The organism is Streptomyces sp. NPDC058650, assembly GCF_042717315.1.
Classification (GTDB): domain Bacteria; phylum Actinomycetota; class Actinomycetes; order Streptomycetales; family Streptomycetaceae; genus Streptomyces.
In genome coordinates this window covers 1-56,520 of the sequence record NZ_JBHXRL010000027.1, presented here as the reverse complement: position 1 = coordinate 56,520, position 56,520 = coordinate 1, and the positions used below count along the sequence as shown (strand labels likewise).

49 protein-coding genes (1 of these 49 only partly in view) are annotated in these 56,520 nt (G+C 72.4%); 20 read left to right on the top strand and 29 right to left on the bottom strand.

Going from position 1 to position 56,520, the window contains the following annotated elements; genetic code table 11:
• A protein-coding gene (locus tag ACFWWU_RS33375) for a phosphatase PAP2 family protein (RefSeq protein WP_384151567.1) crosses the window boundary here: on the bottom strand, positions 1-694 show its 5' portion. It extends 230 nt beyond the left edge of the window; the window shows 694 of its 924 coding nt (coding positions 1-694); the start codon lies at positions 692-694; the stop codon falls past the left edge of the window.
• 75 nt (positions 695-769) lie between these two features.
• Entirely contained in the window at positions 770-1,801 is a 1,032-nt protein-coding gene (locus tag ACFWWU_RS33370; protein WP_384151564.1) for a LacI family DNA-binding transcriptional regulator, read from the bottom strand.
• Positions 1,802-2,171: 370 nt separating this feature from the next.
• Here ACFWWU_RS33370 and ACFWWU_RS33365 point away from each other — a divergent pair, with 370 nt between their 5' ends.
• The 7 genes from ACFWWU_RS33365 to pulA all read left to right on the top strand — a co-directional run bounded on the left by ACFWWU_RS33365 (position 2,172) and on the right by pulA (position 15,582).
• The gene (locus ACFWWU_RS33365) at positions 2,172-3,449 is read left to right on the top strand and encodes an extracellular solute-binding protein (RefSeq protein ID WP_384151561.1); all 1,278 of its coding nucleotides are present in this window, start codon (positions 2,172-2,174) and stop codon (positions 3,447-3,449) included.
• Positions 3,450-3,513: 64 nt separating this feature from the next.
• Positions 3,514-4,527: a carbohydrate ABC transporter permease gene (locus tag ACFWWU_RS33360; RefSeq protein ID WP_384151558.1), complete on the top strand. Its 1,014-nt coding sequence runs from the start codon at positions 3,514-3,516 to the stop codon at positions 4,525-4,527.
• Positions 4,524-5,420, top strand: coding sequence for a sugar ABC transporter permease (locus tag ACFWWU_RS33355; RefSeq protein ID WP_384151555.1), 897 nt, complete (start codon positions 4,524-4,526; stop codon positions 5,418-5,420). The genes ACFWWU_RS33360 and ACFWWU_RS33355 overlap by 4 nt, the downstream gene beginning before the upstream one ends.
• 50 nt (positions 5,421-5,470) lie before the next feature.
• Complete coding sequence (locus tag ACFWWU_RS33350; protein ID WP_384151552.1) at positions 5,471-7,150, top strand: glycoside hydrolase family 13 protein; 1,680 nt, start codon at positions 5,471-5,473, stop codon at positions 7,148-7,150.
• Positions 7,138-8,217: a LacI family DNA-binding transcriptional regulator gene (locus ACFWWU_RS33345; RefSeq protein ID WP_317594431.1), complete on the top strand. Its 1,080-nt coding sequence runs from the start codon at positions 7,138-7,140 to the stop codon at positions 8,215-8,217. Before ACFWWU_RS33350 ends, ACFWWU_RS33345 begins: the two co-directional genes overlap by 13 nt.
• A 134-nt stretch (positions 8,218-8,351) precedes the next feature.
• The gene (locus tag ACFWWU_RS33340) at positions 8,352-10,082 is read left to right on the top strand and encodes a carbohydrate-binding module family 20 domain-containing protein (protein WP_384151549.1); all 1,731 of its coding nucleotides are present in this window, start codon (positions 8,352-8,354) and stop codon (positions 10,080-10,082) included.
• 205 nt (positions 10,083-10,287) lie between these two features.
• Positions 10,288-15,582 carry a pullulanase-type alpha-1,6-glucosidase gene (pulA, locus tag ACFWWU_RS33335; RefSeq protein ID WP_384151709.1) on the top strand — a complete coding sequence of 1,765 codons (5,295 nt, stop codon included), beginning with the start codon at positions 10,288-10,290 and terminating at the stop codon, positions 15,580-15,582.
• Here pulA and ACFWWU_RS33330 read toward each other — a convergent pair.
• A complete protein-coding gene (locus ACFWWU_RS33330; RefSeq protein WP_384151546.1) occupies positions 15,569-16,087 on the bottom strand; it encodes a GNAT family N-acetyltransferase in 519 nt (172 codons plus the stop codon). The genes pulA and ACFWWU_RS33330 overlap by 14 nt on opposite strands.
• Before the next feature lie 65 nt (positions 16,088-16,152).
• Between ACFWWU_RS33330 and ACFWWU_RS33325 the strand changes: the two genes are divergently transcribed.
• Positions 16,153-16,485: a 5-carboxymethyl-2-hydroxymuconate Delta-isomerase gene (locus ACFWWU_RS33325; protein WP_384151543.1), complete on the top strand. Its 333-nt coding sequence runs from the start codon at positions 16,153-16,155 to the stop codon at positions 16,483-16,485.
• Here ACFWWU_RS33325 and ACFWWU_RS33320 read toward each other — a convergent pair.
• Complete coding sequence (locus ACFWWU_RS33320) at positions 16,470-17,228, bottom strand: TetR/AcrR family transcriptional regulator (RefSeq protein ID WP_384151540.1); 759 nt, start codon at positions 17,226-17,228, stop codon at positions 16,470-16,472. The genes ACFWWU_RS33325 and ACFWWU_RS33320 overlap by 16 nt on opposite strands.
• 37 nt (positions 17,229-17,265) lie before the next feature.
• Here ACFWWU_RS33320 and ACFWWU_RS33315 point away from each other — a divergent pair, with 37 nt between their 5' ends.
• Positions 17,266-17,661 carry a hypothetical protein gene (locus ACFWWU_RS33315; RefSeq protein WP_384151537.1) on the top strand — a complete coding sequence of 132 codons (396 nt, stop codon included), beginning with the start codon at positions 17,266-17,268 and terminating at the stop codon, positions 17,659-17,661.
• Positions 17,662-17,675: 14 nt separating this feature from the next.
• Here the strand turns inward: ACFWWU_RS33315 and ACFWWU_RS33310 are convergent, their stop codons facing one another.
• The 5 genes from ACFWWU_RS33310 to ACFWWU_RS33290 form a co-directional block, all read right to left on the bottom strand.
• Positions 17,676-18,740 carry a PDR/VanB family oxidoreductase gene (locus ACFWWU_RS33310; RefSeq protein ID WP_384151534.1) on the bottom strand — a complete coding sequence of 355 codons (1,065 nt, stop codon included), beginning with the start codon at positions 18,738-18,740 and terminating at the stop codon, positions 17,676-17,678.
• On the bottom strand, positions 18,740-19,624 hold the full coding sequence (locus ACFWWU_RS33305) for a metal-dependent hydrolase (RefSeq protein WP_317594423.1): 885 nt from the start codon (positions 19,622-19,624) through the stop codon (positions 18,740-18,742). The genes ACFWWU_RS33310 and ACFWWU_RS33305 overlap by 1 nt, the downstream gene beginning before the upstream one ends.
• Positions 19,625-19,764: 140 nt before the next feature.
• Positions 19,765-22,014: a hypothetical protein gene (locus ACFWWU_RS33300; RefSeq protein WP_384151531.1), complete on the bottom strand. Its 2,250-nt coding sequence runs from the start codon at positions 22,012-22,014 to the stop codon at positions 19,765-19,767.
• A 62-nt stretch (positions 22,015-22,076) separates the two neighbouring features.
• A complete protein-coding gene (locus ACFWWU_RS33295; protein ID WP_384151528.1) occupies positions 22,077-22,877 on the bottom strand; it encodes a tyrosine-protein phosphatase in 801 nt (266 codons plus the stop codon).
• A 162-nt stretch (positions 22,878-23,039) separates the two neighbouring features.
• A complete protein-coding gene (locus tag ACFWWU_RS33290) occupies positions 23,040-24,053 on the bottom strand; it encodes an NAD-dependent epimerase/dehydratase family protein (RefSeq protein ID WP_384151525.1) in 1,014 nt (337 codons plus the stop codon).
• 251 nt (positions 24,054-24,304) lie between these two features.
• Between ACFWWU_RS33290 and ACFWWU_RS33285 the strand changes: the two genes are divergently transcribed.
• On the top strand, positions 24,305-24,940 hold the full coding sequence (locus tag ACFWWU_RS33285) for a hypothetical protein (protein ID WP_384151522.1): 636 nt from the start codon (positions 24,305-24,307) through the stop codon (positions 24,938-24,940).
• 50 nt (positions 24,941-24,990) lie between these two features.
• A complete protein-coding gene (locus ACFWWU_RS33280; protein WP_384151519.1) occupies positions 24,991-26,436 on the top strand; it encodes a PepSY-associated TM helix domain-containing protein in 1,446 nt (481 codons plus the stop codon).
• Positions 26,437-26,448: 12 nt separating this feature from the next.
• Here the strand turns inward: ACFWWU_RS33280 and ACFWWU_RS33275 are convergent, their stop codons facing one another.
• The 5 genes from ACFWWU_RS33275 to ACFWWU_RS33255 all read right to left on the bottom strand — a co-directional run bounded on the left by ACFWWU_RS33275 (position 26,449) and on the right by ACFWWU_RS33255 (position 31,271).
• A complete protein-coding gene (locus ACFWWU_RS33275; RefSeq protein WP_384151516.1) occupies positions 26,449-27,036 on the bottom strand; it encodes a winged helix-turn-helix domain-containing protein in 588 nt (195 codons plus the stop codon).
• A gap of 105 nt (positions 27,037-27,141) precedes the next feature.
• Entirely contained in the window at positions 27,142-27,264 is a 123-nt protein-coding gene (locus ACFWWU_RS33270) for a hypothetical protein (RefSeq protein ID WP_384151513.1), read from the bottom strand.
• 154 nt (positions 27,265-27,418) lie between these two features.
• Positions 27,419-28,450 (bottom strand): glutamine synthetase, encoded by a 1,032-nt coding sequence (glnII, locus tag ACFWWU_RS33265; protein ID WP_384151510.1) that lies wholly within the window; start codon positions 28,448-28,450, stop codon positions 27,419-27,421.
• A gap of 137 nt (positions 28,451-28,587) precedes the next feature.
• The gene (locus ACFWWU_RS33260) at positions 28,588-29,811 is read right to left on the bottom strand and encodes a hypothetical protein (RefSeq protein WP_384151507.1); all 1,224 of its coding nucleotides are present in this window, start codon (positions 29,809-29,811) and stop codon (positions 28,588-28,590) included.
• Positions 29,808-31,271, bottom strand: a complete 1,464-nt coding sequence (locus ACFWWU_RS33255) for a hypothetical protein (RefSeq protein WP_384151504.1) — start codon at positions 31,269-31,271, stop codon at positions 29,808-29,810. Before ACFWWU_RS33255 ends, ACFWWU_RS33260 begins: the two co-directional genes overlap by 4 nt.
• A gap of 160 nt (positions 31,272-31,431) precedes the next feature.
• On the opposite strand from ACFWWU_RS33255, the gene ACFWWU_RS33250 reads away from it, so the two are divergent.
• The gene (locus ACFWWU_RS33250; protein WP_384151501.1) at positions 31,432-32,352 is read left to right on the top strand and encodes a Gfo/Idh/MocA family protein; all 921 of its coding nucleotides are present in this window, start codon (positions 31,432-31,434) and stop codon (positions 32,350-32,352) included.
• Here ACFWWU_RS33250 and ACFWWU_RS33245 read toward each other — a convergent pair.
• Both ACFWWU_RS33245 and ACFWWU_RS33240 read right to left on the bottom strand, forming a co-directional pair.
• Positions 32,328-33,779: a PLP-dependent aminotransferase family protein gene (locus ACFWWU_RS33245; RefSeq protein WP_384151498.1), complete on the bottom strand. Its 1,452-nt coding sequence runs from the start codon at positions 33,777-33,779 to the stop codon at positions 32,328-32,330. The two genes, ACFWWU_RS33250 and ACFWWU_RS33245, sit on opposite strands and share 25 nt — an antisense overlap.
• A complete protein-coding gene (locus tag ACFWWU_RS33240; RefSeq protein ID WP_384151706.1) occupies positions 33,776-34,219 on the bottom strand; it encodes a MarR family transcriptional regulator in 444 nt (147 codons plus the stop codon). Before ACFWWU_RS33240 ends, ACFWWU_RS33245 begins: the two co-directional genes overlap by 4 nt.
• A gap of 75 nt (positions 34,220-34,294) precedes the next feature.
• On the opposite strand from ACFWWU_RS33240, the gene ACFWWU_RS33235 reads away from it, so the two are divergent.
• On the top strand, positions 34,295-35,155 hold the full coding sequence (locus tag ACFWWU_RS33235; RefSeq protein ID WP_384151495.1) for an alpha/beta fold hydrolase: 861 nt from the start codon (positions 34,295-34,297) through the stop codon (positions 35,153-35,155).
• 21 nt (positions 35,156-35,176) lie between these two features.
• Here ACFWWU_RS33235 and ACFWWU_RS33230 read toward each other — a convergent pair whose 3' ends face one another.
• Positions 35,177-35,536 (bottom strand): arsenate reductase family protein, encoded by a 360-nt coding sequence (locus tag ACFWWU_RS33230; RefSeq protein WP_384151492.1) that lies wholly within the window; start codon positions 35,534-35,536, stop codon positions 35,177-35,179.
• 148 nt (positions 35,537-35,684) lie between these two features.
• Between ACFWWU_RS33230 and ACFWWU_RS33225 the strand changes: the two genes are divergently transcribed.
• Positions 35,685-35,960 carry a hypothetical protein gene (locus ACFWWU_RS33225; RefSeq protein ID WP_024758496.1) on the top strand — a complete coding sequence of 92 codons (276 nt, stop codon included), beginning with the start codon at positions 35,685-35,687 and terminating at the stop codon, positions 35,958-35,960.
• An 86-nt stretch (positions 35,961-36,046) separates the two neighbouring features.
• Here ACFWWU_RS33225 and glnA read toward each other — a convergent pair whose 3' ends face one another.
• Positions 36,047-37,471, bottom strand: a complete 1,425-nt coding sequence (gene glnA / locus ACFWWU_RS33220; RefSeq protein WP_384151489.1) for a type I glutamate--ammonia ligase — start codon at positions 37,469-37,471, stop codon at positions 36,047-36,049.
• Positions 37,472-37,692: 221 nt separating this feature from the next.
• Here glnA and ACFWWU_RS33215 point away from each other — a divergent pair, with 221 nt between their 5' ends.
• Positions 37,693-38,160, top strand: a complete 468-nt coding sequence (locus ACFWWU_RS33215) for an RDD family protein (protein WP_384151486.1) — start codon at positions 37,693-37,695, stop codon at positions 38,158-38,160.
• A gap of 71 nt (positions 38,161-38,231) precedes the next feature.
• On the opposite strand, the gene ACFWWU_RS33210 is transcribed toward ACFWWU_RS33215, so the two are convergent.
• The 4 genes from ACFWWU_RS33210 to lipB form a co-directional block, all read right to left on the bottom strand.
• Positions 38,232-38,936: a DUF4191 domain-containing protein gene (locus ACFWWU_RS33210; RefSeq protein ID WP_384151483.1), complete on the bottom strand. Its 705-nt coding sequence runs from the start codon at positions 38,934-38,936 to the stop codon at positions 38,232-38,234.
• Between the two features lie 10 nt (positions 38,937-38,946).
• On the bottom strand, positions 38,947-39,162 hold the full coding sequence (locus ACFWWU_RS33205) for a hypothetical protein (protein WP_267043227.1): 216 nt from the start codon (positions 39,160-39,162) through the stop codon (positions 38,947-38,949).
• Between the two features lie 320 nt (positions 39,163-39,482).
• A complete protein-coding gene (gene lipA / locus ACFWWU_RS33200; protein ID WP_384151480.1) occupies positions 39,483-40,436 on the bottom strand; it encodes a lipoyl synthase in 954 nt (317 codons plus the stop codon).
• Positions 40,437-40,555: 119 nt separating this feature from the next.
• A complete protein-coding gene (gene lipB / locus ACFWWU_RS33195; protein ID WP_384151477.1) occupies positions 40,556-41,377 on the bottom strand; it encodes a lipoyl(octanoyl) transferase LipB in 822 nt (273 codons plus the stop codon).
• A gap of 358 nt (positions 41,378-41,735) precedes the next feature.
• On the opposite strand from lipB, the gene ACFWWU_RS33190 reads away from it, so the two are divergent.
• Complete coding sequence (locus tag ACFWWU_RS33190; RefSeq protein ID WP_384151474.1) at positions 41,736-43,340, top strand: regulator; 1,605 nt, start codon at positions 41,736-41,738, stop codon at positions 43,338-43,340.
• 47 nt (positions 43,341-43,387) lie between these two features.
• Here the strand turns inward: ACFWWU_RS33190 and ACFWWU_RS33185 are convergent, their stop codons facing one another.
• Positions 43,388-44,758, bottom strand: coding sequence for an NAD(P)/FAD-dependent oxidoreductase (locus ACFWWU_RS33185; RefSeq protein ID WP_384151471.1), 1,371 nt, complete (start codon positions 44,756-44,758; stop codon positions 43,388-43,390).
• A 241-nt stretch (positions 44,759-44,999) separates the two neighbouring features.
• On the bottom strand, positions 45,000-45,911 hold the full coding sequence (locus ACFWWU_RS33180) for a TIGR01777 family oxidoreductase (RefSeq protein ID WP_384151468.1): 912 nt from the start codon (positions 45,909-45,911) through the stop codon (positions 45,000-45,002).
• A gap of 46 nt (positions 45,912-45,957) precedes the next feature.
• Here ACFWWU_RS33180 and ACFWWU_RS33175 point away from each other — a divergent pair, with 46 nt between their 5' ends.
• Positions 45,958-46,458: a GNAT family N-acetyltransferase gene (locus ACFWWU_RS33175; RefSeq protein ID WP_384151465.1), complete on the top strand. Its 501-nt coding sequence runs from the start codon at positions 45,958-45,960 to the stop codon at positions 46,456-46,458.
• A 240-nt stretch (positions 46,459-46,698) separates the two neighbouring features.
• On the opposite strand, the gene ACFWWU_RS33170 is transcribed toward ACFWWU_RS33175, so the two are convergent.
• Positions 46,699-47,340 (bottom strand): TetR/AcrR family transcriptional regulator, encoded by a 642-nt coding sequence (locus ACFWWU_RS33170; protein ID WP_384151462.1) that lies wholly within the window; start codon positions 47,338-47,340, stop codon positions 46,699-46,701.
• Positions 47,341-47,458: 118 nt separating this feature from the next.
• Between ACFWWU_RS33170 and ACFWWU_RS33165 the strand changes: the two genes are divergently transcribed.
• Positions 47,459-48,253 carry an SDR family NAD(P)-dependent oxidoreductase gene (locus ACFWWU_RS33165; protein ID WP_384151459.1) on the top strand — a complete coding sequence of 265 codons (795 nt, stop codon included), beginning with the start codon at positions 47,459-47,461 and terminating at the stop codon, positions 48,251-48,253.
• Positions 48,254-48,431: 178 nt separating this feature from the next.
• Here the strand turns inward: ACFWWU_RS33165 and ACFWWU_RS33160 are convergent, their stop codons facing one another.
• The gene (locus ACFWWU_RS33160) at positions 48,432-48,953 is read right to left on the bottom strand and encodes a DUF4240 domain-containing protein (RefSeq protein WP_384151703.1); all 522 of its coding nucleotides are present in this window, start codon (positions 48,951-48,953) and stop codon (positions 48,432-48,434) included.
• Positions 48,954-49,063: 110 nt separating this feature from the next.
• On the opposite strand from ACFWWU_RS33160, the gene ACFWWU_RS33155 reads away from it, so the two are divergent.
• A complete protein-coding gene (locus tag ACFWWU_RS33155) occupies positions 49,064-49,993 on the top strand; it encodes an SDR family oxidoreductase (RefSeq protein WP_384151456.1) in 930 nt (309 codons plus the stop codon).
• Positions 49,994-50,089: 96 nt separating this feature from the next.
• Here the strand turns inward: ACFWWU_RS33155 and ACFWWU_RS33150 are convergent, their stop codons facing one another.
• Complete coding sequence (locus ACFWWU_RS33150) at positions 50,090-51,061, bottom strand: helix-turn-helix transcriptional regulator (RefSeq protein ID WP_384151453.1); 972 nt, start codon at positions 51,059-51,061, stop codon at positions 50,090-50,092.
• Positions 51,062-51,131: 70 nt separating this feature from the next.
• On the opposite strand from ACFWWU_RS33150, the gene ACFWWU_RS33145 reads away from it, so the two are divergent.
• On the top strand, positions 51,132-52,574 hold the full coding sequence (locus tag ACFWWU_RS33145) for a protein kinase (RefSeq protein ID WP_384151451.1): 1,443 nt from the start codon (positions 51,132-51,134) through the stop codon (positions 52,572-52,574).
• A gap of 111 nt (positions 52,575-52,685) precedes the next feature.
• Here ACFWWU_RS33145 and aceE read toward each other — a convergent pair whose 3' ends face one another.
• Together aceE and ACFWWU_RS33135 are read right to left on the bottom strand one after the other, a co-directional pair.
• Positions 52,686-55,430, bottom strand: a complete 2,745-nt coding sequence (aceE, locus tag ACFWWU_RS33140) for a pyruvate dehydrogenase (acetyl-transferring), homodimeric type (RefSeq protein ID WP_384151448.1) — start codon at positions 55,428-55,430, stop codon at positions 52,686-52,688.
• A gap of 309 nt (positions 55,431-55,739) precedes the next feature.
• Positions 55,740-56,363, bottom strand: a complete 624-nt coding sequence (locus ACFWWU_RS33135; protein ID WP_024758969.1) for a GntR family transcriptional regulator — start codon at positions 56,361-56,363, stop codon at positions 55,740-55,742.
• Between the last annotated feature and the right edge of the window lie 157 nt (positions 56,364-56,520).

Sequence of the window (56,520 nt, the reverse complement as noted above, 5' to 3'; positions counted from 1 at the left end):
CGACGATCACGACGAGTGTGACCGTCGGGTAGAGCAGGCCCAGGATCTTCGCCCAGGGCGCCTTGGCCAGGAGGAAGATCGTCAGCCCGCACCAGAGCGACCAGCCGATGTGCATCGACGGCATCGCCGCGTACTGGTTCGACACGTGCTTGAGGTTGCCCGAGGCCATCGAGCCCCACGTCTCGTGCACGAGCACCGTGTCGATGAAGTTCTGGCTGGTCATGAGCCGCGGCGGCGCGAGCGGGTACAGGTAGTAACCGACCAGGGCCACACCGGTGGTGGCGAACAGGATGGTACGGAACGCCGCGTAACGGCCCGGCTGCCATCGGTACAGCCACACGAGCACACCGATGGTCACGATGAAGTGCAGCGTGGCGTAGTAGTAGTTCATCGAGACGATCAGCCAGGTCACCGAGTTCACGGCGTGGTTGACGGCGTGCTCGAAGGCGAGGCCGAAGGACTCCTCGGCCTGCCAGATCCAGTCCGCGTTCTCGAGCGCCTGGGCCTTCTGCTCCGGTACCGCGTTGCGGATGAGCGAGTACGTCCAGTAGCTGATCGCGATGAGCGCGATCTCGAACCAGATCGTGGGACGGCGCGGCACGCGCGCACGCAGGCGCGACCACCTGCCGTCGGCCACGATGGGTGACGACGGGGTCGTCCGGTCGTCCAAACTCTTCACGGTCGTTTCACCCATAGGCAGAGAGTTTGCCAGATCCAGTCCCCTCGACCGATCATCCCCCGGTCGGGTTCCGGCCGCACCCGCTCCCCCTCAAGAAGGAGATACGGGAGACGGAGCCGACGCCGTCGACCCGCGCACGACCAGCTCGGGCATGAAGACGAACTCGGAGTGCGGTGCCGGGGTCCCCCCGACCTCTTCGAGCAGCGCGCGGACCGCGGCCTGCCCCATCGCCTGCACGGGCTGGCGGATGGTGGTCAGCGGCGGATCCGTGAACGCTATGAGCGGGGAGTCGTCGAAACCGACGACGGAGACGTCCCGCGGCACGTCGAGCCCCTGCTGCCGGGCCGCCCGGATCGCGCCGAGCGCCATCATGTCGCTCGCGCACACGACGGCGGTACAGCCCCGGGAGATCAGCGCGCCCGCTGCCGCCTGGCCGCCCTCCAGGGTGTAGAGGGAGTGCTGGATCAGCTCCTCGGACTCCTCGGGGCCGAGACCGAGCCGCTCCTCCATGCCCTTCCGGAAGCCCTCGATCTTGCGCAGCACCGGGACGAAGCGCTTGGGGCCGACGGCGAGCCCGATCCGGGTGTGGCCGAGCGCGGCCAGGTGCGTCACCGCGAGCCGCATCGCCGCCCGGTCGTCGGGCGACACGAAGGGCGCCTGGACCTTGGGGGAGAAGCCGTTGAGGAGGACGTACGGGACGCCCTTGCCGCGCAGCTGGTCGTAGCGCGTCATGTCGGCGGTGGTGTCGGCGTGCAGCCCGGAGACGAAGATGATGCCGGAGACGCCCCGCTCCACCAGCATGTCGGTGAGCTCGTCCTCGGTGGATCCGCCGGGGGTCTGGGTGGCCAGGACCGGTGTGTACCCCTGCCGGGTCAGGGCCTGCCCGATGACCTGCGCGAGCGCGGGGAAGATCGGGTTGTCCAGCTCGGGGGTGATGAGACCGACGAGCCCGGCGCTGCGCTGACGCAGTCGTACGGGCCGCTCGTAGCCGAGCACGTCGAGTGCGGCTAGCACGGATTCACGGGTGGCGGTGGCCACACCGGGCTTGCCGTTGAGCACGCGGCTGACTGTGGCTTCACTGACCCCCGCCTGGGCTGCGATATCGGCAAGCCGCGCGGTCATGAGGATGGACTGTACCGGTCACAGCGCGTATTGCCCACCGAACGCCCGGAGGGGTGGATTCGGGGCGGATTCCGTGAGGTTTCGCAAGGTCTTGCAGGGCTTGCGAGGCGGCGCGCGTGAGGGCGGTGAGCTCTCGTGGGGTCGTTCTGTCCGGAAGTGGCCTGCTCCGGCCCCTGTCAACGGGCCCTTCGGCAACCTTCGGGACACGCGGATGTAACGATCCCCGGGTCTTGCAGAAATTTCACGCAAGCTCTTTCGGCTCGTTTTCATCCCTGTTACGTTCCTGCCAACCCGGAGCGCCGCGAGGGAGCGGTCGCAATGAGGAAGGTTCCAGCCCCTCGTCTTCCCCGGGATCACTGAAGGAGTTCACATGCGGCGTGGCATAGCGGCCACCGCGCTGGTCGCGGCCCTGGGAGTTTCCCTGGCGGCGTGCGGTAGTGACAGCGGTTCGAACGGCGGCGGCTCGAAGGGCTCCGGCGAGCTCTCCGGCACCGTGACCTGGTGGGACACGTCCACGGTCGGCTCCGAGGACAAGGTCTTCAAGAAGGTCGCCGAGGACTTCAAGAAGAAGCACCCCAAGGTCACCGTCAAGTATGTGAACGTGCCCTTCGGTGAGGCGCAGAACAAGTTCAAGAACGCGGCCCAGTCCGGCTCCGGCGCACCCGACGTCATCCGCTCCGAGGTCGCCTGGACCCCCGAGTTCGCGGACCTCGGCTACCTGGCCCCGCTGGACGGCACCGCGGCCCTCAAGGGCGCGGACGACTTCCTGGAGCAGGCCGCCGCCTCCACCAAGTACAACGGCAAGACCTACGGTGTCCCGCAGGTCATCGACTCCATGGGCATCTTCTACAACAAGAAGATCTTCAAGGAGGCCGGCGTCGAGGTCCCCAAGACCATCGACGAGCTCAAGACCGTCTCCGCCAAGATCAAGGAGAAGACCGGCAAGACCGGCCTGTACCTCCGCGGCGACGACGCGTACTGGTTCCTCTCCTTCCTGTACGGCGAGGGCGGCAACCTCGTCGACGCCGAGAAGAAGACGATCACCGTCGACAGCCCGGCGGGCGTGAAGGGCTTCAAGGTCGTCAAGGACCTGGTCGACTCCGGCGCGGCCAAGACCGACGCGACCGACGGCTGGAACAACATGCAGACGGCCTTCAAGGACGGCAAGGTCGCCATGATGATCAACGGCCCGTGGGCCGTCGCCGACACCTACGCCGGCAAGGAGTTCAAGGACAAGGCCAACCTGGGCATCGCCCCGGTCCCGGCCGGCTCCGCCGGTCAGGGCGCCCCGCAGGGCGGTCACAACCTCGCCGTCTACGCGGGCTCCAAGAACCTCGACGCCTCCTACGCCTTCGCCGAGTACATGACCTCGGCCGAGACGCAGGCGACGGTCGCGAAGGAGCTCAGCCTCCTCCCGACCCGCCAGTCCGTCTACATCAAGCCGGACGTCGCGACCAACGAGATGATCACGTTCTTCAAGCCGGTCGTCGACAAGGCCGTCGAGCGCCCCTGGATCCCGGAGACCGGCAGCCTCTTCGCGCCGCTCGTCACCGAGTACACCAAGGTCCTCACCGGCCAGACCTCCCCGGACGCCGGCGCCAAGGCGACGGGTGACGCCTACCGCAAGCTCCTGAAGGACTGGAAGTAGCAGGACAGCAGCAGGCGAAGTAGCAGGCGATGAAGCAGGAAGAGGAAGGAAGGCAGGCCGGCTGATGGCTGTGGACACCCCCAGCCAGTCGGTGGCGAAGGCCGCGGGCGACACTGTCGCCCGCGGCCGGAGCCGCGGAACTGGCAAGCAGCGGGGCGCGGCGAAGCGCTCACTCTCCACCCACTGGTACGCCTGGGCGATGGTCGCCCCGGTGATCGCCGTGATCGCCGTGATCATCGGCTACCCGCTGATCCGCGGCATCTATCTGTCGCTGACCGACGCCAACGAGCGGAACGTCGCGCGGTCGATCGGCGTCAACGAGATCCCGGCCACCTACGAGTTCGTGGGCCTGGACAACTACACCGAGGCGCTCACCGGCAGCCAGTTCCTCTCCACCCTGGGCTGGACGCTGGTGTGGACGGTGTCCTGTGTGTCGCTGACCTTCGCCCTCGGTCTCGGCCTCGCCAACATCCTCAACCGCAAGATCGCCGGCCGCTCCGCCTACCGGCTGCTGCTGATCCTGCCCTGGGCCGTGCCCGGCTTCGTCTCCGTCTTCGCCTGGCGCTTCCTCTACAACCAGGACAACGGCCTGCTCAACAAGCTCCTCGCGGGCGGCGGCATCGACGCCGTCCCGTGGCTGAACGACCCCACCTGGGCCAAGTTCTCGGTCATCCTCGTCAACGTCTGGCTCGGCGTCCCGTTCATGATGGTCGCCCTCCTCGGCGGGCTCCAGTCCATCCCCAGCGAGATGTACGAGGCCGCCGAGATGGACGGCGCCAACGCCTGGCAGCGCTTCCGGCACATCACCATGCCCGGGCTCCGCTCGGTCTCGACGACGGTGATCCTGCTCTCCACCATCTGGACCTTCAACATGTTCCCGGTGATCTTCCTGCTCACCCGGGGCGGGCCCGGCGAGGCCACCCAGATCCTCGTCACGCAGGCCTACAAGTTCTCCTTCGAGGTCAGTCCCCGCGACTTCGCCCAGTCGTCGACGTGGGGCGTGCTGATCCTGGTCCTCCTGATGCTCTTCGCCGCGGTCTACCGGCGAGTCCTCCGCAAGCAGGGAGAAGTCTGGTGACGACCACGACCCCCACCCGCCGTGCCACCCACCGTGCCGCTCCCCAGGCTCAGGCCAACGCCCCGCTGCGCGGCCGCCGCTCGCCGCTCGCCTCGGTCGCCCTGCACGTCACGCTGATCGTGGCCTCCGTGATCGCCGTCTTCCCGGTGCTGTGGGTGCTCCTGACCTCCCTGAAGCCCGCCGAGTTCGCGATCACGACGGACTTCTTCAAGGAGACGACGCTCGAGAACTACACGAACCTCCTGAGGGACACCCCGTTCCTCACCTGGTTCGCCAACTCGCTGCTCGTCGCGGGTCTCACCACCGTCGTCGGCGTCTTCATCTCCGCCACCACGGGCTACGCCGTCAGCCGCTTCCGCTTCCCCGGCAAGCGCGGACTGATGTGGACCCTGCTCATCACGCAGATGTTCCCGGTCGCCGTCCTCATCGTGCCGATCTACAACATCATGTCGTCGATGGGCCTGCTCAATCAGCCGGTCGGCCTGGTCGTCACCTACCTGACGATCGCCGTCCCGTTCTGCGCCTGGATGATGAAGGGATTCTTCGACACCATCCCGCGCGAGATCGACGAGTCCGGTTACGTCGACGGACTCACCCCGTTCGGCACCTTCTGGCGGCTCATCCTGCCGCTCGCCAAGCCGGGCATCGCGGTGACCGCGTTCTACTCCTTCATCACCGCCTGGGGCGAGGTCGCCTACGCCTCCGCCTTCATGGTCGGCGACGAGAACCTCACGCTCGCCGGCGGACTCCAGAAGTTCGTCAACCAGTACGGCGCCCAGTGGGGCCCGATGGCCGCGGCCTCCGTGCTCATCGCCGTCCCCGCCGCCCTGGTGTTCCTCTTCGCCCAGCGGCACCTCGTCACCGGCATGTCGGCCGGTGCCGTCAAGGGCTGACGGCCCTGAACACCCCGCCCGAACGTACCTCCTTACCTCCCAGGGAAGACATGACCCAGCATCTCGCCGCCCCGGCCGACGCCCCCACCACCGGCACGCACACGGGCTGGTGGAGAGACGCGGTGATCTACCAGGTCTACCCGCGCAGCTTCGCCGACGGCAACGGCGACGGCATGGGCGACCTGGAGGGCGTCCGCAGCCGGCTGCCGTACCTCAAGGAACTCGGCGTCGACGCCGTCTGGCTCTCCCCGTTCTACGCGTCGCCGCAGGCCGACGCCGGCTACGACGTCGCCGACTACCGGGCCATCGACCCGATGTTCGGCTCGCTCCTCGACGCCGACGCCGTGATCCGCGAGGCACACGAACTGGGGCTCCGGATCATCGTCGACCTCGTCCCCAACCACTCCTCCGACCAGCACGAGTGGTTCCAGCGGGCGCTGCGCGAGGGCCCCGGATCGCCGCTGCGCGAGCGCTACCACTTCCGCCCCGGCAAGGGCGAGAACGGCGAACTGCCGCCGAACGACTGGGAGTCCATCTTCGGCGGCCCCGCCTGGACCCGCACCCAGGAAGCGGACGGCACCCCCGGAGAGTGGTACCTCCACCTCTTCGCGCCGGAGCAGCCCGACTTCAACTGGGAACACCCGGCCGTACGCGACGAGTTCCGCTCCATCCTGCGCTTCTGGCTCGACATGGGCGTCGACGGCTTCCGCGTCGACGTCGCCCACGGCCTGGTCAAGGCCGAGGGTCTGCCCGACATCGGCGCCCACGACCAGCTGAAGCTGCTCGGCAACGACGTCATGCCCTTCTTCGACCAGGACGGCGTCCACGAGATCTACCGCTCCTGGCGGAACGTGCTGAGCGAGTACGACGGGGAGCGCGTCCTCGTCGCCGAGGCCTGGACCCCGACCGTCGACCGCACCGCGAACTACGTGCGCCCCGACGAGATGCACCAGGCCTTCAACTTCCAGTACCTGGGCACCCACTGGGACGCCGCCGAGCTGCGTACCGTCATCGACGAGTCGCTCGCCGCGATGCGCCCGGTCGGCGCCCCCACCACCTGGGTGCTCTCCAACCACGACGTCACCCGGCACGCCACCCGCTTCGCCAACCCGGCGGGCCTCGGCACCCAGCTGCGCGAGTCCGGCGACCGCGAGCTCGGCCTGCGCCGGGCCCGGGCCGCGACCCTGCTGATGCTGGCCCTGCCCGGCTCGGCCTACGTCTACCAGGGCGAGGAGCTCGGCCTGCCGGACGTCACCGACCTGCCCGACGAGGTCCGTCAGGACCCGTCCTTCTGGCGGGCCAGCGGCCAGGACGGCTTCCGCGACGGCTGCCGGGTGCCGATCCCGTGGTCCGTCGAGGGCTCCTCGTACGGCTTCGGCGACGGCGGCTCCTGGCTGCCGCAGCCCGCGACCTGGGGCGCGCTGAGCGTCGAGGCGCAGACCGGCGACCCCGGCTCCACCCTGGAGCTGTACCGCAGCGCGCTCGCCGTGCGCCGCGAGCGTCCCGAACTCGGTGCGGGCGAGGCCCTGGAGTGGCTGGAGGCGCCCGAAGGCGTCCTGGCCTTCCGGCGCGACGGCTTCGTCTGCACCGCCAACACCACCGGCCGGGCCATCTCCGTCCCGCTGCCCGGCCGGTTCCTCCTTTCCAACGAGGAGATCAGAGTCGTCGCCGTCGACGACGAAGACACGGTGGAACTCCCCGCCGACACCACCGTCTGGTGGGCGGTGTGACGATCCCCCTGCCGCGGGGCGCCGGGAACGGCGCCCCGCGGCTCGCGGACATCGCGGCCCAGTCCGGGGTCAGCGAGGCCACCGTCAGCCGCGTCCTCAACGGCAAGGCGGGGGTGGCCGGAGCGACCCGGCACAAGGTGCTCGCCGCGCTCGACGTGCTCGGCTACGAGCGTCCCGTACGGCTCAAACGCCGCAGCGCGGGCCTCGTGGGGCTCGTCGTGCCCGAGCTGACCAACCCGATCTTCCCGGCGTTCGCGCAGGTCGTCGAACAGGTCCTCGCCGGCCACGGCTACACGCCGGTGCTCTGTACCCAGATGCCCGGCGGCGCCACCGAGGACGAGCTCGTCGAACAGCTCGTGGAGCGCGGGGTGGCCGGCATCGTCTTCCTCTCCGGGCTGCACGCGGACGCCTCCGCCGACCCGGCGCGCTACGCCCGGCTGAGCGACCGGGGCGTGCCGTACGTCCTCATCAACGGCTACAACGAGCACATCGACGCCAACTTCGTCTCCCCGGACGACCGGGCCGCGGCCCGCATGGCCGTGCGGCACCTGGTCGAGCTGGGCCACGAGCGGATCGGGCTCGCCATCGGCCCCACCCGGTACGTGCCGTCGCGCCGCAAGGCCGAGGGCTTCACCGCCGAGCTGTACGAGCTCCTCGGCATCGAACGCGCCGAGGCCGAACGGTTCATCAGGCCCACGCTCTTCGGCGTCGAGGGCGGGCACGCGGCGGCCGACATCCTGCTCGGCGAGGGGTGCACGGGCATCGTCTGCGCCTCCGACCTGATGGCGCTCGGCGTCATCCGCGCGGTCCGCGCCCGGGGCCTCGACGTGCCGGGGGACGTCTCCGTCGTCGGCTTCGACGACTCGCCGCTCATCGCCTTCACGAGCCCGCCGCTCTCCACCGTGCGCCAGCCGGTGCAGGCCATGGCGACGGCGGCGGTCGGCGCGCTCCTGGAGGAGATCGAGGGGAACCCCGTGCAGCGCACGGAGTTCGTCTTCCAGCCGGAGCTGGTGGTCCGCGGCTCCACCGCGCAGCCGCCCGGCAGGGTGTCGCAAGTCCTTTCGTAACAACTTGCGTCGAGGGGTCCGGAGCGGCGTCCGGAGGGTTGACCGGGCGTCGGGGCACTCGTACGGTCACGGCTGAAAACAGTTGCTGACATTTTCAGTAACTTCTTGCGACAGTGAAGTCAGCAGGAGGAATCATGGCCCGAAAGACCGTGGCAGCTGCACTCGCCCTCGTGGCGGGAGCCGCTGTGGCCGTCGCGGTGAACCCCCCGGCGCAGGCCACCCCGCCCGGCGAGAAGGACGTCACCGCGGTGATGTTCGAGTGGAAGTTCGCCTCGGTGGCCCGGGAGTGCACCGACCGTCTCGGCCCCGCCGGATACGGATACGTCCAGGTCTCCCCGCCCCAGGAACACCTCCAGGGCGGCCAGTGGTGGACCTCGTACCAGCCGGTCAGCTACAAGATCGCCGGACGTCTCGGCGATCGCACCGCCTTCAAGAACATGATCGACACCTGCCACGCGGCCGGCGTCAAGGTCGTGGCCGACTCCGTCATCAACCACATGGCGAACGGCTCCGGCACGGGAACGGGCGGGACCCCGTTCTCCAAGTACGACTACCCGGGCCTCTACTCCGGCTCCGACATGGACGACTGCCGCTCCTCGATCACCAACTACCAGGACCGCGGCAACGTCCAGAACTGCGAACTGGTCCAGCTCCCCGACCTCGACACGGGCGAGGAGTACGTCCGCGGGAAGATAGCGGGCTACCTGAACGACCTGCTCTCGCTCGGTGTCGACGCCTTCCGCATCGACGCCGCCAAGCACATGCCGGCCGCCGACCTCGCGAACATCAAGTCGCGGCTGAGCAACCCCCACGCCTTCTGGAAGCTGGAGGCCATCCACGGCGCCGGCGAGGCCGTCTCCCCGAGCGAGTACCTCGGCAGCGGAGACGTCCAGGAGTTCCGCTACGCCCGCGACCTCAAGCGCATCGTCCAGGGCGAGAAGCTCTCCTACCTCAAGAACTTCGGCGAGTCCTGGGGCTACATGCCCTCCGGCCAGTCCGGTGTCTTCGTCGACAACCACGACACCGAGCGCGGCGGCGACACCCTCAGCTACAAGGACGGCGCGAACTACACCCTCGCCTCCGTCTTCATGCTCGCCTGGCCCTACGGCTCCCCGGACGTCCACTCCGGCTACGAGTGGACCGACAAGGACGCCGGACCGCCGAACGGCGGCCAGGTGAACGCCTGTTACAGCGACGGCTGGAAGTGCCAGCACGCCTGGCGCGAGATCTCCTCCATGGTCGGCTTCCGCAACGCGGCGCGCGGCCAGTCCGTCACCGACTGGTGGGACAACGGCAACAACGCCATAGCGTTCGGCCGCGGCTCCAAGGCCTACGTGGCCATCAACCACGAGTCCTCGGCGCTCACCCGCACCTTCCAGACCCGGCTCGCCCCCGGCGCCTACTGCGACGTCCAGTCGAACACGGGCGTGACGGTGAACGCGTCCGGCCAGTTCACGGCCACCCTCGCCGCCAACACGGCCGTGGCCCTCCACGTGAACGCCACCACCTGCGGAGGCGGCACCACCCCGACCACTCCGCCGACGACGACCCCGCCGACGACGGCCCCGGCCACCGCCGGCGCCGCCTTCAGCGTGAACGCCACCACCGTGGTCGGCCAGAACATCTACGTCACCGGCAACCGCGCCGAGCTCGGCAACTGGGCCCCGGCCTCCGCCCTCAAGCTCGACCCGGCCGCGTACCCCGTCTGGAAGCTGACCGTCGGCCTGCCCGCCGGAACGGCCTTCGAGTACAAGTACCTCCGCAAGGACGCCGCCGGAAACGTGACCTGGGAGTCCGGTGCCAACCGCACCGCGACCGTCCCCGCCTCGGGACGAGTCGTCCTCGACGACACGTTCCGGAACTAGCCACCACACTCGCCCCGCCCGCTCCCCGCGCGCGGCTTCGCCCCGCGGCGCGAAGCCGCCGCCCCTGCCGGGGGCAGCGGGCGCCCTGGCCCCGCTCCCCCCAACCCTCCCGGCCCCCGGCAGCCCGCGGCGGAGCCGCTCGTCGACACGGACGGGAAGGGGCGGGGTGGGGGAACCCAACTCTCCGAGGAGCAACGTGTCCCGCATCAGACGGCGGCCCAGCGCCGTCACGGCCCTCCTGGCCACACTGGCCGTCGGCCTCACTCCCGCCACCGCTGCCACCGCCGCCGGCACGGCACCCGCCCCGCCCTCCGACCGGACGCTCGCGGCCCAGCCCGCCCGCCAGGACCTCACCCGCGAGCAGTTCTACTTCGTGCTGCCGGACCGGTTCGCCAACGGCGACACCTCGAACGACCGCGGCGGCCTCACCGGCAGCCGCACCCAGACCGGCTTCGACCCGACCGACAAGGGCTTCTACCAGGGCGGCGACCTCAAGGGTCTGACCCAGCGGCTCGACTACATCAAGGGCCTCGGGACCACCGCCATCTGGATGGCCCCGATCTTCAAGAACCGGCCCGTGCAGGGCGAGGGCAAGGACGCCTCGGCCGGCTACCACGGCTACTGGATCACCGACTTCACCCAGGTCGACCCGCACTTCGGGACCAACGAGGACCTGGAGAAGCTGATCGCCGCCGCCCACGCCAAGGGCATGAAGGTCTTCTTCGACGTCATCACCAACCACACCGCCGACACCGTCGACTACGCCGAGAAGAAGTACGGCTACCGCCCCAAGGGCGCCTACCCGTACCTCGACAAGGACGGCCGCCCCTTCGACGACCGGGACGCGATCGGGAAGGTCGACGCCGGCTCCTTCCCGTACACCCCCGTCGAGAAGGCGAACACCAAGGTCCCGGCCTGGCTCAACGACCCCACGATGTACCACAACCGGGGCGACTCCACCTGGGCCGGCGAGTCCGCCGAGTACGGCGACTTCGTCGGCCTCGACGACCTGTGGACCGAGCGTCCCGAGGTCGTCGAGGGCATGAGGAAGATCTACGAGAAGTGGGTCCGCGACTTCAAGATCGACGGCTTCCGCATCGACACGGTCAAGCACGTCGACCTGGACTTCTGGACCGAGTGGGCGACCGCCCTCGACGCGTACGCCAAGAAGCGCGGCCGCGAGGACTTCTTCATGTTCGGCGAGGTCTACTCCGCCGACACCACCGTCACCGCCCCGTACGTCACCCGCGGCCGCCTCGACGCCACCCTCGACTTCCCCTTCCAGGACGCCGCCCGCGCCTTCGCCTCCCAGGGCGCCGGCGCCGACCGCCTCGCGAAGGTCTTCGCCGAGGACTACCGGTACACCACCGACAAGGCCAACGCCTACGAGCAGGTGACCTTCCTCGGCAACCACGACATGGGCCGCATCGGCACCTTCCTCAAGCAGGACAACCCGAACGCCTCCGACGCCGAACTCCTCCGCAGGGCCAAGCTCGCCAACGAGCTGATGTTCCTGTCCCGCGGCAACCCGGTGATCTACTCCGGCGACGAGCAGGGCTTCACCGGCGCCGGCGGCGACAAGGACGCCCGCCAGCCCCTCTTCGCCGCCCAGGCCGCCGACTACCTCGACGACGACCAGCTCGGCACCGACCGCACCCACGCCACCGACGCGTACGACACGAAGCACCCCGTCTACGCGTCCGTCGCCGAGCTGTCGCGCCTGACGAAGACGCACCCGGCCCTCCGTGACGGCGTCCAGCGGGAGCGGCTCGCCGAGGGCTCCGTCTACGCCTTCTCCCGTACGGACGCGAAGACGCGGGCCGAGTACCTCGTCGCCACCAACAGCGCGACCACCGAGAAGACCGTCACCGTCCCCGTGGACTCGGCGGACTTCCGTGCCCTGTACGGGGGTCAGGGCGCGTACACCGCGACGGGCGGCAGGGTCACCGTCACCGTCCCGGCCCTCTCCTCCCTGGTCCTCAAGGCCGACCGGCCCGTCCCGGCCCCGGCCACCGGGCCCACCCTGTCGCTGGACGCCCCGGCCGCCGGCGCCACCGGCACCGTCGAGCTCTCCGCCGACGTCACCGGCGGCGGCCTCAACCGGGTCGTCTTCGCCGCCCAGACGGGCAACGGCCCCTGGCAGGTCCTCGGCACCGCCGACCACGCGCCCTACAAGGTCACCCAGCACGTGACCGCCGCCGCCGGCACCGCCCTGCGCTACAAGGCCGTCGCCGTCGACAGCACGGGCCGCACCGCGAGCGCCACCGCCACCACCACCGCAGGACAGGTCCCCGCGCCCGAGAAGCCGGTCGCCGTCGAGCGCCCGTACGCCGTCGTGCACTACCAGCGCGCGGACGGGAACTACGACGGCTGGACCCTGAAGGCCGCCGGCCAGGAGGCCGCGTTCACCGGCCGCGACGCCCACGGCGCCTTCGCCTGGGTCAAGGTCCCCGAAGGCGCGTCCACCGTCGCGTACACCGTCGAGAAGGACGGCGCCGCCGACGGCCCGCAGCGGAGCATCGCCCTCGGCCGCACCGGCGAGGTCTGGATCACGCAGGGCCAGGACGGCCAGTCCGACACCGCACCCGCGCCCGCCCCGCAGGACAAGACCAAGGCCGTCATCCACTACCAGCGGCCCGACGGGAACTACGACGGCTGGGGCCTCCACACCTGGACCGGCGCCGCCCAGCCCACCGACTGGTCCAAGCCCCTCCTGCCGGTCCGCGTCGACGCGTACGGCGCCGTCTACGAGGTGCCGCTCACCGAGGGCGCGACCTCCCTCTCGTACATCCTCCACAAGGGCGACGAGAAGGACCTCCCCACCGACCAGTCCCTCGACCTCGCCACCTACGGCCACGAGATCTGGGCCCTGTCCGGACAGCAGAAGTACCTGCTCCCGACGGTCGGCGGCGCCCCGAACCTCGACCTCACCAAGGCCGAGGCCCAGTGGATCGACCGGAACACCGTCGTCTGGAAGGTCAAGACCACCGACGCCACCAGCCAGCAGCTGGTGTACGCGAAGGACGGCGGGATCACCGTCACCGACGGGGCCCTCAGCGGCGAGGGCCAGTGGCTCCGGCTCGCCCCCTCCTCCCTGAGCGACGCCCAGAAGGCGAAGTACCCGCACCTCAAGGAGTACCCGGCCTTCACCCTCGACGCCCGGGACGCCGACCGGGTCCGCGCCTCCCTGCGCGGCCAGCTCATCGCCACCCAGCGCGCCGCCAACGGCGCCCTGCTCGCCGCCACCGGCGTCCAGACGGCCGGCGTCCTCGACGACCTGTACGCGAAGAAGGCCACCGGAGCGAACCTGGGGCCGACTTTCCACGACGGCCGCACCACCCTCTCCGTCTGGGCCCCCACCGCCCTGTCGCTCGCTCTGGAACTCGACGGCCGGACCGTGCCCATGCGGCGCGACGACAGCTCCGGCGTCTGGTCCGTCACCGGACCGAAGTCCTGGACGGGCAAGCCGTACCGGTACGCGGTGAAGGTCTGGGCCCCGAGCGTCCAGAAGATCGTCACCAACCACGTCACCGACCCCTACTCCACCGCCCTCACCACCGACTCCGCCCGCAGCCTCGCCGTCGACCTCACCGACACCCGGCTCGCACCCCGGGGCTGGAAGTCCCTGAAGAAGCCCGCCGCCGTACCGCTGCGGGACGCCCAGATCCAGGAGCTCCACATCCGCGACTTCTCGATCGCGGACCCGACGGCGAAGGCCGGCCACAAGGGCACCTACCTCGCCTTCACCGACCAGGAGAGCAAGGGCTCGAAGCACCTGAAGGCGCTCGCCGCCACCGGCACCTCCTACGTCCACCTCCTCCCGGCCTTCGACATCGGCACCATCCCCGAGAAGAAGTCCGGACAGACCGCACCCGCCTGCGACCTGAAGGTCTACGCCCCCGACTCCGAGGAGCAGCAGGCCTGCGTCGCCGCCGCGGCGGCCAAGGACGCCTACAACTGGGGCTACGACCCGCTGCACTACACCGTCCCCGAGGGCTCCTACGCCACCGACCCCGAAGGCACCCGCCGCACGGTCGAGTTCCGGCAGATGGTCCAGGCCCTCAACGGCAACGGCCTGCGCACGGTCATGGACGTCGTCTACAACCACACCGTCGCCGCCGGACAGTCCGACAAGTCCGTCCTCGACAGGATCGTGCCCGGCTACTACCAGCGCCTCCAGGCCGACGGCACCGTCGCCACCTCCACCTGCTGCGCCAACACCGCGCCCGAGAACGCCATGATGGGCAAGCTCGTCGTCGACTCGGTCGTCACCTGGGCCAAGGACTACAAGGTCGACGGCTTCCGCTTCGACCTCATGGGCCACCACCCGAAGGCCAACATCCTGGCCGTACGGAAGGCCCTGGACGAGCTGACCGTCGCGCGCGACGGCGTCGACGGGAAGGCGATCGTCCTCTACGGCGAGGGCTGGAACTTCGGCGAGATCGCCGACGACGCCCGCTTCGTCCAGGCCACCCAGAAGAACATGGCCGGCACCGGCGTCGCGACCTTCTCCGACCGCGCCCGCGACGCCGTGCGCGGCGGCGGCCCCTTCGACGAGGACCCGGGCGTCCAGGGCTTCGCCTCCGGACTCTTCACCGACCCCAACTCCTCCTCGGCCAACGGCACCCCGGCCGAACAGAAGGCCCGACTGCTCCACTACCAGGACCTGATCAAGGTCGGCCTGACCGGCAACCTCGCCGACTACACCTTCACCGACACCTCGGGCCGTACGGTCAAGGGCAGCCAGGTCGACTACAACGGCTCCCCGGCCGGCTACGCCGCCGCCCCCGGCGAGGCCCTCGCCTACGCCGACGCCCACGACAACGAGACCCTGTACGACGCGCTCGCCTTCAAGCTCCCGGCGGGCACGTCGCCCACGGACCGCGCCCGCATGCAGGTCCTCGCCATGGCGACGGCCACCCTCTCGCAGGGCCCGGCGCTCTCCCAGGCGGGCTCGGACCTGCTGCGCTCCAAGTCCCTCGACCGCAACTCGTACGACAGCGGCGACTGGTTCAACGCGATCCACTGGGACTGCCGCGACGGCAACGGCTTCGGCCGCGGCCTCCCCCCGGCCCCCGACAACAAGGCCAAGTGGTCCTACGGGAAGCCGCTGCTCGTGAACCCGGCCCTGACGGTCGGCTGCGAGCAGATCGACGGCGCCTCGGCGGCCTACCGCGACCTCCAGAAGATCCGTACCACCGAGCCGGTGTTCTCGCTGGCCACGGCGGACCGGGTCCAGTCCGCCCTGTCCTTCCCGCTCTCCGGCCGCGAGGAGACCCCGGGCGTCATCACCATGCGCCTCGGCGACCTGGTCGTCGTCCTCAACGCGACCCCGCAGGAGCGGACACAGCAGGTCGCCGACCTGGCGGGCGGGACGTACGCCCTCCACCCGGTCCAGGCGAACGGCTCGGACACCGTGGTGAAGTCCGCCTCCTACGAGGCCGGTTCGGGCACCTTCACGGTCCCGGCCCGGACGGTGGCCGTCTTCACGGCAGGCTGAGCGCCCTCTCCCACAGCGTGACCCCGTACCGGGTGCCGTCGGCGGCGAGCTTGCCCGGCTCCTCGCCGACCACCCGGTAGCCCGCGGCTTCGTAGTACCTACGAAGCCGCGGGTTGTTCGTCATGGAGTCGAGCCGCGCGACCGCCCGCCCCTTGGCCGCGATCCGCTCCTCCGCGTGGGCGAGCAGGACCCGTCCGGTCCCGGCGGGCGCCGCGTCCCGGTCGGTCATGAGCCGGTGCACGTAACCGGCGACCGGCGGCTGCGGTCCCCAGGCCTGCTCGTCCTCCCACCACAGCTCGTACGCGCCGACCGCCCGGCCCTCGTGGGACGCGAGCCACACCTCACCGGCGGCGACGCGCCCACGGAAGTGCTCCGCGTTCTTCGCGCCCGGTTTCCACTGGTCGATCCCGTTCCGCACCATCCAGCGGGCCAGCCCGTCGAACAGCTCCACCAGAAGGTCCAGATCCCGGTCGTCCGCCTGCCGGAAGGTCACTTGTGCGGTCATGGCGATCACCGTAAAGGTGTGGCCAGACATCCGACATCCCCGCCCCTTCCCCGGGAGTGACCCCCATGCCGCAGATCACCGTGGACTACTCCGCGCCCCTCGACCGGCGCGGCTTCGCGCTCGCCCTGCACCCGCTCGTCGTCGAGACCGTGAACGCCACGCTCGACGCCTGCAAGACCCGCTTCCGCGAGATCGAGGAGACGGTCGTCGGCGACGGCTCGACCGAGGACGTCATCGTCCACGTCGAGATCGCCCTGCTGTTCGGCCGCACCGACGACGCCAAGGAGCGCCTCTCGAAGGCCGTCCTCGCCCTGCTGCCGAAGTACGTCAAGGCGACCGAGGGAGTCCGGCTCTCCGTGGAGATCCGCGACCTCGAATCGTCTTACCGCAAGCGCTGATCGGGCACGACACCCGACGTGGGCACGTCGCCCGACCTGGGCACGTCACCCGCCTGGGGCACGAGCGCGGCGAGCCGGGTCACCAGCTCCCCGAAGGGACCGTCGGCCGGTTCGTCGGCGAGGATGCCGACCAGGATCTCCGCCATCTCCGTGTCGTACGCGGCGCTCACCGCGGCCAGCGCCGCGAAGTCGTGCACGAGCTGCAACTCCAGCTCCGCGCGCGGGACCCGGCGGCCGTCCAGCCAGAGCAGGGCCGTCGACTCGGCGAGCGAGACCCAGGAGCGGACGACCAGTTCGAGCCGGGCCGAGGGCTCGTCGACCCTCAGGTGGGCGAGGATCTGCTCGTACGCGGCCTGCCGCACCTCGTCGATCATCGCGTTCGTCGTGGAGGAGCCCACCGCGGGACCGCCGCGCATCAGCGCGGCGAAGCCCGGCCCGTGCTCGTCCACGAAGTCGAAGAACCGGCCCATCACCCGCAGCAGCCGCGCCCCCAGCGGGCCCCGCGGCGGCTCCACGAACCTGGCCGCCAGCTCGTCGGCCGCCCGCCGCAGCGCCGCCTCGTAGAGGCTCTGCTTGCCGGGGAAGTAGTGGTAGACCAGCGGTCGCGAGATCCCCGCGGCCGCGGCGATCTCGTCGATGGACACCTCGTCGGGAGAGCGGTGGCTGAAGAGTTCGAGGGCCACCCCGATCAGCTGCTGCTTGCGCTCCTCGACGCCCATCCTGCGGCGTACCCCGGTCGTCATACGAACAGCCTAACGGGGTCCGATACGCTCCTGCTTCATGAGCGCTTCCGACCAGGACACCCCGGCAGTCGAGGCCCCGGAGGCACCTGAGGGCCCCGAGACCGACGACACCGACGGCACCGACGAGATCCACGACACCGACGAGCCCGACGACATCGACGAGGCGCCCGCGGCGGGCGGTCTCACCCCCAAGCAGGCACGACGGCTCCGCGTCGCCGCCGCGTCCGTCCTGCTCGTCGCCCTCGCCGTGGTCCTGGTGATCCGTCTCGCGAGCCGTACGTCCGTCCTGGTCGTCGGGGTGTACGGCCTCGCGATGATCCTCTGCGGTGTCGTGATCGAGCTCTCCCGCAACGGCCGTACGCGGCTGGCCACCTGGCTCCTGGTGGGCGGCCTGCTGGCCGCCCTCGCCTTCGACTGGCTGATCCTGCCGTAGAGGTGTCCTGAGGCTCACAAGTCCAGGACGAGCCGCTTCCCCGCGCAGCGCGAGACGCAGATCAGCATCGAGTCGCCCCGCTCCGCGTCGGTGAGCAGCTCGTCCCGGTGGTCGATCTCGCCCTCCAGGACCCGCTGTTGGCACGTCCCGCAGAAGCCCTGCCGGCAGGAGTACGTGATGCCGGGCAGCTCCTCGCGGACCGCCGCGAGCACCGACTGGTCGGCCGCCACCGTCACCGTACGGCCGGAGCGGCGCAGTTCGACCTCGAAGGCGGTGCCACCGGGCGGAGCGGCGGCGGAGAAGCGCTCCAGGCGCGGCTCCCGGCCCTCGGGCATCGCCGCGCCCACCGCGTCCATCAGTCCGTCGGGACCGCAGCAGTAGACGACGGTCTCGGCAGGCACGTGCGCGAGGAAGTCCAGCTCGGGGAAGCCGGATTCGTCCTCGGCGACGACCGTGACGCGGTCGGCGCCGCCGAGCCGCTCGATCTCTTCCAGCTCGTCCAGATACGGCATCGTGGCCCGGCTCCGCCCGCAGTACACGAGCCGCCAGTCCGCCCCGGCCGCCTCGGCGGCACGGACCATCGGCAGGACCGGGGTGATGCCGATGCCGCCGGCGACGAAGACGTAGGCGGGGGCGTCGATCAGCGGGAAGCGGTTGCGGGGGCCGCGGATCTCGACCTCCGTGCCCTCGTGGAGCTGCTCGTGCACCTCGCGCGAACCGCCCCGGCCGTCCTCGATCAGACGCGTCGCGACCGTGTACGTACCGGAGTCGGCCGGGTCGCCGCAGAGCGAGTACTGCCGCACGAGCCCGGAGGGCAGGACGAGGTCGACATGGGCGCCCGGCTGCCACGCGGGCAACCCGGCACCCTCCAGGCGCAGTTCGACGACCCCCTCGGCGGGCGTGGCGCGCCCGGTCACGACGACCCGGCGGGGGACCGTACGGCCCCGGCCGTACCCGGACACGGGAACGTCGAGGGCGGGCATCGGCCACAGCGGGGCCGTGGACATCCGGCCGCGCACGGCGCGGCGGACGAGCAGCGCGGCACCGGCGACGAGGGCGACGGTGGTCAGCCGGGGCATCAGTGGCCTCCGCCGGCGCCGGGGGAGGAGGCGAGGTAGGCCAGCGCCTGCGCGGTGTCGCCCTCCTGGGAGGGGTGGTAGGCGCGGCTCAGGTAGCGGGGTATGGAGCGCAGCATGTCCGGGGTGGAGGGCAGCACGCCCTGCCGGCCCTTGCGGTAGAACTGCCCGAAGGAGGCCTTGCCGTCGAGCAGGCTGGGGTCGTTCTCCATGAAGAAGCGGGCGCCCCGCTGCCAGAGGAAGACGAGCGCGGAGAAGGCGAGCGCCCAGGTGCGGGCGCGGCGCCGGTAGCCGCCGTCGAGGTGCATGAAGAGCTCGAAGGCGACCGAGCGGTGCTCGACCTCCTCGGCCCCGTGCCAGCGCAGCAGATCGAGCATGACGGGGTCGGCGCCGCGCCGGTCGAGCTCGTCGGCGTTGAGGACCCAGTTGCCGAGGAAGGCCGTGTAGTGCTCGATGGCGGCGATCATCGCGACCCGTTCCATCAGCCACCAGCGGCGCGGCCGGCCCGGCGGCAGGGTCCGGTCCCCGAGGAGCTTCTCGAAGAACCAGTCGACCTGCGCGGTGTACGGGGTCGGGTCGAGGCCCAGCTTCCGCAGGTGGGGGAGGACGTCGTCGTGGGCCTGGGAGTGGATGGCCTCCTGGCCGATGAAGCCGATGACGTCCTCGCGCAGCCGGTCGTCGGTGATGTACGGCAGTGCCTGCTTGTAGACGTGCACGAACCACCGCTCGCCCGCCGGGAGCAGCAGGTGCAGCACGTTGATCGTGTGCGTGGTGAAGGGGTCGCCGGGAACCCAGTGGAGCGGGGTCTCATCCCAGTCGAAGGAGACCTTGCGGGCCTTGAGCTCGACGTGTTCCGACGCCACCGGTGCAGGCTGCGTATTAGACATGTCGTCAATGTACTGAGGGGTAAGGCGATGGCAACAGGCCTGTGCACCGCCTTTTTGGCGGTACGAGAGGCATGGACGCTCCCGCTCCCGCCGCGCCCCCGCCGCACCCCGCTCCCGCCCCGCTCCCGCCCCGCCCCCGCTCACCGCAGCGCGGGCACCCGCCTGCCGTCCCGCAGGACGCCGTCCAGGTCCGCCCGCGCCCCCGCCTTCGCCCTCACCGCCAGGACCGGGCCCTCCGAACGGCCCTTCACCCCGCCCGAGGTCTCCAGGGAGGCGAAGTCCGCACTGCCCGCCGCCAGGACGAACCACCCGCCGCTCGGCGCCTGCCACAGCACGCCCGCGAGGACCCGGGGATCCCGCACGCCGCACGCCGGTGAACCCTCGGACCGGGCCGCGAGCGCCGCCGGTGCCTTCGGGGACGGGACCAGGAACTGGGCGAGGACCCGGCTGCCCGTACCGCGCCAGGTCTCCGCGCGCGTGCACACCCAGGTGCCGTGCCCGGCGCCCTCGGGCAGCGGCTGCCGCGCGAACCGCCAGGCGTTCACCGACCGCACCCCGTGCGCCCGCACGGCCGTCAGCTGGCACGCCGTCCGTGCCCACGCCTCCCGCGCCTCCTTCCCCGTCGCGTCCGCCGGCGCGGCGGGCGGCCCCCACAGGAGCCGTGCGGGGGCCGGGTCGCCCAGGTCGGTGAGGAGCCGCGTCCCCGAACCGTCCCGTACCTGGAGGGAGTTCCAACGGACGCAGTCCTTCGCCTGCGCGGGGCTCGGCACGGGTTCGGTCACCCCGTACGCGTCCCGGGCCAGGGGCCACGGCTCCTTCGTGGGCGCGAGCAGGTCCCGTACGGCCGTCTCCCGTACCCAAGGAGCCGTCAGATAGCGGACGTTGCCCGAGGCGCGGGAGATGACGACGGCGGCCGAACCGACGGCGTCGGCCCCGTCCGTCCGCGCGAAGTCCAGCGCGGCGCCCGCCGTACCGGCCGTCGGCTCCGCGTACCGCACGGCCCGCAGCCCGTCGTGGAAGAGCACCACCCGAGCCCCGTCCACAAGCCCGGCGAACAACAACTGAGGCGGCCCCATCGGCGGCCCCACGGGCGTCCCCGGCGTCGCGGACGACTGCACGGAGAGCCCGGGCCGCGCCCACACGGCGAGCGCCCGCCGCAGCAGCGCACGGTCCCCCGTGAGGCCGCCGCGCGCGGGCCACACGGAGAAGTCCTGCCGGGTCGACCCCGGCCAGGCGGCGGCGGACACCCGCTTGACGGCGCCCGGATCGAGGGCGGCCTCCGCGGCGGGGTTACGGGCGTACGAGGGCGCAGCACCGTTTCTGCCCCACCCGTCACCGGGCAGTCCGAGCAGCGTCCCGCACACCACGAGCGCGGCGACGGCGACGAGCGCGGCCCGGCCGTGCTGCCGCCGCCGCAGCAGATCGGTGGGCCTGGCCTGCAACGAACAGGGGTCGAACTCGGGAGACTCCAGCAGGGCGGCGCCGCTGAGCCGCGCGGACCGCCGTACCTGACCGCCCCGGTCACCCCCGCCGACACCGACGGGCCGTCCTGCGCCGGCCGCGCCGCCCGCGCCCCCGGACTCCCCTGCGGGGCCGGCGCCGTCACCGCTCGTCCACGCGTCCGCGAGCCGCCCGAGCTCGTCCGCCCTGCCGGGACTCCCGGCCCGGCCGGGCCCGCCCTGCTCGCCGACCCGCGCGGCGCGGTTGTCCGGCCCGCCGGCGAGAGGGCCACCGGCTCCACCAGGGGTGCCCATCCCACTGGCGTCACCGGCTCCGCCGAGGCCCCCCGTGCCGCCGCCCCCGGTCATGACCGCGTCGGTGTCCGTCGCGTCGACCGCGTCCGCCTCCGCGAGGGCCGCCGCCGGGTCGGTGACGCCCGCCGCGGCCAGGACCCGCAGGACCTCCGGGTCGCCCTGGCGCTCCAGGCCGCGGAGCACGTACGCCGCCCTGCCGGGGCCCGAGAGCGCGGACAGGCGCTGGTCCAGGGCGAGTTCGTCGGCGCCGCCGACCCGGGGGAAGACCCGCAGCCCCCACACCTGAGGCAGCAGCGGCGGGAACTGGGCCCGGCGCGGCAGCGCGCGCCGCAGCAGCGGCAGCCCGGCGACCAGCGCCTGCCGCAGCACCTCGCCCCGCACGTACGCGTAGCCGGGATCGACCGCGTCCTCGGTGCGCCGGGGCCCCGGGACCGCCGGACCCGGCACCCGGCGGCGCGGCAGCGAACGCTGCACGAGCGCGTGCGCGGTCAGCACCCGGCGGTTGCGGCCGAGCGTCGGCGGCAGCACGAGATAGGCGATGCGCACGAGGCGCGGATAGCGCTCGACGAGCGCGGCCTCGGCCTGCTCGACGTCGACGGGGCCCACGGGCGAGGGGTCGAGATCCTGGGTGCTCACGTTCAGCAGAACGAGCGATTCTTCCGATGGTCACCCCGGCTGCGTGGCCACGCCGGGGCGCTTCAGGCCGCGTGGACCGTCAGCCGCTCGCGGACCAGCGCCGTCACGTCGTCCGGGACGCCGAGCCCCTCCCGTACGTACTTCTCCATCGAGCCGTGCCGGACCGCGACCTCGTCGAGCCCCGCCTCCAGGTACTCCGGCAGGACGCCGATCAGGTCGAGCGCCAGCTCGGGGTCGCCGCCCTGCGCCGTGAACCCCTCGATCATCGGCGCGAACGCCTGCCGTACCGCCGGATTGACCGCCAGGTACTCGGCCCGCACGGTCTCCTCGTCCGCGCCGAGCAGCGACAGGACGACCGTCGCCGCCCACCCCGTCCGGTCCTTGCCCGCCGAGCAGTGGAAGAGCACGGGCCCGGCGCCGGGTGTGCCCAGCTCGGTCAGCAGGGCACGGTACGCGGCGCGGGCGGAGTCGCCGGACACGAAGGTCCGGTAGGTGCGGGCGAAGGCCGCCCGCACCCGGCCCCCGCCGAGGTGCTCCTCGGCCAGCGCCGGGTCGGTGAGCAGCAGCTTCAGCCGCGCGGCGGGCGGCAGCCCGCTGACGGCCAGGTGGTCGGCGAGCACGTCCGCGACGAGCAGCCGCGCCCCGGCCGGCAGGCGGTCCGGCCGGTCGCCGCGCTCGGTCTCCGTCCGGAGGTCGACGACCGTACGGATACCCAGGTCCGCCACCACCGCTTCGGCCGGATCGAGCCGGTCGAGCAGCGCGGAGCGGAGGGCGAGACCCGTCCGGACGGCGCGCCCGTCACCGAGGGGCAGACCGCCGAGGTCGCGGAGATTGGCGACGGAGGCGGCGGGGATGGCGGGCATGGGCGTCGACTCCTCCGGTTCGTCCACTTTCTGCCGACCGTAGTGGATCGCCCGAAGTGGGGCAGTTCGTCAGCCGCCCCGACGTCAGTCGCCCCGACGCCAGCCGCCCCCAACGCCAGCCGCCCCGACGTCAGCCGCCCCCGACGCCAGTCGCCCCCGACGTCAGCTGCCCTCGTCGCCGGGCGCGTGCTTCGCCAGGAACTCCGCCTCCCGCTCGGGGGAGAGCCCGACCTCCGGCCGGTCGGGGCGCCTGGGCGCGACCCCGCCGAGCGATTCCAGCCACGCCCAGGTGTCCGCGACCGTCTCCGTGACCGGCCGGCAGCGCAGCCCGGCCGCGACCGCCCGGGAGACGTCGGCGGTGTGCATCGCGTCGTACATCTCGCCCGGCGGCAGCCACACGGGCAGTTCCGACCAGGGCTCGATCCCGGCCGCGAGGACCGCGTCCGGCTCCGCCCACCGCAGCTCGACGTCCGCGCCGGTCGCCCGCACGCACGCGTCGAGCAGCTCGCCCATGGTCGTGTGCCCGGGCGGCGAGACGAGGTTGTACGGCCCCGAGAGCCCGGCCGCCACCGCGTCGAGCGTCCACTCGGCGAGGTCGCGGGCGTCGACGTACTGGAGGGGGAGCGTGCGCGGCCCGGGGGCCAGGACCGGCCCGCCGCGCGCGATCCGGCCCAGCCACCAGGGGAGCCGGCCGACGTTCTCGTACGGGCCGATGATCAGGCCCGCGCGGACGTGCAGCGTCCGGTCCGCCCCGAAGGCGGCCGTGGCGGCGAGCTCGCCGCCCATCTTGGCCTCCGCGTACGGCACGTCCCCGGCGTCCGGCGAACCCTCCACCAGCGGGCCGTCCTCCCCGAGTCCGGCGGCCGGCGGCCAGGAGTAGACGGAGCGGCTCGACACGTACGCGTACCGCCCGACCCGGTCCGCGAGCAGCCGCGCCGCGTCCCGGACCGCCGTGGGCGCGGCCGACCAGGTGTCCACGACGGCGTCCCAGGAACCGGTGGCGAGAGCGGCGAGCCCGTCCGGGCCGGTGGTGCGGTCACCGAGCAGGGAGCGGACACCGGCCGGGGGCTCGTGGCGGCCGCGGTGGAAGACCGTCACCTCCCAGCCCCGGTCGAGCGCCGCCTCGACGACCGCGCGACCCACGAACTCCGTACCACCGAGAATCAGCAATTTCATGATCGAAGACTGCCTCGGAGAGGGCGGTCGGGGCCAGGGGATTCCGCTCCGGGAGGATTCCGCCGGGGGAGGATTCCGCCGGGGGAGGAACGCACCGGGCGGGACGGTGGGGCGGGAGGGGGTCTGTTCGGCCGGTTGGCGGGATGACACCATGGCGGGCGATGACGGATGCCCGGTCGCCCCTGCGCGCCCTGCGAGCCGCACTGTTCGCGGTGGTGTGCGTGACCTTGGCAGCCGTGGGGCATTCGTCCATGTCTGCCCATCGGCTGCCGGCGCTCGGCCTGCTCGGCGCCTTCGCCGCGACGGCGGTCGCCGCCTGGGCCGCGGCCGGACGCCGCCGGGGCGTGCCGACGATCGCGGGCGCCATGCTCGTCCTCCAGGGTGCGCTGCACCTGCTGTTCTCGATGGCCGGTTCGCACCCGCCGGCGCACGCCGCGAGCGACGCGACGGCGGCGGTCATGACGCACCCGCACACCATGAGGACCGGCCACGCCGCCATGGATCCCACGGACTCCACGGGCCTCATGGGATCGACCGGGCCGACCGGCATGGGCACCGACCTCGGAACCGGCCTGGGAACCGGTATGGACTCCGACACGGGCATGCTCGCCGTCCACCTCCTCGCCGCGCTCCTCTGCGGCCTCTGGCTGGCCCACGGCGAAGCCGCGTTCTTCAGGGTCGCCGAGGCGGCCCTCGCGTACGCGTTCACCCCGCTGCGCCTGCTGTGCGCCCGCGTCCGCGTCCCCGACGTCCCGCGCGGCCCGGTCCGCAGGGCACGCGGGAAGGCCCACCGCCCCCACACCGTCGTCCTCGCCCACACGGTCTCCCGGCGCGGCCCGCCCCGGCTGTCCGTACCCCGCGCCACGACCCTCGGAGCACACGTCTGACACCGGGGGTCTCCTCCCGTTGTCCACGTCGACTCCAAGGACGGTCCTTCATGACCATCGACGACCCCGCACGCCCGGAAACCACCGAGGCGCCACCGTCGGAGACACCCGGAACCACCGCTCCGCGCAGGACGAGCACCTGGAGCGCCCTGCGCCCCCTCGTCCTGCGTCTCCACTTCTTCGCGGGCGTCCTCGTCGCCCCGTTCCTCCTCGTGGCCGCCGCCAGCGGCCTGCTCTACGCGCTCTCCTTCCAGGCCGAGAAGGTGATCTACGCGCACGAGCTGGAGGTCCCGGTCGGCGACACCACCCTGCCGCTCTCGCAGCAGGTGAACATCGCCCGCAAGGTCAACCCCGACGGCACCGTCACCGCCGTCTGGCCCGGCGCCGAACCGGACGCCACCACCCGGGTCCTGATGGCCGACCCGGACGGCCCCGAGGGCACGTCGCTCGCCGTCTTCGTCGACCCGTACACCGGGGACGTCCGCGGGCAGCTGCCCAGCTTCGGCAGCTCCGGCGCCCTGCCGCTGCGCACCTGGATCGACGGTCTCCACGCCGATCTGCACCTCGGCGAACTCGGCCGCAACTACAGCGAACTGGCCGCCAGCTGGCTGTGGGTGATCGCCCTCGGCGGTCTGGCGCTCTGGCTCGGCCGCCGCAGGAAGAACCGCCGCGCGCTGTTCGTCCCCGAGGGCGGCCCGAAGTCCCGCCGCCGCACGCTCTCCTGGCACGGCTCGGTCGGCCTGTGGGCCGTGACCGGGCTCGTCCTGCTCTCCGCGACCGGCCTGACCTGGTCGCGGTACGCGGGCGAGAACATCGGCGTCGTCCAGGACGGCCTCGGCGGCGCGACCCCCACCCTCACCGCGACCCTCGACGGCGGCGCCGGCGCCGGCTCGGAGCACGAGGGGCACGGCGCGGGCCACCAGCCGGGCGGCACCACCGCCCAGGGCCCGGACATCGGCGTCGACAAGGCCGTCGAGGCGGCCCGCGCGGCCGGCATCGACAGCCCGAGCGTCTCGGTCGTCCTGCCCGCCGACGGCAAGGGGTACGTGGTCAAGGAGACCGACACGCAGTTCCCGCTCCAGCTGGACTCGGTGGCCGTGGACCCGGCGGACGGCACGGTCCTCGACCGCCTCGCCTTCGCCGACTACCCGCTCCTCGCCAAGCTGACCCGGATAGGCATCGACGCGCACACCGGCGTGTTCCTCGGCCTGTTCAACCAGCTGGCGCTCGCGGCCCTCGCGCTCTCCCTGATCCTGCTGATCCTCTGGGGCTACCGCATGTGGTGGCAGCGCCGCCCGGGCCACCCGGTGGCGCGCGGGGCCTGGCGCAAGGTCCCGGTGACGATGCTGCTGCCGCTCGCGGCGGCCACGGCGCTGGCCGGCTGGTTCGTCCCGCTGCTCGGCCTCAGCCTGCTGCTGTTCCTGGCCGTGGACCTCACCCTCGCCCTGGTGGCGAAGCTGAAGGCGAGGTCCACCCGAACCACCCGCACCACCTGATCGACTCCAGGATCAGGGCGTGTACTTGTAGCCGACCCGCCGCACGGTCTGGATCGTGTGGCGGTGCTCGGCGCCCAGCTTCCGGCGCAGCCGGGCCACGTGCACGTCGACCGTACGACCGTCGCCGACGTGTCCGTACCCCCACACCGTCGTGACCAACTGGTCGCGGGTGTGCACCCGGTGGGGGTGCGCCACCAGATGGGCGAGGAGCTCGAACTCCAGATACGTCAGGTCGAGCTCCTCCCCGTCCACGACGGCGATCCGCCGGACCCCGTCGATGGCCACCGGACCCTGCTCCTCCGCCGCCACGGGCGGCGCGGGGACGGGGGCGGCCACGGGCGCCTGCGGCTGCTGATCGGCCGGTACGAGCACGAGGTAGCCGACCATCGGCGGGCGGCCCGGCAGCGTCGGCAGCGCGTGCTGCGGCGCGGGCAGCAGCGTGGCGCCGGGCGGCAGGAGCTCCGCCACCTGGGAGAGCGGGAAGAGCGGAGAGAGCGGCGAGAGCGGGGGGAGTCCGGCGACCTCGTTGGGGTCGACGGCCCGGAGCCGGTGCCGGCCGGGACGGACGGCGGTGAGGGGAGCACTCTGGATGTGGGCCATGGCGGGTCAGCTCTTTCGCGCGGAGAAACGAACGGACAGGTGTCGTACGTCAGTCGTCGTGCGCGTCGGCCGAAGGCCGGGATCGGACCGTACCGATCGGGGGCTTTAGAGGGCCGACGCGTTCCTCGCGCGGCAACAGACCCGGTCGAAGTCGTCGTGCTGCCGGGAAGGCCAGAACGGCTCGAGGTCGTAGCGACCCGTCGCGGTCTCGTTCTTCATCGTGGCCATTTCCCTATTGAACCAGAAGGGAATGCCCCCGACGAGCCTTTCCCCGGCCAAACCCCGTGTCATCCATCCCACATGACGGAAGAGGCGCCCACCGTACGAACGGTGGGCGCCTCTTCCGAAGTGCGTGTGGATCGCGGTCCGAAGGACCGGACGATCAGACCTGGCCGGCCTTCTCCAGGGCCTCGCAGCAGGTGTCCACCAGCAGGCGGGTCACCACGTACGGGTCCACGTTCGCGTTCGGGCGACGGTCCTCGATGTAGCCCTTCTGGTCCTGCTCGACCTGCCACGGGATACGGACCGAGGCGCCGCGGTCCGAGACGCCGTAGGAGTACTTGTCCCACGGGGCGGTCTCGTGCAGACCCGTCAGGCGGTCGTCGATGCCGGCGCCGTAGTTCTTGACGTGGTCGAGCGGCTTCGAGCCCTCGCCGAGGGACTCGGCGGCGGTGATGATCGCGTCGTAACCCTCGCGCATCGCCTTGGTGGAGAAGTTGGTGTGCGCGCCCGCGCCGTTCCAGTCGCCCTTCACCGGCTTCGGGTCCAGGGTCGCGGAGACCTTGAAGTCCTCGGCCGTGCGGTACAGCAGCCAGCGGGCCACCCACAGCTGGTCCGAGACCGTGAGGGGAGCCAGCGGGCCGACCTGGAACTCCCACTGGCCCGGCATGACCTCGGCGTTGATGCCGGAGATGCCCAGACCCGCGGTGAGGCAGTTCTCCAGGTGCGCCTCGACGACGTCACGGCCGAAGATCTCGTCCGAGCCGACGCCGCAGTAGTAGCCGCCCTGCGCGGCGGGGAAGCCGCCGACGGGGAAGCCGAGCGGGCGGTCGCCCTCGAAGAAGGTGTACTCCTGCTCGATGCCGAAGATCGGCTCCTGCGCGGCGTACTTCGCGGCGACCTCGGCGAGCGCGGCACGCGTGTTGGACTCGTGCGGCGTCATGTCCGTGTTGAGGACCTCGCACAGCACCAGGATGTCGTCGCCACCGCGGATCGGGTCCGGGCAGACGAAGACCGGCTTGAGGACACGGTCCGAGGCGTGGCCCTTGGCCTGGTTCGTGCTGGAACCGTCGAAGCCCCAGATCGGCAGCTCGTCGAGCGCGGCGCCCCCGTCCACGATGATCTTCGTCTTCGAACGAAGCTTCGCGGTCGGCTCGGTGCCGTCGATCCAGATGTACTCAGCCTTGAAGGTCACGGGCCTCATCCTTTGGGCGTGCTGCTGCGGGTGCGCGGCGGCTCGCGGCGCTGCGAGAAGCTGCGGTGTCTGTGTCCGGTCGCAGCTTCGCAACACGGGATTTCCCGTCGGTTGCCCGTTTGTGAACCCCGTGTTACTCAGCCTTCCTCTTTTTCCCGCGTACGCCGTGCGACGACGTGCGCGTCGAGCAGCGCCCCGAGCCCCGCCGCCTCGATCCGGCGCACCACCTCCGCGTACGAGGTGCCGAGGGCCTCCGCCGTTCGCCCCAGGTGCCAGTCGTGGTCCGCGAGCGTCCGCAGCAGGTGCCCCTTCCGGATCTGCTTCTCGGAGAGCCGGAAGGTCTTCAGATAGGCCGCCCGCCCCTTGTGGTCGGTGATCAGCTCGCCGATGTGCTGCTCCCGCCCGTCCCGTAGGAACGGCGGCAGGAACCGGTGCAGGTCGAAGTCCCCCATCCGGTGCACCCGCTCGAAGGCGTACGAGGTCTCCAGGAGGTCCCGCGCCATGAGCCCGTCGTGCGCCTCGGCCCAGGCCCGCTCCTGCTCCCGCGCCGCCGCCCGCAGGTCCGCGAGCGTACGGATGCCGCCGGCGCCGTCCCGGATCCGCGCCGTGAACTCCGGCACCGGCCCGCCGTAGTACGCGTACTGGTGGACCAGCTCCCCGTACAGGTCCTCGACGAGCGTCGGATGCAGCAGGCGGTAGTCGTCCGGATGCGGGACGACGAATGCCGCGGCCAGCGCGTCGGCCACGTACAGGAGCAGCCCGCACTGGCCCGGATGGAGCTCGAAGATCCGCAGGGCCTCCGCGAGCCCGGGCACCGTCCAGCCCGCGTACGCCGCCTCGGCGCGCGGCGAGAGGCCGTGCCCGAGGGCCTTCCGGGACCAGTCGTCCCAGACCACGGACGGCCCGCCGAAGTGCAACGCGAGATACCCCTCAAGGGCGAGGTGGAGCGGCAGGAAGCGCAGCCGCCGCTCGCCCTGCCGCCGCTTGGCCAGCCGGTGGACGCGGCGCACGGGCACGCACGGGGGCGCGCCCTCGCCGCCGAGCAGGGTCCCGTAGGCGGCGGACTCCGTACCCGCTTGGACACCGGCCCCCGCGCCCGTCCCCGCGCCCGTCCCCGCACCCGTGCCCGTCCCCGCACCCGTGCCCGCGCCCGTCCAGTCGGCGACGAAGCCGTGCGGTACGTACGAGGTGTAGGTCGTCCGGTTCCCGAGGTCCACGGCACCGAGGCCCGAGCCCTCGTACAGCTCCCGGCGCAGCCGCAGCCCGGCCACCGGCTCGGCCCGCACCAGCGGCACGATCCGCACCCCGCCCCACACCTGCGCGGGCCGGACGTCGAGCCCGGTCAGATCGATCCGCGTCATCCCCCGGCCTCCTTCAGGAACAGCTCCACGCGCCGGTCCAGATAGGCCCCCAGCTCCGCGAGCCCCGTCCGTCCCTCCGCGAACTGCGCGATCTCCACCAGGGCCGCCAGATCCTCCGCGTCCCGGATCCCGGCGGTCGGCACGCTCGGCGCCAGCCGGCGCACGTCGAAGCCCTCGGCGTCGTATACGGGGTTGAGGTGGACGACACTCGTCCGCCGCCCCGGATCGAGCCGCGACCGCCACACCCGCAGGACTTCGCCCGCGAGTCCCGGCGGGGCGTTGTCCCAGCCGTCCGAGACGATCACCACCCGGTCGGGGCCGGTCTCCAGGGCGTCCAGGATCCGCAGGCCGAGCGGGGTCGGCCCGGACGGCCGGACGAGCAGCGGATCGGAGCCGCCCGACGTCCACAGCGCGGTGTACGCGCCCGGCGCCGCGAGGGCCTCAAGAAGGAAGTGGCAGCCCAGCGCGACGGCCAGCGGACGGCGCCGCTTCACCGCCGAACCGGAGGAGGAGAAGCTGTCGTCGAGGACGGCGGCGACCCGCCCCCAGCTCCCCGCGTACGGGCCGGCCGCGCGCCGGGCGGCGGCGCGCAGCGCGTGCGTCAGCTCGGCCCGCCGCTCCACCCGCTCACCGAACGGCAGCGCGAGGACGTACAGGGCGAGCCGGGTGAGCGGCATGACGGTCAGGTCGGCGGCCCGCTCCGTCCTGAGCTGCTCAAGGCGTGTCATCCGGGGCGCGATCCGCTCCAGGAACAGGGCGCGTGGCACCTTGTGCCGCGCGGCGAAGCCCTCGGCGACCGTGAACGGCAGCTCGTACAGCGCGCCCTGCTCGTAGTGCGCGCGGCGGTACGCGTCGAGGGTGGCGTTCCCGTACCGGACGCGGCGGCCCGGCGCGAAGAGGAAGTCGCCGGTCTCGGGGTCGGCCGGCCGGCCGTGGACGTGCCGGAGGGCGGCCTTCACCCCGGGCCGGTACTTCACGGCGTCCAGCGCGGGATCGGGCCGGGCGGCGATCCACGCGCGCACGATCGCGCGCGTGCGGCGGTTGTTGACCCCGGCGGCGCGCAGCGCGCGGAACAGCCGGTAGACGCGCTGCGGCGGCAGCAGCGCGAGCCGCGCGGCGATCAGCCGCCCCTCGGCCCGCTTCGCCTCGGGCCCGCCGGCCTCGTGGGGCGTGCGCAGCAGCTGTTCGACGATGAGGGCGGCGTTGTGGTGGTTGATGTCGAGGGCGAGCGCGGCCGCGTACACGGGGCGGTAGTTGACCCGTACGTACTCGTGGACGAACCGCAGAGAGAAGCGCTGCGCGGCGGCGGAGGAGCGGAACTCGCGCTGGCCGGTGGCGGTCACGGCGGCGTTGACGAAGAGGAGCACGTCCTCGGCGGCGACGAGCTCGGACAAGGCTCTCCCCTTCTCGTGGGCGCCGGCCGGGGAATGGGGGCACGAACAGCGAAGACGTTGCTTCATAGGCAGGTTCCGGAAGTCGCACCGAAGTCCCGCGGCCGGCGGGAAGACGCTAACACCGGGGAGGGGGAGGCCCGCCACCGGATTACGGGACCGGGACAGGCCCCTCGCCGTCCCCCTCGCTCTCCCCCTCCCTGTCAGAGGCACCAGGCAGACTGGGGGCATGGCGAAGCACCCGGGCCTGAAGCCCCGTATCGGACTCCTCGGCACCGGCCCCTGGGCCGCCCGTACGCACGCGCCCGCGCTCGCCGGGCATCCGGGCGTCGAGTTCGCCGGGGTGTGGGGCAGACGCCCGGAGGCGGCGGAGGCGCTCGCCGCCGCGTCCGGCACGCGCGCGTACGACGACGTGGACGCCCTCTTCGCGGCCAGCGACGCCGTGGCCTTCGCGCTGCCGCCGGACGTCCAGGCCCCGCTGGCGGTGCGGGCGGCGGAGGCCGGCTGCCACGTCCTGCTCGACAAGCCGGTCGCCACGACGGTGGCGGCGGCCCGCGAGATCGCCGAAGCGACGGAGAAGGCCGGAGTCGCGTCCATCGTGTTCTGCACACTCCGCTTCGCGGAGACGACGGCCCGCTGGATCGAGGAGCAGACGGCGGCGGGCGGCTGGTTCCTGGGCGAGGCGCACTGGCTGGGCTCGCTCTACGGCCCCGGTTCCGCCAGCGCGTACGCCGCCTCGCCCTGGCGCCGGGAGAAGGGCGGACTGTGGGACGTCGGCCCGCACGTCCTCTCCGTCTACCTGCCGGTCCTCGGCGACGTCACCGCGATCACGGCCGTGCCGGGCCCGGCGGACACCCACCACCTGGTCCTGCGCCACGGCTCCGGCGCGAGCAGCACGGCCACCCTGACGCTGAGCGCCCCACCCGAGGCGGCGGAGGTGACGCTCTCCCTGCACGGCACCCGGGGCCGGGCCGAACTGCCCCGCTGGGGAGGAGCGGTGGACGCCTTCGCCGCGGCCGTGGACGCCCTGTTCACGGCGGCCCGCACCGGGGAGCCGCACCCGTGCGACGCCCGCTTCGGCCTGCGCCTGACCGAGATCCTGACGGAGGCGGAGCGGCTCGCCGCTCAGAGCGCGGTGGACAAGGCCTGACACAGCGCGTCCAGGGCGGCCGGGTACAGCCGGTCCGGCGGTGTGGCGTAGCCGACGACGAGGCCGTCGGGGAGGGCCCGGCCCCGCGCCTCCGGGTGCCGGTAGTCGGACAGGCCCTCCACGGCGACCCCGTGGCGGGCCGCGGCGGCGACGGCCACCCGCTCCGTCCCCGGGGGCAGTTCCACGAGGGCGTGCAGCCCGGCGGCGAGACCGGTCACCCGTACCCGCGGCACGCGCTCCGCGAGCACCGAAGCCAGTCGGTCGCGCCGCACGCGGTGGTGCTGGCGCATCCGCCGGACGTGCCGGTCGTACGCGCCGGAGTCGACGAACTCCGCGAGCGTGAGCTGCTCCGTCGCCGACGTGTGCGGTTCGCGCAGGCCCTTCGCCTCGACGACCCCGTCCACGAGGGCCTCCGGCAGGCACATCCAGCCGATCCGCAGCGCGGGGGAGAGGCTCTTGCTGACGGAGCCGAGGAGGACGGTCCGGTCGGGGTCGAGGCTCTGGACGGCGCCCACCGGCCGCCGGTCGTAGCGGAACTCGCCGTCGTAGTCGTCCTCCACGACGAGCCCGCCGGAGCGCCGCGCCCACTCCAGGACGCCGGCCCGGCGTTCGGGGTGGAGCGGCCCGCCGGTGGGGAACTGATGGGCGGGGGTGAGCAGGACGGTGCCCGCCTCCGGGGGGATCTCCGCGACGCGGGCCCCGTCCTCGTCGACGGCCAGCGGCAGCGTGTGGATGCCCGCCTCGCTCAGCAGCCCCTGGTGGTAGGGGAGTCCGTAGGCCTCGACGGACCAGGGCCGCGGAGGCGCCTTGTGGGCGGCCGTCTGGCGGGCGGGTTTCTCACGGGCGTGCGTCGCCAGGGGAACGCGCGCCAGGAGCCGCAGGGCGTGCGCGGTGCCGGAGCAGACCACGATCCGGTCCGGGGTGGTCCGTACGCCCCGGACCCGTGCGAGGTACGCGGCGAGGGCCTGGCGCAGTTCGATCCGGCCGCGCGGGTCCCCGACGCCGAAGGCCTCGTGGGGCGCCGCGGTCAGCGCCCGCCGGGCGGCCGCCAGCCAGGCCGCGCGCGGGAAGGCGCCGGGGTCGGGCTTGCCCTGGACGAGGTCGAACGGGAGTGCTTCCGGCGCGGCGGGCCGGGCCGGCCCGGGGGCCGGTGCGAGGACCCGCTCGGCCACCCGGGTCCCGGAGCCCTGGCGGGAGGTCAGCCAGCCCTCGGCGACCAGCTCGGCGTAGGCGTCGGCGACGGTGTTCCGGGCGATCCCGAGGTCGGCTGCGAGCGACCGGTAGGGCGGCAGCGGCGTTCCGGGTGCGAGGCGCCCGCTCCGCACGGCCTCGCGCAGCGCCCCGATGAGCACGGCCCGCCGACTACCCCTCCCACCGAGCTCCAGATGCAGATCGACCCCGAGCCCGCCGGTGAACTCCCCGCTCACCGCGCCTCCTTCTCGCTGTCGGCGCTCAGGACGTCCCGGACACCCGTCAGGAACCGCCGTACCGCCTCGGTCTCGCTCTCGCCGAACGTGCCGAGCAGCGCCACGGTCCCGTCGACGATCGGCCCGAAGTGGGCGCGGCCCAGCTCCTTCGCGCGCTCCTCCACCGTCAGCAGCACGCGCCGCCGGTCGCGGACGTCCCGCACCCGGGCCACGTGGCCGAGCCGTTCGAGCCGGTCGACGACGGCGGTCGTCCCGGCCGAGTTGAGCCCAAGGCCCTCCCCGAGCCGGCCGGCGGTCGCGTCGGTGCCGGCGCGCTCGGCGTCGAGGAGCCAGATCAGGGCGCGGACGTCCGTCGGGTGCATGCCGTTGCGGGCGGCGAACTCGGTCTGCCGCAGGCCGTATTCGACGGTGACCTCGCGCAGCAGATGAAAGATGCGCATCTCGGGTGACTCGGTCACCGCGTCCTCCTATTATCTCGTTCGGCGAGATTATTGCCCAGCGAGAGGACCTGTGTCATGTCCCGCGCCCACGATCCCCGCTCCACCGCCGCCTTCGACCGGGCCCACGACGCGCTCCTCGCGACGTGGCCCCGCCCCACGACCGCCGAGCGGATCCCCACCCCCCACGGCACCACGCACGTCCTCCGCCACGGAGCCGAGGACGGCCCGCCCGTCCTCCTCCTGCCCGGCGGCGGGGCCACCGCGGCCTCCTGGCGCACGACGGCCGCCGCACTCGGCGCGACGCACCGGGTCCACGCCGTCGACCTCGTCGGCGGACCGGGCCGCAGCCGCCCGGGCCGTCGCCCGATCCGTACCGCCGCGGACCTCACGTCCTGGCTCGACGCCCTGCTCGACGGCCTCGGGCTCGCCTCGGCGGCCTTCTGTGGCCACTCGTACGGGGCGTGGATCACGCTCACGTACGCGCTCGCCGCCCCGGACCGGACCGACCGCCTCGCCCTGCTCGACCCGACCGGCTGCTTCGCCGGCTTCAGGCCGGACTACCTGCTCCGGGCCCTGCCGACGCTGCTGCGCCCGACGCCCGCGCGGACGGAGGCCTTCCTGGCCTGGGAGACGGGTGGTGCGGAGCACGACCCGGCGGTACGGCGCCTCGACGCCCTGGCGGCGGGGCTCCCGAGGCACCGCCCGGTCACGGGCCCCCGCCCGAAACCGGCCGCACTGGCGGCCCTCCGCCCCCCGACGCTCCTCCTCGTCGCGGAACGGAGCCGCGCCCACGACCCGGCCCGGGTGGCGGCGAGGGCGAGGGCGACGGTCCCCGGCATCGAGACGCACGTGCTTCCCGGGGCGACACACCACACGCTCCCGTCGGCACTCGCCGCCGCGGACCTGAAGAGGATCGACGAGTTCCTGAAGCGCTGACCGACAGGCCCGAAGCGCCGGCTAACGGGACAGGGCGTCCCGCACGGCCTCCTCCGACCGGGCCACGACGGCCGTGCCGTCCTCCGCCGTGATGATCGGCCGTTGGATCAGCTTGGGGTGCCCGGCGAGCGCCTCGATCCAGCGGTCCCGGTTCGCCGTGTCCCGGGGCCACTCCTTCACGCCCAGCTCCTTGGCGACGGCCTCCGACGTCCGTGTGATGTCCCACGGTTCGAGCCCGAGCCGGTCGAGCACCTGCCGGATCTCCTCGGGCGAGGGCACGTCCTCCAGGTAGCGCCGCACGGTGTAGTCGGCGCCCTCCGCGTCGAGGAGGGTGAGGGCGCTGCGGCACTTGGAACAGGCGGGATTGATCCAGATCTCCATGCCTCCCACGGTACCCCCCAGACCTCGCTCCACCACCCCCCAAACCCTGCCTGGCCAGGGGCGATTGTCAGTGGGGGCCACTAAAATAAGGGGTGAAGGTGAGGGTCCCGGGGAGGGCCCGCACCCACCGTTCGCCAGGAGGTAGCCCATGGCGCTCGCCGTGATCCGGACACCGTCCCTCGAACCCTGGAAGCCGCTCCAGAGGAAGCCGCTCCCCGCGGGCCGCCCCCGCGAGTGGTACGTGACGCACAACCGCCGCCTGAAGGCGATGCGTCTCGCGATCGCCCTCCTCGACGCCGGCGTCTACGTCCCGTCGAAGGCCACGAACGCGACGATACGCACGACGGCCGCCGACATCGGCATCCACCCGCCCTCCGACACCACCTGCCGCATGGTCCGCGCCCTGATCCGCTACGGCCGCTGACCCCGTAGGGAGAGGCGAGGAACGGCGAAGGCCGCCGCACCCGGGATTCCGGGTGCGACGGCCTTCACTCGTGAGGCGCGTCCGGCTTAGAGGTCGAAGTAGAGCTCGAACTCGTGCGGGTGCGGGCGCAGCTGGATCGGGGCGATCTCGTGGGTGCGCTTGTAGTCGATCCACGTCTCGATCAGGTCGGACGTGAAGACGCCACCGGCCTGCAGGTACTCGTTGTCCTCCTCCAGGGCGGAGAGGACGGCCTCCAGGTTGGTGGGGACCTGCGGGACGTTGGCGTGCTCCTCGGGAGCCAGCTCGTACAGGTCCTTGTCGATCGGCTCCATCGGCTCGATCTTGTTCTTGACGCCGTCGAGGCCCGCGAGGAGCAGCGCCGAGAAGGCGAGGTACGGGTTCGAGGACGGGTCCGGCGCGCGGAACTCGACGCGCTTGGCCTTCGGGTTCGAGCCCGTGATCGGGATGCGCATGGCGGCGGAGCGGTTGCGCTGCGAGTACACCATGTTGACCGGGGCCTCGAAGCCCGGGACCAGGCGGTGGTACGAGTTCACCGTCGGGTTGGTGAAGGCGAGCAGCGACGGCGCGTGCTTGAGGATGCCGCCGATGTAGTAGCGGGCGGTGTCCGAGAGGCCCGCGTAGCCCGTCTCGTCGTAGAACAGCGGGTCGCCGTTCGCCCACAGCGACTGGTGGACGTGCATGCCCGAGCCGTTGTCGCCGAAGATCGGCTTCGGCATGAAGGTCGCGGTCTTGCCGTTGCGCCAGGCGACGTTCTTCACGATGTACTTGAAGAGCATCAGGTCGTCGGCCGCGGCGAGCAGCGTGTTGAACTTGTAGTTGATCTCGGCCTGGCCGGCGGTGCCGACCTCGTGGTGCTGGCGCTCGACCTGGAGGCCGACGTTCTCCAGCTCCAGGGAGATCTCCGAACGCAGGTCGGCGAAGTGGTCGACCGGCGGGGCGGGGAAGTAGCCGCCCTTGTAGCGGACCTTGTAACCGCGGTTGTTCTCCTCCGAACCGGTGTTCCAGGCGCCGGCCTCGGAGTCGATGTGGTAGAAGCCCTGGTTCGCCGAGGTCTCGAAGCGCACCGAGTCGAAGACGTAGAACTCCGCCTCGGGGCCGAAGTAGGCGGTGTCGGCGATGCCGGTGGAGGCGAGGTACGCCTCGGCCTTCTTCGCGATGTTCCGCGGGTCACGGCTGTACTGCTCGCCCGTGATCGGGTCGTGGATGAAGAAGTTGATGTTCAGCGTCTTGTCGCGGCGGAAGGGGTCCACACGGGCCGTCGACAGGTCGGCGCGGAGCGACATGTCGGACTCGTGGATCGCCTGGAAGCCGCGGATCGACGAGCCGTCGAAGGCGAGCTCCTCCGCCGGGTCGAAGGCCGTCGCCGGGATCGTGAAGTGCTGCATCACGCCCGGAAGGTCGCAGAACCGGACGTCGACCATCTTGACGTCGTTGTCCTTGATGAACTTCTTGACCTCGTCGGCGTTCTGGAACCCGTGCTTCTCGGACATCCAACTCCTCCTACTCCCGGCCCGGGGAGGGGCGGGGTTGCAGCTCGGTCGTGCGGCCAGTGCGGTGGCACACGCTGGACCCGACCATAGGCAGACGGGATTTCTCCAGCATGACCCATTTGTTTCGTCGAAGTTAACCGGAGCGGGTGTGCGGCGCCCTGCGACGTGCCCAGGCCGACCCGGACGGAAGTGATCGAAAACGGGCGCAGTACCGTGGTCGGGTGGACAACAGGCAAGCACTCGGATCGTGGCTCTCCGGCCCCCGTGCCGCGGCGGAGCAAGCAGGCGTGGACTTCGGTTACCGGGGTCAGCAGCTGGGACTCCCCGAGGAGGGACCCGGCTCGATCGCCCGCCCGGGCCGCCGACTGGGCGCCCTCGCCGTCGACTGGGCCCTGTGCCTCCTGATCGCATACGGCCTGATCACCGACAGCTATAGCCAGGCGACCAGCAACTGGGCGCTCGGCCTCCTGCTCGTCCTGAGCGTGCTGACGGTCGGCACCATCGGCTCGACGCCCGGCAAGCGCCTCTTCGGTCTGCGGGTCGTCTCGGTGAACGGGGGCCGGCTGAGCCTCCCGCGCGTGGTCATCCGCTCCGTGCTCGTCTGCCTCGCCGTCCCGGCCCTCATCTGGGACCGCGACGGTCGCGGCCTGCACGACCGCCTCTCCGGCGCCGTCCAGGTCCGTACCTGATCCCCCGAGTACGAGTGAAGGGCCCCGGACCGTGTGGTCCGGGGCCCTTCACTCGTACTCGGTCGGGCGCGTCAGCGCATCTTTCCGCCGCGCGGCATCCGCATGCCCTTCGGCATCGGACCCTTCGGCAGCGGCATGTTGCTCATCAGGTCGCCCATCGCCCGCAGCCGGTCGTTGGCCGCGGTGACCTGCGGGCCGGTGAGCACGCGGGGCAGCTTGAGCATGGTCGTACGGAGCTTCTTGAGCGGCACCTGGCCCTCACCGTCGCCGACGGTGAGGTCGTGCACCGGCACGTCCACCACGACGCGGCTCATCCGCTTCTTCTCGGCCGCCAGCAGAGTCTTCACCCGGTTCGGGTTGCCCTCCGCCACCAGCACGATGCCCGCCCGGCCGACCGCGCGGTGCACGACGTCCTGGCTGCGGTTCATCGCGACCGCGGGGGTCGTCGTCCAGCCGCGCCCGACGTTCTGCAGCACCGCCGCCGCCGCGCCGGGCTGGCCCTCCATCTGCCCGAAGGCCGCGCGCTCGGCGCGCCGCCCGAACACGATGGCCGCCGCCAGGAGCGCCAGGACGAAGCCCAGGATGCCCAGGTAGACCGGATGACCGATGAGGAAGCCGATCGCGAGGAGGACACCGAGTACGACGATGCCCACGCCTGCGACGACAAGTCCGACCTTAGGGTCAGCCTTTCGGGTCATCTTGTACGTGAGGGCGATCTGCTTGAGCCGCCCCTGGTTCGCAGCGTCAGCGCTGCCCGTGTTTGCCTTCCTCGCCATGTCCTGAAGTTTACGTGGCCCGCGAGGCGCGGCCCGACGCGGCCTCCATCACATGCTGGGCCTCGACCCGGTCCTTGGCGTGGCGGCGGTCCTCCAGGACGGAGGTCCAGGCGTTGCGCCGGGCGGTGCGCTGCCCGGCGCCGAGCAGCAGGGCCTCCACGGCCTTCAGGGCGTCGGTGACGGACGGGATCGCGGTGACGCGGACGTGCGTCGATGCGGCCGGCATGTCGGGGTCCTCCCTCGATAGCGGATGAGACGAGGTGGGGGGATGTGAGCGGGTGGTGGCGGTGAGTGAATTCAAGCTCACAGATTGGTGTTACCAGGGCGTGACCCGGTGGTCAAACACTGATGAAACGTTGATACGGCCAAGTGCCGGAGGGCGGATACGCCGACGCGGCCCGTACGCCCCCGCTGAGCTGCGGGGGCGTACGGGCCGCGCCGGATCCGGCCACTACCGACCGGTAACTGCTTGTGCTCGGATTCACACAGCGATCGGACGGCCTGAGGGGCGTTGTCGACCGCACCGCGCTTCTCTGGTCTTCTGGCCTACGCGCCGGCCCGGCTGCGCTGCTCCATCGCCTGCTGGAACAGACGCCCGGCCCGGTACGAGGAGCGGACCAGCGGGCCCGACATCACGCCGGAGAAGCCGATCTCGTCGGCCTCCTCCTTCAGCTCCACGAACTCCTGCGGCTTCACCCAGCGCTCGACGGGGTGGTGCCGGACCGAGGGGCGCAGGTACTGCGTGATCGTGATGAGCTCGCAGCCCGCGTCGTGCAGCTGCTGGAGCGCCTCGCTGACCTCCTCGCGGGTCTCGCCCATGCCGAGGATCAGGTTGGACTTCGTGATGAGACCGTAGTCACGCGCCCGCGTGATGACGTCGAGCGAGCGCTCGTAACGGAAGCCCGGACGGATCCGCTTGAAGATCCGCGGCACCGTCTCCACGTTGTGCGCGAAGACCTCGGGGCGGGAGGCGAAGACCTCCTCCAGGAGCTCCGGCACCGCGTTGAAGTCGGGGGCGAGCAGCTCGACCTTCGTACGGCCGTCGGCGCGCTCCGCCGTCTGCTGGTGGATCTGGCGCACGGTCTCCGCGTACAGCCAGGCGCCGCCGTCCGCCAGGTCGTCGCGCGCGACGCCCGTGATCGTGGCGTAGTTCAGGTCCATCGTGACGACCGACTCGCCCACGCGGCGCGGCTCGTCACGGTCCAGCGCCTCGGGCTTGCCCGTGTCGATCTGGCAGAAGTCGCAGCGCCGGGTGCACTGGTCGCCGCCGATGAGGAAGGTCGCCTCGCGGTCCTCCCAGCACTCGAAGATGTTGGGACAGCCCGCCTCCTGGCAGACCGTGTGCAGGCCCTCGCTCTTCACGAGGCCCTGCATCTTCGTGTACTCGGGCCCCATCTTCGCGCGGGTCTTGATCCACTCGGGCTTGCGCTCGATGGGGGTCTGGGCGTTCCGGACCTCCAGGCGCAGCATCTTGCGTCCGTCGGGTGCGACTGCGGACACATCGGCTCCTGTAGCTTCGATTCTTCGGCGCACACCAGGGTACGCCCGTTGCTTCCCATGCCTTACCGTCTGGCCAACCTCTGGCCAGAGCACCGCATTCCTCGGACCTCGGCCCGCCTCTAGGCGGAGGCCGGCTCCGGTTCCGGCTCCGCCGGGCGGTCGATCTCGCGGGGCTTCGGCTCCGCCTGCTCCAGGACCTCCCGCAGATGGCGCTCCACGACCGGGAGCACCTCCTCGATCGTGAGGTCCCGGCCCAGTTCGTTGGCGAGCGAGGTCACGCCCGCGTCGCGGATGCCGCAGGGGATGATCCGGTCGAACCACGCGTTGTCCGGGTTCACGTTGAGGGCGAAGCCGTGCATGGTGACGCCCTTGGCGACCCGGATGCCGATGGCGGCGAGCTTGCGGTCCTCGCGGCGCTGGCCGGCGTTGGACGGCGCGTACTCGGGGCCGTTCAGCCGGGGGTCGAACTCCTCGTCGGTGAGCCGGGGGTCGAAGTCGAGGGAGAGCCCGCCGAAGGACGGCCGCTGTTCCACCGGGTCACCGAGGACCCAGACGCCGCTGCGGCCCTCGACCCGGCTCGTCTCCACACCGAACTCGGCGGCCGTACGGATCAGGGCGTCCTCCAGTCGGCGGACGTGCGCGACGACGTCCACCGGGCGGGGCAGCTTCAGGATCGGGTAGCCGACCAGCTGGCCGGGGCCGTGCCAGGTGATCTTGCCGCCGCGGTCCACGTCCACGACGGGCGTCCCGTCGAGCGGGCGCTCGTTCTCCGCCGTGCGCCGCCCGGCGGTGTAGACCGGCGGGTGCTCGAGGAGCAGACAGGTGTCGGCGGTCTCGTCGGCGAACCGTGCGGCGTGCACTTCGCGCTGCTTGTCCCAGGCCACCTGGTAGTCGACGGCATCAGCGCCGAATCCAAGGCGGACGAATCGCAGCTCACTCACGGCCATGCCTCCTCCTGGGTGCCGCGGCCGGGTTCCGGGGATCATCCCGGGCCGGCGAGGCACCATGCGTCATTCGCGCCCATGCCACTGTACGGCGGTGCCGTGGACACCTGTACGGGGGTGCCGGGGACGCGTGGAGACGCGCCCCCTGGTGGCGCCTCTACGGGCGGTGCCGGGGTGGCCCCTCCGTCAGGTGGACCGCGGCGGCTACGTCAGCGGTGCCGTCAATCCTCACACGATCGGATGAATGTGGGGCGAAGGCGGCGGTACGGGCCGTGGAGACCGCTAAATTCACGCCGATCCATGAGGGTCCGAACGGGCTGCACCTGGGCCCGGAAGGCAGGAGACCGCACAGCTGATGACGGAACGACCACCGCAGCGCATCCCGAACCGCCAGCTCGCCGCGCTCATCGCCGAAGCCGGGTTCTCCAATGCGGGCCTCGCCAGACGAGTGGACCAGCTCGGTCTGGAGCACGGCCTCGACCTGCGGTACGACAAGACCTCCGTGACCCGCTGGCTCCGCGGCCAGCAGCCGCGCGGCACCACCCCCGCCCTCATCGCCGAGGTCTTCACCCGGCGCCTGGGCCGCCGGCTCTCCGCGCAGGACCTCGGTCTCGACGCCTGCGCGCCGGTCTACGCGGGCCTGGAGTTCGCGGCGACCCCCGAGGAGGCCGTCGACATCGTCAGCGGGCTCTGGCGCAAGGACTCCGGCAGCCACGCCGAACTCCGCAAGATCGCCTTCACCCCGGCGGGACTCGTCGTCCCCAGCCGCGACTGGCTCATCGGCCGCGCCGACGAGCGGGTGGCCCGCGGCGAGCTCGCCGCCGGCCCGCCGTCCTCCCGGGCCCACGGCGGGCCCCCCGGAGACCCCCGCTCACCGCAGGGCCCCCGCTTCCCGCACGACCCCCGCTCCCCGCACGAATCCCGCTCCCCACACGAACCCAGGACCCCGCACGAACCCAGGACCCCGAACGACCCCCGGGTCTCCCACGACCCGCGCGTCCCCGCGCAGGGCCGCTTCTCCGTGCCCCGGCAGCGCGGTACGGACCGGGGGCCCGGCCAGCGGGTCTCCAGCGGCGACATCGCCGCCCTCCGCTCCGTCGGCGAGCTCTTCCGCACCCTCGACCACGCCTACGGCGGCGGCCACGCGCGCCAGGCCCTCGTCCGCTACCTGGAGCACGAGACCGAGCCGATGCTGCGCGGCACGTACGGCGAGGCCGTCGGCCGCCGCCTCTTCGCGGCCGCCGCCGACCTCACCCGGCTCGCCGGCTGGACCTCGTACGACATCGCCGCCCACGGCCTCGCCCAGCGCTACTTCGTCCAGGCGCTGCGCCTCGCCCAGGCCGCCGGGGACCGGGCCTACGGCTCGTACGTGCTCCTCACCATGAGCTGCCAGGCCGTCTACCTCGGCCACGGGCGGGAGGCCGTGCAGCTCGCCCGGGTCGCCCAGCAGGGCGTCGGACCCGCCGCACCGCCCGTCGTCCAGGCGATGCTGCACGCCATCGAGGCCCGCGGGCACGCGGTCCTCGGCGAGGCCCGGGTGTGCAGCGCCTCCCTGGTCCGGGCCGAGCGGGCCCTCGAAGCGGCCCGGCCGGGCGACGAGGTGCCCTACTGGGCCAGGATGTTCGACGAGGCCCAGCTCGCCGACGAGCTCGGGCACTGCCACCGCGACCTCCAGCAGTACCGGCCCGCCGCCCAGCACGCCGAGCGCGCCCTCCAGCTGCGCGCGCCCGGCTTCGCCCGCAGCCGGCTCTTCTGCCGGGTCGTCCTCGCCACCTCGCGCCTCGCCCTCGGCGAACTCGACCAGGCCTGCGCGCTGGGCGCGGAGGCCGCCCAGCAGGCCTCCGAGATGCGGTCGGCGCGCGCCGTCGAGTACGTACGCGACTTCGAGCGCCGCCTGGAGCCGTACCGCGACGCCGCGGCCGCCCGCACCTACCGCGACCGCGTCGCCGCCATCGGCTGAGCCTCAGGGGGTCCGGCGGATCAGCGTCGGACAGGTCCCAGGGCCCGTCACGCCGCCTCCTCCGCGGCCTCGTCCTCCTCCTTCGGGAGCCGGACACCGAGGTCGCCGAGGAGCGCACGGGCCGCGCGCGCCCCCGAGGCGAGAGCGCCGTGCGCGGTGCCCGCGTCCCGGTGGTCGCCGCACACGTACAGGCCCGCGAGCAGCCGGACCGGGCGGCGGGCGTCGTGCGGCGGCGGCATCGCCGGCACGGCCTCCGCCGTGTGACGCAGGGCGAGCAGCTCCCACTCGTCGGTCGACGTGCCGTACAGCGTGGCGAGGTGCTTGCGGACCCGCCGCTCCGTGTCGTCCGGCGGCGCCCCGAGCACCGTCGAGGTGATCAGGGCCCGGCCCTCCGGGGCACGGGCCGGGTCGACCGCGCTCATCACGGCCGTGTGGGCCACCGGCCCGCCCGGGTCGGACTCCAGGAGCAGCGTCGGGTCCCCGGTGGGCGCCACGGGCGCCGTGTGGTGGAGGACCGTCACCGCGTGGAAGGCGGGCGCCCGCAGGCCGGGCAGCAGTTCGGCCGCCGTCCGCGCCCCCGTCGCGAGCAGCACCGAACGGCAGCCGAAGACCCCGTGCCCGGCGGTCGTGACCCGGGAGACGGAGGCCTCCGTGACCCGGACGCCGGTACGGACCGTGCCGGGCGGCAGCGCGGCGGCGAGCCGCTCCGGAAGCGCCGCCGAACCGCCCTCCGGCACGGCGAGCCGGCCCCGGGCGAAGGCGCGCAGCGCCAGGTCCGCCCGGCGGCTCGACATGCCGAGGTCCGGGTCGCCGAGGAGCGCCGCGAGCAGCGGCCGCAGCACGCCCTGCACGGTCCGGGCGGGCAGCCGGGCGGTCAGCGCCTCGCGCGCGGTCCGTTCGGGGCGGGTGAGCAGCCGCTGCGACGGGGTCGCGGCGAGCCGGACCAGGGACGCGCCGAGCCGCGCCTGGTCGAGCGAGGCCGCCGGACGCCGGGGGGCGCTCGCGAGGGCGCGCGCCATGCTGAACGCTCCCCCCACGCTCCGGTGACCCCCGACGCGGTGCGCGCCGGCCGCCCGGCGCGGGTGCGGGGCGCCCCATCGCGCGTACCGGCCGTCGCTGTGCACGAGCGCCCCCGGGGCGAAGGGGCGCAGCACGAGGCCGTCGAGCCCCGGTACGGCCCGCAGCTCCTCGGGGGACAGGGTGAGCAGGGGTCCCACCCGGTCGAGCAGGAAGCCGTCGACGGAGTCGGTGGTCATCCGGCCGCCGACCCGCGGCTCCGCCTCCAGGACGGCGACGGAGAGCCCGGCGCCGGTCAGCCGGTGGGCGGCCGCGAGCCCCGCGATCCCGGCCCCCACGATGACGACGTCGACGGTCTCCACGACGTCCGTTCGCTGTGCGGTACTTGAGCTGCTGAGCACGTGCCCCTCCCCAGGATCGGCGCGGCTGGTGGGAGGCTCATGCCCCCAACAGTGGGAGGCCTATGCCCCCAACAAGCCCCCGGAATGCCCGAGTTCGCCACGATCCTAGGCAGCGCTCCCACGGAAGTCGGCCCGCGCGCACCGGTGCGCGCGCAGCACGGGGGAGCGCAAGGGGAGGCAGGAGAGGGGCAGGGAAGGGGCAAGGGGCGGGTCGAGGGGGAGCAGGGGGACGTGAGGACGTTCAGCGGGCGGCGGCGCGGATCGCGTCGTCGATCGTCGGGAAGGCGAAGTCGAAGCCGGACTCCAACAGCCGCCCCGGCAGCACCCGCTGACTGCCCAGCACGTCCTGGGCGAAGTCCCCGAGCGCCAGCTTCAGGGCGGGCGCGGGCACCGTGCACAGCGTGGGCCGCCGCAGGATCCGGCCCATCGCGGCCGTCACCTCCCGGTTGGTGACCGGCTCGGGGGCCGTCAGGTTCACCGGCCCGGCGAGGGACGGGGTGTCGACCAGGTGGCGCAGGGCGGCCACCTCGTCGTGGAGGGAGATGTGCGACCAGTACTGGCGGCCGTCGCCCATCCGCCCGCCGATCCCGGCGCGGAAGATCGGGAAGAGCCGTCCCCAGGCCCCGCCCTCGCGAGCCACGACCAGTCCGGTACGGGCGTAGGCGACGCGGATGCCGGCCTCCTCGGCCGGAGCCGCGGCGGCCTCCCACTCCACGCACACCGAGGGCAGGAAGCCCGTCCCGGCGGGCGCGCTCTCGTCGACCGCGCGGCTACCGGTGTCCCCGTACCAGCCGAGCGCCGTGCCGCACACCAGGACCTCCGGCGGCTCCGCGAGCGAGGCCAGCGCCTGGGCGATCGCCGTCGTGCCGAGGACGCGGCTGTCGCGGATCTCCCGCTTGTACGCCTCGGTCCAGCGGCGTTCGCCGACGCCGGCGCCCGCCAGGTGCACGACGGCGTCCACTCCGACGAGTGCGGCGGCGTCCACGTACAGCCGCTTCGGGTCCCACTCGACCTCGTCGGCGGTCGCGGCGGGCCGCCTGACGAGGCGGAGGACGTCGTGGCCGTCGGCGCGCAGGGAGCGGACGAGGGCCTTGCCGATGAGTCCGGAGGCGCCGGTGACGGCGACGCGCTTGCGGGTGGCGGAACGCTGCATGGGCCCATCCTGCCCTCCCGGTCCCGCGCATGGCACAGTGGTCGTCATGATCGTGCCGGAGACGCTGATACGTATCGCCGAATCCGGGGACGAGGACGTCCTCGCCGTGCTCGACCGGGCCGCCTGGTCGCCTCTGCACGCGGTGCTGCCCGCCCCCACGGAGCCGTACGAGCCCTTCTTCGACGCCCGCCACCGGCCCGAGGACTACCTCGTCGCGGAGGTCGCCGGCGAGGTCGTCGGCTACATCCGGCTCGGCCTGCCGACCCCGCTCGCCGCCAACGCGCACGTGCGCCAGATCCAGGGCCTCGTGGTCGCCGAGTCCGCCCGCGGCCGGGGCGTGGCGCGGGCCCTGCTGCGGGCGGCCGTGGAGCGGGCCCGAGCGGAGGGCGCCCGCCGGATCACCCTGCGGGTCCTCGGACACAACGCGCCGGCCCGCGCGCTCTACGCCTCCGAGGGCTTCGCGGTGGAGGGCGTCCTGCCGGGCGAGCTCCTGATCGACGGGGAGTACGTGGACGACGTACTGATGGGCCGCGCGCTACTCGCCTGAGCCGCCCACGGCAACGAGCCGCGCACGCCGACGAGCCGTCCACGCCGACGAGCCGCCCCTGGCGACGGGCCGCCCATCGCGCGAGCCGTCGATGCCGACGTGCCGTCCACTGAGCGAGCCTCCACGGCAACGAGCCGCCCCTGGCGACGGGCCCCCCATAGAGCGAGCCGTCGATGCCGACGAGCCGTCCACTGAGCGAGCCGTCCACGCCGGCGAGCCGTCCCTCGCGCGAGCCGTCGATCAGTCGGCGGTCGCGTCCCCGAGGAGCCGCATCCCGCCCATCAGTTCGCGCAGGCAGCGGACCGCGAGGGCGGCCGGGGAGCCCTCGCCGCGCACCGGCGCGTCCGACTCCGCCCAGGCCTCCAGGGCGATCCGGATGGCGTCCGTGGCCGCCGCCGCCGCGAGCCGGATCTCCAGCGGGTCGGCCGCCGGGCCCGCGAGCCCGGCCAGGACCTCGCGCAGCTTCTCCTCGGACTCCTGGTTGACCCGGTACCAGACGGCCCGCAGGGCCGGGTCCTCGGCGGCCGCCCGCAGGAGCCCGCGGGTCCAGAGGAGCCCCTCGGCCGCCTCCGCGTCCGCCGCTGCCAGCGACGCGGCGATCGAGCGTTCCAGTGCCTCGGGGAGGCGGGCCCCCGGGCCGGCCGCCGCGAGCTGCTCGCGCCAGCGGTCCGCGCCGCCCGCGAGGAGCGGGGCCACGGCGTCCTGCTTGGAGCGGAAGTACCGGTAGAAGGTGCGCAGGGCGACCCCGGCCCGCTGGGCGATGTCCTCGGCCGTGGTGCCGTCGGGTCCGCGCTCGGTGAAGAGCTCGGCGGCGGCGCGGGCGATGTCCAGCTGGGTCGCGGCCTTGCGGCGTTCCGTCAGGGAGGGGGGCTTGGTGCTCACCGTACGAAGCGTACGCCCGGAACCACCCGAATTGCATGACGTGCAGTTATGGCAAAACGTGCCACTTAGGCGTACGGTGGCGGCTTCCACGGAAGCTTGACATCGAGAGGTTGCCGCCATGAACCAGCTGACCCGTTACGAAGGACGCCGCGCCCTCATCACCGGCGGTGGCTCCGGCATCGGCCAGGCCACCGTGCTCCGCGTGCTCGCCGAGGGCGGCCGGGTCGTCGCCGCCGACATCAGCGAGGACGGCCTCAAGGACACCGTCGCCAAGGCCGGCGACGCCGCCGACCGCCTCACCACCGTCGTCGTGAACGTCGCCGACGAGGCCTCCGTACGGGCCGGCGTCGCCACCGCCGTCGAGGCGCTCGGCGGCCTGGACGTCCTGGTCAACGCGGCCGGCATCCTGCGCTCCTCGCACACCCACGAGACGAGCCTCGACTCGTTCGAGCAGGTCATACGGATCAACCTCACCGGCACCTTCCTCGTGATCCGCGAGTCGATCCCGGCCCTCCTGGAGGGCAACGGCTCCGCCGTCGTGAACTTCTCCTCCACCTCCGCGATGTTCGCCCACCCCTACATGGCGGCCTACGCGGCCAGCAAGGGCGGCATTCAGTCCATGACCCACGCGCTCGCCGCCGAGTACGCCAAGCAGGGCATCCGCTTCACCGCCGTCCAGCCCGGCTCCATCTCCTCCGGCATGACCGACGGCACCGGCGCCAGCCGCCAGAGCGTCGGCCCCGGCCTCCCCGAGGACGCCGACTTCTCCCTCTTCATGAAGCTCGCGCCCGCCCTCGGCCAGGGCTTCGCCGGCCCCGAGACCGTCGCCGGCGTCGTCGCGATGCTCGCGAGCGAGGACGGCCGGTTCATCACCGGCACCGAGGTCCGCATCGACGGCGGAACGCACTTCTGACGAGCGCCCGGGACGTGTTCGGCGGCCCTACGGCATCACCGGCGCCTCCTCCGGCAGCGGCGCCGGGCCGACCCGGCTCGCCGCGCGACCGGGCATCGCACCACGAGATGTACGGACCCGGGGCGGGACGGCCCCCGGGTCCGTACCTCCGTCGTCCCGTCCGTACCTCCGGCGTCTCCTACGTGGCGCCGAAACGCTCCCACAGTCGGGGGAAGCGGGCCGCGAGCACGTCGTCGTCCTCCAGGTCGAAGGGCGTGCCCAGCGGCTCCCCGCCCGGCACCGGAATGCCCAGGTCCGGGGTCTCGGCGCCGGTCAGCTGCTCGTACGCTTCGTCCGCCGCGAAGCCGATCTCCTCGCCGTCCCCGTCGATCTCCACGTCGAAGTCGTCGAGCAGCTCCGCCAGCGCGTCCGGATCGTGCACCGCCCCCTCGAAGACCTCCCGGCCCTGGCCGATGAGCCAGCAGCGGAAGGCGTCGAAGGTCTCGTCGCCCGCCCCGTCGAAGAGCACGGCCGCAGCGCCCCACAGATCCCAGAGGTACGCGCGGTTGTAGCGGGCCTCGAAATGGCGGGCGTAGTCGAGCACGGAGTCGGGATCCAGCCGGGTCAGCCGTTCCACGAGCAGATCGGCCTGCTCCTCGGGGTCGCCCTCGGCGGCCTCGCGGGTGTTGTCGATGATCTCCCAGAACTCCGTCTCGTCCATCACGGGACCAGCATCCTGTCTCGGCGAGCGCGACGCACCCGGAATGCCCGAAGAACTCCGGAAATGAATCCGGACAGAAGATGTCGTACTTTCCTGCCAGTCTGGTGCTCATGACGACAGAGACACACGAGAAGAAGCCGCTGCACGGACGCGTCTGCCTGGTCGCGGGCGCCACCCGGGGCGCCGGACGGGGCATCGCCGTCGCGCTGGGGGCCGCCGGAGCCACGGTGTACGTCACCGGGCGCACCACCCGCGAGAAGCTCAGCGAGGTCGGCCGGGCCACCGAGACCATCGAGGAGACCGCCGAACTGGTGACGGCCGCCGGCGGCGAGGGCATCGCCGTGCCGACCGACCATCTGGAGCAGGACCAGGTCCGGGCCCTCGTCGACCGGATCGACCGGGAACGGGGACGGCTCGACGTCCTCGTCAACGACGTGTGGGGCGGCGAGCACCTCCTCGTCTTCGGGAAGAAGACCTGGGAGAACGACCTCGACGGCGGCCTCAGGATGCTCGAACTCGGCGTCCGTACGCACGTCATCACCTCGCACACGGCCCTGCCGCTGCTCATCCGGAACCCCGGCGGACTCGTCGTCGAGGTCACCGACGGCACCACCGAGTACAACGGCACCCGCTTCCGCGAGAACCTCTTCTACGACCTCGCCAAGAACGCCCCCCTCCGGATGGCCTTCGGCCTCGGCAAGGAGCTGGAGGAACACGGCGCCACGGCGGTCGCCCTCACCCCCGGCTGGCTCAGGTCCGAGCAGATGCTCGCGGCCTTCGGCGTCACCGAGGAGAACTGGCGCGACGCCGTCGAGAAGATCCCCGGATTCGCCGTCGCCGAGTCCCCGGCGTACGTCGGCAGGGCCGTCGCCGCCCTCGCCGCCGACGCCGACCGGCACCGCTGGAACGGCCGGTCGCTCTCCAGTGGCCGGCTGGCGAAGGAGTACGGCTTCACCGACACCGACGGCTCGCGGCCGGACGCCTGGGGCTTCATGCTCGCGGACGAGACGGGCGACCCGGACGTGAACGACTTCAGGTAGAGCAACGCCGAGAGCCAGAGCAACGCCTGCCGGTACGGCAACGCGCCGGTACGGCAGCGCCTGCAAGTACGGCAGCGCCTGCAAGTACGGCAACCCCTACCGGTACAGCTCCGTCAGGCCCCGGGCCGTCTCCCGGAAGCGGGTGCGGAAGGAGGCCGGGGCCAGTGCCTCGACGTCCGCGCCCAGGCCGAGCAACTGGGAGAAGGCGACCTCCTCGCTCTCGACCCGCAGCGTCACGGTCGTCCGGCCGGGGGTCTCCTCGTCCCGCTCCCCGGCCGCGAGGGCTTCCTCGGCGGCCGCGCGGTCCGTGACGTACGGCAGCCGCCGCGCGCCCGCCTCCGAGAGCCGCAGGACGACCTCCGCGCGCAGCAGGGAGCGGGCGAACTCCGCCGCCCGCTCCTCCCAGAACGACGAGAGGTCGAACTCCTCGTCCCGGACGAACCGCCCCTCGCCCACGGCGACCGCCGTGAACCGGTCCACGCGGTACGTGCGGAAGGAGGCGTCCGCCCGTGCGCACACGTACCAGACACCGGCCTTCAGGACGAGGCCGTACGGGCACAGCTCCCGCTCCACCTCCTCGCCGTCCCCGCGCAGATAGCGGGCGGAGAGCAGGCGGTCGTCCCAGACCGCCTCCGCGATCGGGGCGAGCAGCTCCGGGGTCTCCGGCTCCTGGTACCAGCCGGGGGCGTCCAGATGGAAGCGCCGGCCCACCGCGTCGGGGGCGTCCCGCAGCGAGGGCAGCAGCGCCGCCGACACCTTCAGCCGGGCCGCCGAGGCCGCGTCCGCGAGCCCCAGATCGCGCAGCGCGCCCGGCAGCCCGGACAGGAACAGCGCCTCCGCCTCACCGCGCGCGAGCCCCGTGAGCCGCGTCCGGTAGCCGCCGATCAGCCGGTAGCCACCCGCGCGGCCCCGGTCCGCGTACACCGGAACCCCCGCCTCGGCGAGGGCGAGCGCGTCCCGGGTGATGGTCCGCTCCGACACCTCCAGCTCCGCGGCCAGTTCGGCCGCCGTCATCGACGGACGGGACTGGAGCAGCAGGACCAACTTGATGAGACGGGCGGCACGCATGCGTCCACCCTGCCATCCATACTGTGGCCTTGGGGGCGCGGAGCCTGAGGGGACCATCGGGGAGGGCACGATGCGGGGGACGGTGCTGGACGGGCGGTACGAGCTGGAGACCCGGCTCGGCCGCGGCGGTATGGGGCAGGTGTGGAGCGCCCTCGACCGGCGGATGCAGCGGGACGTGGCGGTCAAACTCGTCACCGCGCTCCCGGACATGGGCGAGGAGGAGACCTTCCTGCGCTTCCGCCGGGAGATCCGCTCGGCGGCGAGCCTGCCCGGCCGCCACACGGTCGTCGCGCACGACTGCGGCGCGACCGAGATCGACGGCGAACGGGCGCTGTACCTGGTCATGGAGCGGCTGACCGGCCACACCCTCACCCGGGCCGTCCAGGCGGAACGGCCGCACTGGCGCGTCGTCGTCGACTGGGCCCGGCAGCTCGCCACCGCCCTCGACGCGGCGCACTCCCGCCGGATCGTCCACCGGGACATCAAGCCGGACAACGTGATGTTCGCGGCGGACGGCGACCTCAGGATCCTCGACTTCGGCATCGCCAAGTTCCTCGGGGACACCCTCAGGACCGGCGGGCTCACCGGCACCGGCGTCGCCATCGGCACGCTCCTCTACATGTCGCCGGAGCAGGCGCTCGGCGAGCGGACGGTCGACCACCGCACCGACCTCTACTCCCTGGGCTGCGTCCTCTACTTCGCCCTGACCGGCCGCGCGCCCTTCGCCGCCGACAACATGCTCGGCCTGATCAACCAGAAGCTGCACGGCACGGAGGTCCCGCCGCACCACCACGCGCCCGGGATCCCGGCCGGGCTGAGCGCGCTCGTCATGGACCTGCTCGCCCGCCGCCCGGCCGACCGGCCGGAGTCGGCCGCGACCGTCCTCGCCCGGGTCGGGGAGCTCGCCGCCCCCGCCCCCGTCGACCTCGGCACGCACGTGGACGACGAGCGCGCCCGCATCCTCGCCGAGGCCCACCGGGACGCCCAGGCCAAGCGCGCGGCGGCGGACGCCCTCTTCGAGGAGACCCGCGCCATGGCGGCGAAGGCCGCCTCGGACTTCGAGACCCACCTGAAGAAGCGGCGCGAGCAGGCGGAGACGGACCTGGCCACGCGTCAGGCGAAGGCCGAGACGCGCCTCGGGGAGATCGAGCACCGCGCGGAGCAGCTCCGCGTGGAGGCGGGGAAACTGCGTACGGACGCCGAACGCCGGGCCCGGACCGTCGTGGACGACGCGCACGCGGAGGCGGACGCGCTCCTTGAAGCGGCTCGTACGAGGGTGGCGGGCACGGTGGCCGAGCTCGTGGGCCTCCGCTCGTCGATCGGCGCGATCCTGGCCGACAGCAAGTACCAGCCGTTCGGCCCTCTGGCCGAACAGCGCGCGAGCATCATCCGCGAGCTCGAAGCCATCCACCGCACCCTGTCCGCCGTACCGGAACCGGCCTCCCGTGCGTCCTTCGACGACTGGCCCGACGTCGGGCCCGCGCCGGGCACCCCCGGATTCGCCCAGGCCTGAACCGACAGGAACCCGGGAACGGCCGAGGGGCCGCCCCCGTACCGAAGTACGGACGCGGCCCCTCGGACCGATCACGCCGGACGACAACCGGCCGGACGACAACCGGCCGGACTACAGGCCGTAGCGCTCGCGCGCTTCCTTCACGGCCGTCGCCTGGACCTCGCCGCGCCGCGCCAGCTGCGCGAGCGCCGCGACGACGATCGACTGGGCGTCGACGCCGAAGTGGCGGCGGGCCGCCTCGCGGGTGTCCGAGAGGCCGAAGCCGTCGGCGCCCAGCGAGGACCAGTCCTGCTCGACCCACTGCGCGATCTGGTCCGGGACCTGGCGCATGTAGTCGGAGACCGCGAGGACCGGGGAGGTGACGCCCTCCAGGGCCTTGCGGACGTACGGCACCTGCTCCTCGCCGCGCAGCAGCGCCGCGTCGGCCTCCAGGGCGTCGCGCCGCAGCTCCGTCCAGGAGGTCGCGGACCACACGTCGGCGGCCACGCCCCACTCGGCGGCGAGCAGCTTCTGCGCCTCAAGGGCCCAGTGGATCGCCGTGCCGGAGGAGAGGAGCTGGATGCGCGGGGCGATGGGGGCATCTCCCTGCTCGAGCGAGGCCGAGAGCTTGGGGGAGGGCAGGTCGAGACCGGCCGACTCCGCGGTGTTGAAGCGGTAGAGGCCCTTGACGATGCCCTCGTCGATACCGGACGGCTTGGCCGGCTGCGGCATCGGCTCGTTGTAGACCGTCAGGTAGTAGAAGACGTTCTGGTCCTCGCCCTCGGCGGCCTCGCCGTACATCCGGCGCAGACCCTCCTTGACGATGACCGCGACCTCGTAGGCGAACGCCGGGTCGTACGTCAGCGCCGCCGGGTTGGTGGCCGCGATCACCGGCGAGTGGCCGTCGGCGTGCTGGAGGCCCTCACCGGTCAGGGTGGTACGGCCGGCGGTCGCGCCGACGAGGAAGCCGCGGCCGAGCTGGTCGCCGAGCTGCCACATCTGGTCGGCGGTCCGCTGCCAGCCGAACATCGAGTAGAAGATGTAGAACGGGATCATCGCTTCGCCGTGCGTGGAGTACGCGGTGGACGCGGCGATGAAGTCGGCCATCGAACCGGCCTCGGTGATCCCCTCGTTGAGGATCTGGCCGTTCACGGCCTCCTTGTAGTACATCAGCTGGTCGCGGTCGACCGGCTCGTACGTCTGCCCCTTCGGCGAGTAGATGCCGAGCGACGGGAACAGCGACTCCATACCGAAGGTACGGGCCTCGTCCGGGACGATCGGGACCCAGCGCTTGCCGGTCTCCTTGTCGCGGATCAGGTCCTTGATGAGCCGGACGAACGCCATCGTCGTCGCCATCGACTGCGAGCCGGAGCCCTTGTCGAAGGCGGCGAAGGCCTTGTCGGCCGGGGCCGGCAGCGGGGCCAGCGCGTGGGTGCGGCGGGCCGGGGCCGGGCCGCCGAGGGCCGCGCGGCGCTCCTGGAGGTAGCGGACCTCGGGGGAGTCGGCGCCGGGGTGGCCGTAGGGCACCTGGCCGTCGACGAACTGCGCGTCCGAGATGGGCAGCTCAAGAAGGTCACGCATGTTCTTGAACTCGTCGGTCGTCAGCTTCTTCATCTGGTGGTTCGCGTTCTTCGACGCGAAGCCCTCACCGAGGGTGAAGCCCTTGACGGTCTGCGCGAGGATGACCGTCGGCGCGCCCTTGAACTCCAAGGCGGCCTTGTACGCGGCGTACACCTTGCGCGGCTCGTGGCCACCGCGGGAGAGGTGGAAACACTCCAGGATCTTGTCGTCGCTCAGCAGCTGCGCCATCGCGACGAGCGCCGGGTCCTTGCCGAAGAAGTCCTGGCGGATGTAGGCGGCGTCGCGGGTCTGGTACGTCTGGACCTGCGCGTCCGGCACCTCGCGGAGGCGGCGGACGAGGGCGCCGGTGGTGTCGAGCGCGAACAGCTCGTCCCAGGCGTTGCCCCACAGCGACTTCACGACGTTCCAGCCGGCGCCGCGGAACTGGGCCTCCAGCTCCTGCACGATCTTGAAGTTCGCGCGGACCGGGCCGTCGAGGCGCTGGAGGTTGCAGTTGATGACGAAGGTCAGGTTGTCCAGACCCTCGCGGGCGGCGAGCGCGAGGGCTGCCGTCGACTCGGGCTCGTCCATCTCGCCGTCGCCGAGGAAGGCCCACACGTGGGAGGCGGAGACGTCCTTGATGGAACGGTTCGTCAGGTAGCGGTTGAAGCGTGCCTGGTAGATCGCGGAGAGCGGGCCGAGACCCATGGAGACGGTGGGGAACTCCCACAGCCAGGGCAGCCGGCGCGGGTGCGGGTAGGAGGGCAGGCCGTTGCCGCCGGACTCCTGCCGGAAGTTGTCGAGCTGGGCCTCGTCGAGGCGCCCGTCGAGGAAGGCGCGGGCGTAGATGCCGGGGGAGGCGTGGCCCTGGATGTAGAGCTGGTCGCCGGAACCGTCGGCTTCCTTGCCCTGGAAGAAGTGGTTGAAGCCGGTCTCGTAGAGCCAGGCCGCCGAGGCGAAGGTGGCGATGTGGCCGCCGACGCCGTACTTGGAGCCGCGGGTGACCATCGCGGCCGCGTTCCAGCGGTTCCAGGCGGTGATCTTCCGCTCCATCTCCTCGTCGCCGCCGAACTCACCGATCGACGGCTCGGCGGAGGTGGGGATGGTGTTGACGTAGTCCGTCTCCAGCAGCTTGGGCAGGGCGAGGCCCGCGCCCTCGGCGTGCTGAAGCGTGCGGCGCATCAGGTAGGCGGCCCGGTGGGGGCCGGCGGCCTTGGTGACGGCGTCCAGGGAAGCCGCCCATTCGGCGGTCTCCTCGGTGTCACGGTCCGGGAGCTGGTCGAGCTCGCTCGGAATCTTGCCTACGGGATCGGTCATGATCGCCGCCTTCCGGACAGGTGGGGTGGAGATGGGGGCCATGTCTGGCAGGACAGGGCGAAGGGCCGGGTTATGGCCCGCCGAAGACTGTAAGCCAGCGATCGATGATCGATCAAAGGGTTGAAGGGGAAAACCTCTTCAGATCGAGAAAGTCGGCACAGGGTGCCGCGCCAGAGGGCACCGGGTGCCTCGAATTTGCCTTGTTTTCGCCTTGTTCTCGCAGGTGGGAGCCGCTGTCTGAGAGGGTGCCCGCACGAATGAGCGGGTCCACCCAGGGGTGGACCCGCTCACTGTGCGTCAAGGCGGGGGTCAGGCTCGGGGCGCGCAGCCCAGGACGTGGGCCTTCACGAGCGCCCCGATGTTCGGGTCGCCCCGGCGGAAGGCCTCCACCAGCTCCTGGTGCTCCTCCGCGTACGACTTCTGGACCGTGCCCAGCCAGCGGATCGACAGGGCCGTGAAGACCTCGATGCCGAGCGTCTCCCAGGTGTGCAGCAGCACCGCGTTCCCGGCGGCCTTCACCAGCTCCCGGTGGAAGGCCACCGTGTGCCGCACCTGCGCCGTCCCGTCGGCGGTCGCGTCCGCCTCGTACAGCGCCGCCACGTGCGGCTCCAGGGCCGAGCAGTCCGTCGCGAGCCGCCCGGCGGCCAGCTCGGCCGCGATCTGCTCCAGACCGGCCCGTACGGGGTAGCTCTCCTCCAGATCGGCCGCGGTGAGGTTGCGGACCCGGACGCCCTTGTTGGGGGCCGATTCGATCAAGCGCAGCGACTCCAGCTCGCGCAGGGCCTCGCGGACCGGGGTCTGGCTGACCTCCAGCTCCGTCGCGATCCGGCGCTCCACGATGCGCTCTCCCGGCTTCCAGCGGCCGCTGACGATCCCCTCCACGATGTGCTCGCGGATCTGTTCGCGCAGCGAGTGGACGACGGGGACGGTCATGAAGGCTCCTCGGGGAGTGTTGACCCTTAGACAATACGGCGGCGGGGCCCCCCCCCCCCCCCCCGGGGGGGGGGGGGCCCCGCGGGGGGGGGGGTGAGTTTGCACGCCGGGGGGCCGGCCCCACGAGGGCAACCGGGCCCCCAACGGGGCGGGAGAA

Coding starts and splice junctions, on each gene's coding strand:
- ACFWWU_RS33370 (WP_384151564.1), bottom strand. CDS start 1,801: ATGACCGCGCGGCTTGCCGATATCGCAGCCCAGGCGGGGGTCAGTGAA.
- ACFWWU_RS33365 (WP_384151561.1), top strand. CDS start 2,172: ATGCGGCGTGGCATAGCGGCCACCGCGCTGGTCGCGGCCCTGGGAGTT.
- ACFWWU_RS33360 (WP_384151558.1), top strand. CDS start 3,514: ATGGCTGTGGACACCCCCAGCCAGTCGGTGGCGAAGGCCGCGGGCGAC.
- ACFWWU_RS33350 (WP_384151552.1), top strand. CDS start 5,471: ATGACCCAGCATCTCGCCGCCCCGGCCGACGCCCCCACCACCGGCACG.
- ACFWWU_RS33340 (WP_384151549.1), top strand. CDS start 8,352: ATGGCCCGAAAGACCGTGGCAGCTGCACTCGCCCTCGTGGCGGGAGCC.
- ACFWWU_RS33330 (WP_384151546.1), bottom strand. CDS start 16,087: ATGACCGCACAAGTGACCTTCCGGCAGGCGGACGACCGGGATCTGGAC.
- ACFWWU_RS33325 (WP_384151543.1), top strand. CDS start 16,153: ATGCCGCAGATCACCGTGGACTACTCCGCGCCCCTCGACCGGCGCGGC.
- ACFWWU_RS33320 (WP_384151540.1), bottom strand. CDS start 17,228: ATGACGACCGGGGTACGCCGCAGGATGGGCGTCGAGGAGCGCAAGCAG.
- ACFWWU_RS33315 (WP_384151537.1), top strand. CDS start 17,266: ATGAGCGCTTCCGACCAGGACACCCCGGCAGTCGAGGCCCCGGAGGCA.
- ACFWWU_RS33310 (WP_384151534.1), bottom strand. CDS start 18,740: ATGCCCCGGCTGACCACCGTCGCCCTCGTCGCCGGTGCCGCGCTGCTC.
- ACFWWU_RS33305 (WP_317594423.1), bottom strand. CDS start 19,624: ATGTCTAATACGCAGCCTGCACCGGTGGCGTCGGAACACGTCGAGCTC.
- ACFWWU_RS33295 (WP_384151528.1), bottom strand. CDS start 22,877: ATGCCCGCCATCCCCGCCGCCTCCGTCGCCAATCTCCGCGACCTCGGC.
- ACFWWU_RS33290 (WP_384151525.1), bottom strand. CDS start 24,053: ATGAAATTGCTGATTCTCGGTGGTACGGAGTTCGTGGGTCGCGCGGTC.
- ACFWWU_RS33285 (WP_384151522.1), top strand. CDS start 24,305: ATGTCTGCCCATCGGCTGCCGGCGCTCGGCCTGCTCGGCGCCTTCGCC.
- ACFWWU_RS33280 (WP_384151519.1), top strand. CDS start 24,991: ATGACCATCGACGACCCCGCACGCCCGGAAACCACCGAGGCGCCACCG.
- ACFWWU_RS33275 (WP_384151516.1), bottom strand. CDS start 27,036: ATGGCCCACATCCAGAGTGCTCCCCTCACCGCCGTCCGTCCCGGCCGG.
- ACFWWU_RS33270 (WP_384151513.1), bottom strand. CDS start 27,264: ATGGCCACGATGAAGAACGAGACCGCGACGGGTCGCTACGACCTCGAG.
- ACFWWU_RS33260 (WP_384151507.1), bottom strand. CDS start 29,811: ATGACGCGGATCGATCTGACCGGGCTCGACGTCCGGCCCGCGCAGGTG.
- ACFWWU_RS33255 (WP_384151504.1), bottom strand. CDS start 31,271: ATGAAGCAACGTCTTCGCTGTTCGTGCCCCCATTCCCCGGCCGGCGCC.
- ACFWWU_RS33250 (WP_384151501.1), top strand. CDS start 31,432: ATGGCGAAGCACCCGGGCCTGAAGCCCCGTATCGGACTCCTCGGCACC.
- ACFWWU_RS33240 (WP_384151706.1), bottom strand. CDS start 34,219: ATGCGCATCTTTCATCTGCTGCGCGAGGTCACCGTCGAATACGGCCTG.
- ACFWWU_RS33235 (WP_384151495.1), top strand. CDS start 34,295: ATGTCCCGCGCCCACGATCCCCGCTCCACCGCCGCCTTCGACCGGGCC.
- ACFWWU_RS33230 (WP_384151492.1), bottom strand. CDS start 35,536: ATGGAGATCTGGATCAATCCCGCCTGTTCCAAGTGCCGCAGCGCCCTC.
- ACFWWU_RS33225 (WP_024758496.1), top strand. CDS start 35,685: ATGGCGCTCGCCGTGATCCGGACACCGTCCCTCGAACCCTGGAAGCCG.
- glnA (WP_384151489.1), bottom strand. CDS start 37,471: ATGTCCGAGAAGCACGGGTTCCAGAACGCCGACGAGGTCAAGAAGTTC.
- ACFWWU_RS33210 (WP_384151483.1), bottom strand. CDS start 38,936: ATGGCGAGGAAGGCAAACACGGGCAGCGCTGACGCTGCGAACCAGGGG.
- ACFWWU_RS33205 (WP_267043227.1), bottom strand. CDS start 39,162: ATGCCGGCCGCATCGACGCACGTCCGCGTCACCGCGATCCCGTCCGTC.
- ACFWWU_RS33190 (WP_384151474.1), top strand. CDS start 41,736: ATGACGGAACGACCACCGCAGCGCATCCCGAACCGCCAGCTCGCCGCG.
- ACFWWU_RS33180 (WP_384151468.1), bottom strand. CDS start 45,911: ATGCAGCGTTCCGCCACCCGCAAGCGCGTCGCCGTCACCGGCGCCTCC.
- ACFWWU_RS33175 (WP_384151465.1), top strand. CDS start 45,958: ATGATCGTGCCGGAGACGCTGATACGTATCGCCGAATCCGGGGACGAG.
- ACFWWU_RS33165 (WP_384151459.1), top strand. CDS start 47,459: ATGAACCAGCTGACCCGTTACGAAGGACGCCGCGCCCTCATCACCGGC.
- ACFWWU_RS33160 (WP_384151703.1), bottom strand. CDS start 48,953: ATGGACGAGACGGAGTTCTGGGAGATCATCGACAACACCCGCGAGGCC.
- ACFWWU_RS33155 (WP_384151456.1), top strand. CDS start 49,064: ATGACGACAGAGACACACGAGAAGAAGCCGCTGCACGGACGCGTCTGC.
- ACFWWU_RS33150 (WP_384151453.1), bottom strand. CDS start 51,061: ATGCGTGCCGCCCGTCTCATCAAGTTGGTCCTGCTGCTCCAGTCCCGT.
- ACFWWU_RS33145 (WP_384151451.1), top strand. CDS start 51,132: ATGCGGGGGACGGTGCTGGACGGGCGGTACGAGCTGGAGACCCGGCTC.
- aceE (WP_384151448.1), bottom strand. CDS start 55,430: ATGACCGATCCCGTAGGCAAGATTCCGAGCGAGCTCGACCAGCTCCCG.
- ACFWWU_RS33135 (WP_024758969.1), bottom strand. CDS start 56,363: ATGACCGTCCCCGTCGTCCACTCGCTGCGCGAACAGATCCGCGAGCAC.